Here is a 57,671-nt window from a genome sequence, read left to right on the forward strand (position 1 = left end):
TTCTGATAAGTTAAAGGGTTAAACTTTTTGTTTATTAAGCAATACAAACTTAATTGTTTGCCCTTTAACTGTCAGATCAGATCGAAACTATTTCAATTAAATACCAAAAGAGACTGTCTGAGACAGTCTCTTTCACTTTAATAATTGTACGCAGTCTTGCTTACAGCTTTTTCAATCCCTTTGTCATCTCCTTATCTGCTGCAATTATACTGATGGCGTAACCACCTGCCGGAGCTGACCATTGAGTCAATTTTGATTTGTTCGTTACTACAACTTTGCGGATGGTATATGCCTGAGGATTCGACCTGTAATGAGCATCTTTAGCATCGGCATAAATAGTGGCTACATACACCTTATCGGAATCTAAGAAGTCGAAACTTATATTAGAGGTGAAGCCCTCTCCGCCGCATACATTGCCGACAAACCAGTCATCCGTTCCCTTTGCCTTACGGGCGACTGTTATATATTCACCCGGCTCCGCTTCGAGATACTTGCTATCGTCCCAATCGACGGCTACATCTTTTATAAACTGGAATGCATCCATAAAACGCTCATAGTTCTCGGGAAAATCGGCAGCCATCTGCAACGGGCTGTACATCGTAACATAAAGCGCCAGTTGATTGCACAGAGTTGTATTCACCCACGAATTATTCTCGGGATTAGCTTTACTGATATCCATTTCGAAGATGCCCGGTGTATAATCCATAGGGCCACCCATCAGACGGGTAAATGGCAAGATAGTTGTATGATAAGGCTTACTGCCTCCGAACGCCTGATACTCGGTTCCGCGTGCCGACTCCTGCCCCAGCAGATTCGGATAAGTGCGGTGCAATCCGGTAGGGTGTACAGCTTCGTGCGCATTGACCATTATCTTATAATCGGCAGCCTTTTTCAGAGCATACAGATAGTGATTTACAAGCCATTGTCCGTAATGATGCTCGCCTCGTGGAATCATATTACCTACATATCCGCTCTTCACCGAGTTGTAGCCATTGTCTACCATAAACTGATAGGCTCTGTCCATATGGCGTTCGTAATTGCGAACCGAAGAAGAGGTTTCGTGGTGCATCTGCAAGCGTATATTTTTACTTTTGGCATAGTCGCGCAGCATAGGCAGATCGAAGTCAGGGTATGGCGTCATAAAATCGAACACATAATCTTTAGTCTTGCCAAACCAGTCTTCCCAACCTATATTCCAGCCTTCGACAAGCAACTGGTCGAACCCGTGCTTGGAAGCAAAGTCGATGTAACGCTTTACATTCTCATCGGTTGCCCCATGCTTTCCGTTCGGTTTCACGTTGGAATAATCGGTCAGTCCCAGCTGTACATTCGGCAGATCGCTATATGACCATGTACTTTTACCTGTAATCATTTCCCACCAGACTCCCATATACTTAACAGGGGTGATCCACGAAGTATCTTCTATCTTACACGGTTCATTCAGGTTCAATATCAGTTTGGACGCCAATATATCCCTCGCATCGTCACTGACAACAACTGTCCGCCAAGGGGACTGACAAGGCGTTTGCATATAGCCTTTATCGCCTACGGCATCGGGTGTCAGCCACGATTCGAATACGAAGTTCTTATCATCCAGATTGAGAGACAGGCAGGAATAGTCGACCAAAGCCGCTTCGTGGATATTAATGTATAACCCATCATTCGATTTCAGCATCAATGGTGTCTGCACTCCGGTTTCAGAGAATTGTGTCTGTGACGAGTTCGGAGTAACGGCATCTTTAAATAAGCCTTTTATCTCCGACAAATTGGAGATAACATAGTCATACTCCTGCGTATCGTAATCGCCCGGCATCCAGTATGCTGTTATATCACCCGACATAGCAAACTGTGTCCGCTCTTCTTTGATGACAAAATAGTTAAGTCCTTTCTGCTGCGGAAACTCGTAACGGAACCCAAGCCCGTCATCGAACAATCGGAACCGGATAACAATACTTCTGTCTGTATTTGTCTGATTGAGCGTTACAGCCAGTTCGTTATAGTGATTGCGGATATTGTTTACCTCACCCCATACAGGCTTCCATGTTTCATCGAAAGTCGAGGTTTGTACATCTGCTATTCTGAAATTATCATACAGTGACATACCCGATTCTATCCGGTTCTTTATATCCGCTTCCGCGCCAAAATTGAGTTCGACAGACTCACCTTTAAGCTCCAGCCCCAACTTACTTGATTTTATGACTGTTTTCCCTTTATAAGTCAACTCATAAGTCGGAACTCCTTTATCCTGCAATGAGAATTTCATTATCAGATTTCCGTCGGGAGAGCGTAATTCTTGTGCAGTCAGTATAGCTGTTGCCAATAGGACAATAGTCAGCATAAATGCTTTTAAAGAGTTCTGTTTCATATTCATAATTGATTGTATTCTAAACATCTCCACTCTCTTTATTTATCTATCTGCAAATAATCGATACTGAACAGCCCGTTATCTCCCTTCTCTTTCTGTATGGAGATGAAATTCACTCCTTGCGTCAAGGAAACTTTCGTGCTGACAGTGCTCCATTCATTCTTGTTCAAGACAGGGAATACCATTTGCTTAGACGCTTTATTGTCATTGATGTAAAGACTACCTGTACCGGATGTTTTTTCAGCGTTCGCATATCTTATCTGCAACGTGTATTCTCCTTTAGCAGGAACTTCGACAGCCAGCAATACGCTTGCACCTGTATTGGTGAAATCACCAACATAACCGGAAGCACTGTATCGGAAGTCTTTAATGCTTTTCTTTGCACCACCCATCATCGAAGCAAACTCGGCCTCATATTTCAAAGAGTTGTTTTTAATCTTAATAATCTTACATTCGTGCGGAGCTAACTCTACAGAGTAACCGCCCGACATAGCACCCAGATCGGCGTGAGCCCACAGGTCTCTTACATTCTCTACTGTACCCGAGATTCCCAGATCACGATCGAAATCGATGCTTCTGATCTGCTTTGTCTCTTCCCTGTTGAAAAGCCCTACTACCCAATCGCCGTTAGGTAACTGCCCTGCCCAAGTAGAACTGCCGACAATATCTTTGTGGTCGTAACTCAATGGTTTACCAACAAAACCCTGATCGTTGAGCGCCAACAGTTCGGTATTCTGATATATCCATGCACTTTCGCCAATGGTATCGTACTGGTCTGCTATAGCCAATGCCGAGCCGCCCATTACCATGAGTGAAAACAGAAACATTCTTTCTCTGTCGTTCGCCATTGTATTCAGCCGGATAAAGTCACCGTCGAGAATCAACTGTCCGCGTCCGCCGATATCGGCAAATCCGATGAAGCCGTCAAAGGCATTACCATACTGAGGCCAAATGGCTTTTTGCTGTCCGCGCCTGCGGTTGCTGATAAACTCCCATCCTCCATCGAAGCAATCGTCATCGATGCGGATCATATCGCCATAAGTGATTTCGTTGCGTCCATGATCGAAGCAGTTAGGCATCACCAGACTAAGGAATATTTTGTCTCCGGCAGCCTCTTTTATCCAATCCAGTACCCGTATATATTTAGCCGTTCCGTAATTTTTCTCATAGTTTTCAAGGAAGTCGACACGAAGGTATGTAGCCCCTATTTCGATAAAGTAGTTAACATATCCCTGTATCCACTCTTTCGCTCCTGTCTTGTCGGCATCTACCCAGTACAAAGGTTCATTGAAAGAGATAGGGCCTACTATATCCTGCGCTTTATAATTCGTCCCTTTTACGGTTACATTGCGATCGTAGGCGGCTTTTGTCATCCACATCGGATTGTAGTAAACACCCAGTTTCATATCGCGCTGAGCAAGATATTCTGCCCAATATTTGAAACTGTGTTCCCAGTCATCGTTGTACTTTACAATGTATCCATGTTCATCGACTGTCTGAGCAGCTTCTATCCAGCCATCGTTACAGATCATGTCGTAACCGAACGACTTGAAGTTTTTGTCCATCCAATCTATATTAGCCTTCCATCGGGCTTCGGGTATAGCCACATCGGTCACCCAGCAATGCTCGTAGGCAATCCAGTATTTAGGACCTGTACCTTTTCGCGTAAAAGGGCTATCACGTGCAACAGACGATAAAACATTAGACGACAATAAGATGATCAACAAGATACATGTGACTATTTTACTCTGAATATTCATAACAATTTATTTATTACATTTCGTTTTGAAAATAACACAGCCTTATCCGGAGAACAGAGCAACAAAAGGCTGTGTTATTCTCATTAAACCTAAAACTTTAAGTAACTTACGATATACTAATACCCCGGATTTTGTTTCAGATTAGGGTTTGCATCCAGCTGATCTTTCGGAACCGGATACAAGCGTCTGAATTCTTCACTCTTGTATGGTCTGAAGATCGTAGGGTCATTGTACTTACCGAAACGGATCATATCCGATCGGCGCCAGCTTTCCATAAACAATTCCCGTCCACGCTCTTCGAGCAGATCTTTCTCTGCCAAGGTTGTAAATGGAGCTACTCCTGCACGCGCTCTGAACAGATTGACAAGTGTCAGAGCTTCGGTGCTAGCCGGATTCATCCGCCACAGTATTTCAGCTTTCATCAGCATGATATCCGAATAACGGAAAGGGAAGAAATCACTGTTGAGGAATCCGTTACTGCCCATTTCTATCTCCCATTTTTTGACACGCACACCCGATTGACGGATAGTGTTATACAGGGATACAAATTCAGGCGTAAAGTTTACCTGCGGACCATCAGGATCGAGGTCTTTTTCGTAACCGCTATCAGTTATCGGTTCGCCCGTAGAACTATATTGTGGCCCCCAAAGGAAGTTATCACTCTTGCGGATATCATCGTCTTCGTACAGATAGAAGAATTCTGTTTGTACCGATAATCCATTCCAAGGACCGTTTGTCATATTGAATGTCTGCTGACTGGAGTAATGCAGCGAAACAAGCGGCAGAATCCAACCCCATTCGGTATAGATATCATCAAACGGTATGGCAAAGATGGCTTCGGACGAACCTTCATTCTTAGATATGAAGTTCTCCCTGTATGTATTGGTCAATGAGAATTTTCCCGAATTGATAATTTCATTGCAGGCATCCAACGCTTTTTGCCATTGCGCTGTTCCTGTATATACTTCTGCATTCAGATACAGTTTTGCCAGTATCGCTTTTGCCGTCCAGTAATCGGCACGTGCATAAGTAAGGTTCGATTTGTCTTTTGTCAGATTCGCGACATTGTCGTTTATCTCTTTTTCTATAAAGTCATAAACTTCCTTGCGCGTATTTGTAGAAGGCAGGTATCCACTAGGTACATCAAACTTTTCGACGATAGGCACATTACCCCACATGTCTATAAGCCACAGATACCAAAGTGCCCTGATTGTTTTCACTTCCGATATGTAAGCTGCGTATTTTGCTGGGTCTATTTGTTCCAACTGATATATAAGGCGGTTGCACGTATTCACCTGTGCGAAGAAAGCCTCCCATGTTCCGCGATAGAAACGGTTGTTAGCAATCCATTTGTGATCCGTCATTTGCTGGTCTTGTCCGTCACCCGCCCAGTCGCCACCGGTTCTGCCTGGTACAGCTACCTCATCGGTGGTACAATAGATTGTCCACATGTGATCATTTTTCTGGAAAGTTCGCAGTCCACTGTATGCAGCGCCTAGAGCAGAAGATATTTCTTCTTCGGTTTGCAGGAAGTTATCGTTGTCTAACTGGCTGTACAGAGTTTCATCCAAGTCTGTACATGAGTAGTTGAGAGAGAGGCAAATCAGTCCGGCTGCCGCAAGCGACTTTCTCATGTATGAGCCGATTGTTTTTAATATATATGCTTTTTTCATGATTGTCTGTTTTTAGAAAGTAAGATTAACGCCTAAAGTGAATGTACGGGTAGTTACCCAGCTGTTCAGAGGTTCTATACCCGGAGCCAGTACATTATTGTCGTACGAATAGCGAGGCTCAGGATCGACACCCGAATAGCCTGTGATATAGAACAGATTTTGCCCTGTAACATATACTCTTGCTGCTTCGATTACCGAATTCTGAGGCAGCTTGAAGTTGTAGCCCAACGTAATATTATCTAATTTGACAAAAGAAGCATTTTCTACATAGTGACTGTTGTAGGCTACAGGCCCTTTGTATTCCGGTTGGAAATGCTTTGTCTTTATCAGATTATATGTACTGATGCGGGACACCTGTTCGAACATCGTGCGGTGCAGATTCACCAGATCGTGACCATATACGCCTCTGAAGAAGAAGCTGAAATCAAAGTTCCGATAGGTAAATGTATTACCGAAACCGAATTCACCCTTAGGCATACCACGCCCGATGATGTCTACATCTTTTTCGTTGATTTCTCCATTACCATCAAGGTCTTTAAGTATGTAGTTTCCATCTGCATCTACTCCTTCATATATCCATCCTATCATTTGGCCGAGAGGTTTTCCTTCCTGTACTCTGACTACATTTCCTGTCAGCGGCGCAGGCAATCCTCCTACTTCTCTTACACCATATTGCAGATCACCCATCGACAGGGAAATTATTTTTGAGCTGTTTGTCGAATAAGTCAGACGGGTAGTCCATGAGAAGTCTTTTGTCTTGATGGCTTCAAAGTTCAATCCTACTTCAAATCCCCTATTTCTCAGTTTACCGGCATTCAGCACCGATGTAGGATACAAATTCGGCGGAACTGGCACATTAAGTGTAATGAGTGCATCAGATGTTTTCCTGTTGTAATAATCGAGTGTACCGGTCAATCGTGAATTGAACATACTGAAGTCGATACCGAAGTCTATTTCCGTTTTTGTCTCCCACTTCAGATCGGGATTCGGATTACTCTGCGGAGAATATACCGGAGTAAACTTATCATTGTACAGATAATAATCTAAAGAAGAGCCGGGACCATAAATCTGTTTCGACAGATAGCTCTGTGCAGGCAATGCGCCTGTAACGCCATAACTACCTCTTAGTTTCAACTGATCTACATGCGGAATATCTACGATCTTTGATATGTCTACCCCTGCACTGACTCCTGTAAAGTTACCCCATTTGTTACCATCACCGAAGCGTGAAGATCCCTCGCGTCTGAGTGATGCCATCAGGAAATAAGTATCATCATAGCTCAGGTTTACACGACCGAAGAATGCGATCAGTTTACTCGATTCTTTATAGCTCTCAGCCTTTGCTTTTCCGTCGGCAAGGTCTCTGGCTGCTGCGAGGTTGTTGTAAGAAAATCCATCGGTGAGGAAATTACCTGCCTGCAAGTAATAATGCTCAGATGTGAATTTCTGATATGAATATCCGGCTAAAGCGTTCAGATTTAATTTGTCGAACGATCTCAAATAGTTTCCTGTAAACTCAAACAAGTCGCTCTTGTTGTTGTATGTACTGCGTGAAGCCAGTCCCTGACGGTCTATACCACTGCCGTAAAGGCTGTATTTACTGATATATTGACCGTTCATAATATCCTCGTTATTCTGGGCAAAACGCATTGTTGCCGATAGTCCGTCTATTATTTTCAGATCGGCCTGTGCATTGTATGTCACGCGGGTAGTCTTCTGGTCATTTATATTCTGATTGATAATAGCCATCGGGTTATACAATTCGTGCGCACGATTCTGAAAATAGCCTCCATATTGGTCGTACTCCTCGCCCGTACCATATACTGGTGCTGTAGGCGGCATAATGATAGCCGACCGGAATACATCATCGAATCCCATCTTGGCTTTCTTATTTGCCAATGCCAAATTAAGGCTAAGTGTCAGCCTGTCGTTCAATATTTTCTGAGAGAGATTTAAGCGTCCGCTCAACTGGTCGTAGCCTGTATTGTGGACGATACCCTGCACATCGCGGTAGTTGAGTGACGCCATGTACGAGAATTTCTTTGTTCCACCCGATAAGGATATGTTATGTACGTGCGAAAGGGCTGTACGTGTGATTTCATCCATCCAGTCGGTATCACCGCCATAATCGGTACCGCCATATTCGAGATATTCGCTGCGGCTCATTATTGGCAATGATCTGTCCATATTCTCCATAGCCACATAGCCATTATAGCTCACGCTTGCCTGATCTTTCGCTCCTGTTTTAGTGGTGATAATGATAACCCCGCTTGAACCGCGTGTACCATAGATAGCTGCCGCACCCCCGTCTTTCAGTATATCCATACTGGCAATGTCGTTCGGGTCTACACTGCTAAGGTCGGCACCGATAACCCCGTCTATAATGATCAACGGTTGGGTATTGGCTCCGATAGTAGATAAACCGCGCAGACGGATGTTATAAGATCCGTTCGGATTTCCCTGTGGAGATACAATACTCAATCCGGCAACCTTACCTTGCAGAAGCTGGGCAGGGTTATTGATATTTCCCTTGTTGAAATCCTCCGGCTTAATGTTGGTAATGGCGCTGGTGATCTTGTTCTTTTCCATACTACCGTAACCGATTACTACAATTTCTTTAAGCATTTGGTTGTCTTCCTCAAGTGTGATGTTAATTGAAGTTTTGTCTCCAACTACAACTTCCTGCGGAATAAACCCAATGAAAGAAAATACGAGTGTAGAATTAGATCCGCCCGTAAGGGAATAATTCCCTTCGGCGTCGGTAGCTGTACCTGTTGTCGTACCTTTTACTACGACACTAACGCCGGTCAGAGGTTCGTTGTTTACATCCTTTACCGTACCGCTTATGCTCTTTGCCTGAGCATAGGACATCTGGCTGATTCCTATCATCAATAAGATGAAGAGAAAAGCCCGAAAATGTTGTTTGTAATTTTTCAGATTCATAATAACATAGATTTTAGGTTTAATCTTTCTTTTTAGTTTAACTATATATTAATCCCAGTTCTTTCGTATGATAATAAATGTGTGTGTTCCGGAGCGTATTACAAATGTATAGAGGAACTGATCTGCATTTTTTTTGAATGAAGAAGATAGTAAACAGCAAAAAGATTTAAATATTTAACATTCAATCATTTAAACAAACCGTAAAACCATGAAAAAGTAAATGGATACTAAAGCATTAGTATCCATTTTTATATCTTTTCAGAGAGGGAAAATTGTTAAAATCGAGATTTGAGAAAATAATCAGAATGAACTTATCTTCATTACTTCATTTTCGAACTCATCGCGGGCAACTATAGATTTGTTCCTGTATTTTGAGCGGTAATTATAAATAGTAGTGATCGAATAGCGCAAAAATTCGGCTATCTTCTGACTATCGGTAATACCCAGCCTGATAAGGGCAAATATGCGCAGTTCGGTAGTCAGTTTTTCGTCCTGCTTTGGTATTACTTTCTCTTCATCTACCAGGAGGGCATTGAACTGGCTGACGAAGTTAGGGAAGATATTGAGAAATCCACTATCGAAGTTATTATAGAAATCTTTCAGTTCATCATCAATAAACTGATTCGACTTCAACAATTTATACAATTCGTCGAGATTGCCTTCTTTCGCTTTCTTGTTCAGGGTACGATGGTGTTTCTCCATCTTCTCTATATACATGGAACAAAGATTCAGGAATCGTCCGATATACTCTTCTTTTATATGATTGGCTTCAGCTAATGCGGTATTATTACCTTTTAGTTTCTCATTGGCTATCAGGGTTTGCTTTCGGGCTTCGGCCAGTTTTCTGAATTGGCTGATGATATAAATAATGGTAATAATGAGCAATACGGATAAAACACTGACTACTATCAACAGCATATGAAGCCTTTTCTCCTGTTGCTCTCTTTCCAGTTGATAGGCATTTTCGATAAGAGGGTACAATTTAGATATTTGGATACTCCTTAGCCGTGCATTGTAGAAATTGGCATCGCTCATACTCTTTTTTATGTAGCTGTTTGCCCTTTCCAGTTCGCCACCTTCCTTAAAGAGTACATTAGCCAGACTTCTCAACGATGTATTTTCCTTTACAGCAGCTTTTATATCGGCAATGGCAGATATGGCCAGATACTCTTTGTGCTTTTCCATATCGTCGAAATACCAGTAAAGAATACCTGTTATAGAAGTGATCATAGCATAATTGCGCGTATCGGATTCTATTTTCGGCAGGTATGCGAGTAATAATTTCTTTGCTTTGTCGTATTCCTCCTGCTCCATATATCTCCACGCATATTCCATCGTGTATTCGAAACTATCAGGTTTTACATAGAATAATACCGAATCCTGATATGCTCTCCCCAACTGCTTGTATTTGGCAGCATAGCTATATTCGGCATATTCTCCCCACTCGTTGTAGGCATGGTAATAATTTGTATAATACACAATGAGCTGTTCTTCATTCAGTGTCGATTTTTCTATCGATCCGAGCAGTCCCACAGATTCAGGATACATACCTGATATAGTCAAGGTAGTAGCTATTTGCAGTTTGCTTTCGTTTATCCAGAATATATTCTTTTCCTTTTCGGCTAACGACAGGCACAATATCGAATACTGGTATGCCGAATCACAAATGAAAGCTTCATATTCAGTAAATATTTCTTTATATAAGTGGAATTTATCTTCGGGCTTAATGGCATTAGGTAATGCGAGTTTCAGATTCTCTAACTTTTTCTCTTTCGCCAATGTGTACTGGCTTTCATTCTTTATCACGTTATCGAGAACGTTCAGCAATGAATCGAGCCTGCTGTTTGCCGATACTACCGGCATACTTACCAACAGACCTACAAAAAGGATGATTACAAGTTTTATAGTTGACAAGAAGGATTCTTTCATGGACATTAGATTATTTACAATACAGGAAATAAAGATATTAAAATTCGTCCATTAATTTTGTTAAAAATAATTTTGAACCAATACAATCTACTAGCCTCTTGTCCAATTAAGGAAATAAGGGTATAATAAGAATTATCTAAGTATAGAAAGATACAATTCAAAAAGAGATGTATCATATTGCAGATGACACACCTTTTTTATAATGGCTATTCTTTATTTATAGGTCGTAATATTCTTCACCCCTACAATATTCTTTTCGGCAACAGATGTACTAAACAGCTTACGTATATCATCCTCTGTAAAGCGGTTCTCAGGGAAAAAACCGGTTGACGACATATAATTCAGTATCGCATGCCTGAACTGACGACCTTCCGGCTTGTCACTTACCGCTTTCAGATCACACATACAAACCAGCAATTTGCCCTCCCCTACCTGCATTTCGAAAAGTAATCCCAACTTATGATTACGTTCTATGTTATCTATTACTTGTACCAACGGCTTATAGTCGTGCGGCATTATATTCAGTATAAACGGCCTTGAGTTTTTTGAGATACTCCACCATTGCCAGTTGCTGTGCATATCGGACGGAAACTCTTTGAACAACGAATGAGTCGGATTGGTCAATATGGACAATGTACCCGGAGATACATCGCGTTTCAGATATTCAGATATATTCTTGAACATGGCATAATTCCAATAGTCGGGAGTAAATAAACCACCAACGGAGAGTTTGCCTATTTCGTTATGATCAGGTGTGTATAGCACCTTCTTGCCATCTTTCAATAAATTGAGTGCCTGTTTTAAAGACGATGTTTCCTCCACATCAACATATTCTGTTTGTACTTTCTCTGGATATACCCAGACATCATATTTGTTGATATGCGAACCTAGTTTCAATACAAGTTGCAGTTGTGTAGCCTTTTCCAGACTTTGAAGTGATGCGTCTATATTCCCAAGTTCCATTAATTCACCTTGTGGTATGTTCACATCCAGCTCTCCATTCGCTAAGATCACTTTATCGTCTGTTTTACTTAGGCTCCATTCCAGTTTTGCACCGGACACTGCTTCTTTCGAGTAGTTACTCACTTTTACGGATGCTGCAAATTGCTCATTATTGTTCCAGCAATATTTCGACATAATAGCCATTGGAACTACTTCTCCACAGAAGCTGCTGAATTCTTCGGCGCTTACACCATATTTGCTATCCATAAAGGCATCTAAAAGCCCTACATAAGCACTGCCCTGTCCCGGATAATCCTGCAAATCGAGCAGTTGAAATCCACCGAATCCCTGTGTACGGAAGCACATCTCTATATCTGCTTTGTAGCATAGAGCTGCAAAACGTGCAGTTGCTTTATGGAAATCCTCTGCCTGACCGGAGAGTCCGTTTTCCTGCAATCGGCGTTGGAATATCTCCATATTGTAAGGATACAACACTCCTTTATATTTCTTTATCTCATTATAATCAGGATATACCTGAAACTGCCCATTCTCGTGACTAATAATAGGCACAGTACAGTCGGCAACCGCTTTGGCAAAAGTAAGTTCGGTAGACGGATAAACACCATTCATATAACCGCCGTCCTTCGCATCGGCAAATGAGAACGTGGCACGTGCGTGCTGCGAATAATCCTCAGAACCAACCTGTCCGCCTACACGACAGGTAACGAAGAAGTCTTCACCTTGCTGTTGTCCGGCTGTTCCCAGCATATTGTTTGCACCAAAGGCATAAAGACGGCGATTGTCAGTCGTTCTGAAATCTGTAACAATACTACGCATCAATTCTATGTCTCCACCCAGTTCGTTTCCCAGAGCCATCATTACAAATGAGGGATTATTGCCATATGCTGACAATATATGTTCTCCTTCATTAATCAGAAAACTGCTGAGTTCCATATTTTCTTTATCCATCCCTCCCCAGAAAGGAAGTTCGGCCTGCATATATATTCCCTCTTCGTTTGCTGCATCGAAAGCTGCCTGAGGAGGTGTCCACGAATGGAAACGATAATGATTGAAACCATATTGTTTCGCGATACGCATCTGCCTTACCCACTCATCTTTTTCCATTGGCGGATAGCCTGTCAACGGGAATACACAGGCATCATGTTTACCCCGTAGAAATATTTTCAGCGAATTAATCGAAAACTGTGTTCCTTTAGTCGAAAAATCCCTGATTCCGAAATCTGCTGTATAAGTATCTTTCATACTTTCTTGTTCTAACTGAAAGTTTACCTTATAGAGCGCCGGATCGAATTCACTCCAAAGTGCTTGTCTCTCCCCTATATTTATATCGAATTTGTATATTTCTTTTCCTGTCTTCAAATCCAGTTCTATCTCTTGTTCCGGTATAGAGATCTCTTCTTTTGTATTCCATGTATATCCCTTAACTACTATTGTTGCTTTTCCCGACACTGATGATTCTATTTGTGCCACTACTGGCATTGTAGAAGAAGAAATTTTCGGATAAACCTGCAAATTCTCTATTAGAATACCGTCATTAGCTTCCAGCCCAAATTTGCCGATCACTCCGTTCCAGTTTGTCTGAGTAGCATCTGTCCATGCATGTGATCCATGTATTCCCTGCGGTACAGAAGCCGGACTATTATCTATCTTTATTTTTATAGTATGCTTTCCTGCTGAAAGTTTCCCCAGATTATATATCTGAGAAGAGAGAATAAGCGAGCTTGCACCTACACTATCCCCGTCTATCCATACTACAGATGGTTTACTTCGTTCCATAATCAGACGCCACTTTTTTTGCTCCGACGATGCGGGAATTTCTATCTCGCGTGTATAAGTCATTACACCTACATAAGGATTCAGACGGGTAAGTTGACCTGTATTCAGCGTATCCTGTGTGCGGGGAGCCAGACGACTCTCGTCCACCGTTCCGGGCAGATTGATTTCACCCAGATCACATTGCCAGCTTCCGGCAAGGGAGACAAATTCACGCTGATCGAAAACAGGCTTTTCCTGAGGTCGACATGAGAATAAGACAGCACTAAGGATGGCTAATAGTAGAGTTGTAGATTTTATAAACTGCATAATATTGATTTAGAGTGATTTTCTTTCAGCAATCAGATTTGTAAAACATATAATTGGTTATAAAAATAGAAAAATATTCGCAAAGAACAGCCAAAAACAACCCGTCTGCATCACTAACATAAGAGTAATGCTTATACAAAGATTCCAGTTTCAGGCAATGAAATATTTTTTATATTCTGCTGTAAAAAACATACATTTGTACTAATCCATTAAATCGCCGGCATGTTTCAGAGAGTTTTTTGCATTCTCACCTGTTTATATTTGTCCTTATCTGCATTCGGGCAAAAATTTAGTTACCAAAGTTTTAGCAATATAACTCTGGATGCTGAAGCTTCAAACATCAACTGTTTTGCACAGGATAAGCAGGGATTGATATGGATAGGATCTAACAAAGGCTTGTTCAGTTATGATGGTTTTTCGTCACAACAACATACTACCGAAGCCACTATTACACAGATATACTGTATTGTAATGATAGACGATGAGCACCTCTGCTTCGGCAGCGATAAGGGGGTCTTCTTCTACAATTACAAAACAGACCAATATGAGGTGCAAGACATTGTATTCCCCACTGATGTAAGAACAATGGTGATTATGGACAATATCCTGTGGATAGGTTCACTCAATGGGCTGTACAGATATCACCTGAACAGCAGAAAATTGGAAAACGTCAGTTTGAAAGATAATCCCGGACTACCTCACGAAACAATATATTCGATAATCAGATCAGAAGACAATATTTATATAGGGACTTACAACGGACTTTGCAGATATACCCCCACCTCCGGAAAGTTTGAAAAAGTAGCCCTGCCATACGATTCTAAACGAAGCAACCAGTTTGTAAATTACCTGTTGGAAGATAAGAGCCACAAATGCATCTGGATAGGGACCGAAGGTAACCTATTCAAATATGCGCCTGCTACAAACAAGGTGGAGACGTTGAACCTATTCTTCAACAATTCAGTAAAATCACTGTCAATAGACCATGAAGAGAATCTGCTAGTAGGAACAGATAACGGACTTTATATATTCAACGAAACAACAAACAGCATACAACATGTAGTACATGACTCACGCAATGACAAATCGCTGGCAAATAACATTATCTGGAGTATATTCACCGACAAAGAGCAGAATATCTGGCTGGGAACTGACTACAATATTTCACTATTGCGATTTAATAAAGCATTCCAGTTTATTCCCATATCGCAAATAACAGGGATAGGGGACGGGAACCGTTTTCATTCCATATTTAAGGATTCGCGCAATAACTTCTGGCTGGGAGGAACAAACGGGCTGATATTCTCGACATCACTCTCCAACCCCGAATCGTCTATATGGTACAGGATGGGAGATTCGCGGTATCCAATTCCACATAACCGAATCAGACATATCTATGAAGATAAAGATCGGAATCTGTGGATTGCCACAGATGGCAGTATAAGCCGTTATGACTATAATCGTAAACAATTTGTACATTATGCTATCGTAGACAGTACTCATACATATAATTCAAACTGGGCATACCATATCTTTGAAGATAAAAGCGGCCGTTTATGGATCGCAACCTGTCTGGGAGGAATATTTGCAGTAGACAAACAAAAACTGATGCAATCGCAAGGCAGCTATATCGCCGAACGGAATTACACAATGAAAGACGGGCTCAGCGGTATGTTTATAAACCAGATAATACCCGACAAAGAAGGTAATGTGTGGGTTCTCCTCTATCAGAACGGCATTAACAAGATAGATACAAAGCAAAATAAGATTTTCAAAATCCCTGCAAATCATGGCACAAAGGATGAAAACCCTAATTATATTCTTTGCGACAGCGATGGCTTCATCTGGGTAGGGCTCAGAGGCGGACTGGTTCGCATCGATCCGAAAAATGACGAATCAAAACGAATCAAATTCAACGAATTCGACAATGGAGAAATCCTTGCTATGGTAGAAGAGATACAGCACATCTGGTTGTCTACCACAGATGGCGTATGGGCTGTAGACAAGCAAAACCATCATGCTCAAAGGCTCAACATTACCAATAAGGCTTTTACAGCAGGCTTTTTTGACAAATCATCCGGGAATATTTATCTGGGAGCGAGTGACGAACTGGGCGTACTCTCCTCTTCATCACTCAAAGAAGCAAATATGGAGCAGCCTATTATACTTACCTCTCTGTTTATAAATGAAGAACTTTACAGACCGGGCTCTAATACAGGCAATATAAGCATCCGCTATGCAGACAATATAGAACTGAATTACAGACAAAACAATCTTATTTTTGAATTCTCTGATCTTACTTATTCACAGGAGGATAACAATAAATTTGTGTATAAACTCAACAACTGGGATAAAGAGTGGAATGTACTGAAGCAAAACACAAACCGTATCTCATATTCCAATCTCGAATATGGCAAGTATCAGCTACAAATCAGCAAACTAGACTCATCAGGAAAACCATCTGACATTGTACTTGTTTTCGCGATAAATATTACACCTCCTTGGTACCTTACCGTCTGGGCTAAGATCATATACGCATTTTTGTTTCTAGGTATAATCTTATGGGTAGTCAATTTTTTCAGAGTCAGGAATAATCTGCGAATAGAACGCATCGAAAAGGAAAAAACAGTGGAACTCTCCAACCTGAAGATGGATTTCTTCACAAACGTATCGCACGAGTTTAAAACCCCGCTAAGCCTCATTATAGCCCCTGTAAGTAAACTGCTGCTGGAAACAAAAGACAACTATAAAAAGAAGCAGTTGGAACTGGTACAGCAAAACGCGCTGAAACTAAATTCACTGATACGGCAGATTATAGACTTCAACAGGTCGGATAATGTAAACTCGGGACTGATCTTATCAAGAGTTGAGTTTGTAGAATTTGCACGCAGCCTGTTCTCCATCTACGAAGAAGGATATAAGGATAAGAGGCTTACATTTTCTTTTACCTCAAATAAAGATAAAATATATACTGATATAGATGTACTGAAAATAGAAGCCGTACTGAACAATCTCATTGCTAATGCCTGCAAATATACCGAGCAGGGCAATATAAGCCTGGAACTCGACTATAACGAAGACGGAAAGAATCTAACAATACAGGTAGCCGACACCGGTATGGGCATTCCCGAAAATGAAATACCATACGTATTCGAACGGTTCTACAAATCGTCGAAGACAGCTAAGGACAAAGATGGAACAGGAATTGGACTATACCTAGTGAAAACCTATACAGAGCAGCACCAAGGAGAAATAGAAATAAGATCGGAGGAAAACAAGGGTACAACTATTACAATAACCTTACCCATTATAGAAAATATAGACATAAGTGATACAGCCATCTCTGCAATACAAAACGAAAATCTGCCAAGAATTCTGATTGTAGAAGACAACTCAGAAATAGCAGACTTCATCTATCATATACTTGCCAATAGATACCAATGTGAAATATGCCATAATGGAAAACAGGGTTTGGATATGTGCTTACAGACAATTCCCGATCTGGTGATCTCGGATATTATGATGCCTGTAATGGACGGACTGGAAATGACACGAAAGATACGCAGCAATGTACCTACATCTACCATTCCGGTTATCCTGCTTACAGCAAAGGACGATAAAGAAACAGAGCTAAAGAGCATAGACCTGAATGTGGACGTATTCATCTCGAAACCGTTCGATCCGGGAATACTCCTGTCGCGTGTGGAGCAGCTTTTGACAAAAAAACAACAAATAGAGAATAAGATAAGATTGGAAACACTGTCGGCACCAAAACCGATAGAAGCTACTTCGCCAGATGAGAAATTCCTGTCACAGATCAATGATATTATAGAAGATAAAGTCGCCGATCCCGACCTTAATGTAAATTCTCTCAGTACTATTTCGGGTATCGGATCGAAGCAGATTTACAGAAAGATCAAGCAACTTACAGGAATGTCTCCTGTAGAATATATCCGTTCGGTAAGAATGAAAAAGGCAGCGATGCTACTCACTCAAAATAAATTTACCGTCTCGGAAATTATGTATATGGTCGGATTTTCCAATCCGTCCTATTTCTCGAAATGCTTCCAGAACGAATTTGGTAAAACGCCGCGCCAATTCATCGAAACCAAGGAATAAAACACTGGTAATAAACACTTAACAAACACAACATTCACTTGTTAAACTTTCTCCTTGTCCATTTTGTATCCATATATGTCCAATCTGTAAACCCTATCGGATAAAGCCCATTGTACATTTGCATTAACCCGAATAACCAAATGTACCATGAAGATCATTATTGCAATAGCCTGTTTATTGTTCAGCCTATCAGCTTTTACTCAGGACAAACAAAAAACTTCCGAAATATACATAGACAAGAAAGGTGTTATGCGCTGGGACGACAACAACCGCGAAGCCTCTTTCTACGGAGTAAATTATACTGTACCGTTTGCACATGCCTATCGCGCCTTGGGTTATCTGAATAAAGACCGCAAAGAAGCGATAGACAAAGACGTATATCATTTTTCGCGTCTGGGCTTCAATGCATACCGCATACACATCTGGGATGTGGAGATTTCGGACGGGAAAGGACAAATGATAAAAAATGATCACCTTGATCTGCTGGATTATCTGATCGCCAAACTACGAGAACGCAACATACGTGTACTGATAACTACTATGACCAACTTTGGAAACGGCTATCCTGAAAGGAATCAGAACAACGGTGCTTTCTCATATCTATACGATAAATGCAAGATACACAGCGATGCAAATGCTATTGCTGCACAAAAGAATTATGTAAGCCAGTTAGTCACACATGTCAATCCTTACACGAAATTATCATATAAAGATGATCCGTTTGTGATAGGATTCGAGATCAACAATGAGCCTTGCCATTCCGATACTCCTACACAAACGGAGAGCTATATTAACACTATGCTGGATGCCATAAAAAAAGCGGGAAACAAGAAACCTGTGTTTTACAATGTGAGCCACAATATGGATCATGTGCAGGCATACTTCAACACAGCCATACAGGGCACTACTTACCAATGGTACCCGATAGGGCTTGTAGCTGGGCATACCCGCAAAGGTAACTTCCTGCCGTTTGTAGACAGTTACAATATTCCGTTTGCCAATGCAAAAGGATTTGAAAATAAAGCTAAGGCAATTTACGAATACGATCCTGCCGACATTACATATTCATATATGTATCCGGCTATGACACGCACTTTCCGTTCTCAGGGCTTCCAGTGGATCACCCAGTTTGCCTATGATCCTATAGATATGGCTTGGGCAAATACCGAATATCAAACACACTTTCTCAATCTGGCTTATACTCCTGCAAAAGCGGTTAGTATGGCTATTGCAGCAGAGGTAGCCTATACAGTTCCGCTCAACAGGAAATACGAAAAGTACCCGAACGATACTATCTTCGACAATTTCCATGTCAGCTACAATACTGACCTGAGTGAACTTAACAGCCCCGATAAGTTTTTCTATTCGAACAATACTACATCAGACCCAAGCGATATAAACAGTCTGGAAAAAATCATAGGGCATGGCAGTTCACCTATTGTAAAATATGAAGGTACAGGCGCTTATTTTCTCGACCAGCTCGAGAGCGGAGTCTGGAGACTGGAAGTAATGCCGGACGCAATACAGATAAACGATCCTTTTGCCAAACCATCGCTAAAAAAAGAAGTCGTTACCATCGCTTGGAATACATGGAATATGGAGATCAGCATACCCGGTCTGGGTGAGAATTTCACTGTCACAGCTATCAATAAGGGGAATGTTCATAATGAAACATCTTCGGGAAAAAGCATTTCCGTAAGGCCGGGTGTCTATCTCCTCACAAAGAGTGATTATACGCCTACTAAAGACTGGCAAGCCAAAACCGCATGGGGCAACATCACACTCGGTGAGTTTGTAGCCCCCGAAGCCCATGCCAAAACATTTTCGGTGGTTCACAGTCCGGCAGTAGCTATCGAAGAAGGTAAGCCATTGCAGATAGAAGCACAAATAGTAGGGGCAGAAATGCCCGACTCGGTTATCATCTATACCGATAAAGTATCTTTCTGGAATGACAAGAATACATACTATAAAATGAACAGGACGCATAGTTATACTTATCGTGTAACAATCCCTGCCGAAGATATAAAAGAAGGTAAGCTGAAATACAATATCATTGTTTGCAGTAATGATAAGAATTATACATTTCCGTCAGGTATGGCAGGCAATCCGCTCGATTGGGATTATACACAAGCCGTTTATTGGGAAAGCCATGCTACCAATGCTGCAAGCCCTGTAAGTCTGTTTACCGTAACAGATGCATACAGCGATCTGGAAACGTACATCATGCCCGAATGGAGTCGTACAGACAGAAAAGTCATAAACAACAACCCTGCCGAAAGCCCGACATTACGAATCACATTCGAGTCTGATGCTCCTTCTCCGCGTTTTTTCCTGCGGAAGTATGTCAAAGATGTTATTGCGGGGCGTATGTCCCGGCTGGCACAAGGCAAAGAAATATGTCTGCACATCAAGAATGCACCCGAAAAACTATCGATAGGCTTCATTACCGGTAAAGGGTTTACATATACTGCTATCGTAAACAGTAAACAGGGAATTCAGAGAATTCCACTATCGGCTCTGCGGCAAACACATACAGCACTACTTCCACACCCTTATCCCGTATTTCTAGATAAATACTTCGAACCTGATACACAGATCCCTTTCAGCAAAGCGGATATAGAAAGTCTCGAAATATCCTTCGATGGAGAGAAAGGGAAGAAAGCAGAGATAGAAATCGGCAATATCTGGATAGAATAACACTATAAAAATAACACTTCACTAATCTAATACAGTTGATACAGTATGAATTATAAAAACTCAAAACCCCACTATTTGGCAGTATTTCTGCTGCTATGCATGCTACTACTGGGAACATCATTTTCTGCTTTCGCCCAACAAAAGGAAGGAAGAGAAATTACAGGAACAGTTATAGATGAAATGAAAGAACCGCTTATCGGTGTCACCATCATGGTCAGCGGAACTTCTACAGGTACAACCACAGATATGGACGGGAACTACAGCCTGACAATCCCTATGGGAACAACAGAACTGCAATTTTCGTATGTAGGCTATGAAATGCAGAGAATCTCCATTCCTACAGAAAATGTATTGAACGTACAAATGAAACCCGATGCCCTGTCGCTGAAAGACGTTGTGGTGATCGGTTACGGTACACAGCGCAAAAGTGATCTGACAGGTTCGGTAAGCAGTGTCAGCAGTAAGGACTTCAATACCGGACTTATCAGTTCTCCCGAACAGTTGATCAATGGTAAAGTATCGGGAGTACAGATCATGTCGAACAGCGGATCACCAACCTCCGGAAGCACAATACGTATTCGTGGAGGAGCTTCGCTCAACGCCAGTAACGACCCGCTTATCGTCCTCGATGGCGTACCTCTGGAAATGGGTGGCATCAGCGGCAACTCAGGCAACTTCCTTGCTCTTATCAATCCGAGCGACATCGAGAGCATGACCATACTGAAAGATGCTTCCTCTACCGCTATCTACGGTTCGCGTGCATCAAACGGAGTCCTTATCATTACTACCAAGAAAGGAAGTAGCGACCGAATGAAAGTAACTTTTACTACCACCAATTCAGTACAAACCCGTACCAAGCTGACAGATATGCTTTCGCGTGACGAGTTTATCAATGTAGTCAACAGTCAAGGCTCAGATGCGCAAAAAGCGTTGCTTGGTAACAGCGCTACGAATTGGAATGATGAGGTTTTCCAGAGTGCTTTCGGTACTGACAATAACCTCAGTGTATCCGGACATCTGGCAAAGAACTTCCCTGTTCGTGTGTCTTTAGGTTATTATAACCAAGACGGTCTATTAATGACCGATAATGCAGAACGTATCACAGGGAGCATTTCTTTGTCTCCCAATTTCTTCAACGATCACCTGAAACTGAACTTCAATGTAAAAGCCTCCCGCAACAACAACCGTTTTGCCAATTCAAGTGCCATATGGAATGCCGCTACATGGAACCCTACTCTCCCCATCTATTCGGACAACGATACATTTGGAGGCTACACAGAAGCTCTTGACAATGCAGGACAGTTAGTAACCGGAGGTACAATAAATCCGCTGGGAGCACTCAAACAATATAAATCCACCAGCCGCGTATCACGCTTAGTAGGTAACTTTGATGTGGACTATAAAATGCACTTTCTGCCCGAACTTAAGTTCCATGCTACGTTGGGTTACGATTACGCCAAAGGGCAGGGAGAGATATATGTCCCTGCCGAAGCTGCCCAGTATGAAACATCTCAGGGACGAGACTACGGATATGGCCCGCAGAAAAGCTCGAACCGCCTGTTGACTACTTACTTCAATTACAATAAATATGTCGATTCTTGGAAAAGTAGTCTCGATGCCACTGTAGGATATGACTATCAGCATTGGAAGAGTACTTCGCCCCAATATAGCGAACTTAACACTTTGGGTGAGGCACAGAGTACTACTGCCGCTTCCGATCAGCGCCATGTCCTGCTTTCTTATTATGCCCGTCTGAATTATGCTTTTGATTCACGCTACATGTTGACGGCTACCATTCGTCGCGATGGCACTTCGCGTTTTGGCAAAGACAATCGTTGGGGAACATTTCCATCCGTAGCACTGGCATGGAGATTGTCTGAAGAGGCTTTCCTCAAGGATAATAAGGTATTGAGCAATCTCAAATTAAGAGCAAGTTATGGTGTTACAGGACAACAAGAAGGAATAGGCAATTACAACTATCTTCCGGTATATACATACAGTCAGGATGGAGCGCAGGCCCAATTCGGCGACCAATGGTACTACACATACCGCCCCGAAGCTTATGTAGCAGACCTGAAATGGGAAACAACTTCTTCATGGAACTTCGGTTTTGATTTTGGGTTCCTAAAAGAACGCCTTACAGGTAGCTTCGATTTATATACACGAAAAACCAAAGATCTACTGGCCACCGTTGCATCACCTGCCGGTACCAACTTCGACAAGAATATCCTGACCAATGTGGGTAATGTAGACAGCAAAGGTATCGAATTTACCCTGAATGCCATTCCCATTCAAGGCAAAGACTGGAACTGGGATATCAGTTTTAATATGACCTGGCAGAAGATGAAAGTCAAAAATCTCTCTCTGATAGAAGGCGGTGCTACCACCAATATATCTGCTGGTGCTTGGATCGACGGACAAAATGTACAGGTATTGAGCGAAGGTTACGAACCCTATATGTTTTACGTTTACAAGCAGCTTTACGATACCGAAACCGGTAAACCTATCGAAGGAGCATATGCCGACCTGAACAATGACGGCGAAATAAACTCCGGTGACCTCTACCGTTACAAGTCACCCGCGCCCGACTTTATCTTTGGATTCAGTACTTCGTTGAACTATAAGAAATGGACACTAAGCACAAGTCTGCGCGCCAATGTAGGCAATTATGTGTATAACGGTATGGCTATGAACACCGGAGCAAGAGGAACAATGAGCTACAATTCATACCAATTGAACAACCTGCATAGAAGCTATCTAGAGACAGGTTTCCAGAGCCGACAGCACCTGTCCGATTATTATATAGAGAATGGTTCTTTCCTCAAGATGGACAACCTGTCGCTGTCCTACAACTTTGGTCGTGTCTGTCGTTGGTTTAGCCTGAATGCCAGTGTCCTGATGCAAAACGTATTCTGTATTACCAAGTATTCGGGTGTCGACCCTGAAATACCGAGTGGAATGGACGCTTCTTTCTATCCCCGTCCACGTACTTACTCACTCAACCTGGGATTTGAATTCTAATCTTTATCATTAAAAAAACAAGACATATATCATATGAAAAAGATATTTTATACCATACTGCTTCTTGCCGGTATATTTTTTACGGCATCATGCGTAGGCGACCTTGACCAGTATCCACATACTGAAACTACTTCGGCTGATGTTTATACATCTGTTACCGGCTATAAATCCGTTCTTGGTAAGCTCTATGTTTCTTTTGTCATTACCGGACAAGAGAAAGGAGGTGGAAATAGCGATCTCAGCAGTAACTCTGGCTATGACTATATGCGCTGCTATTTCAACATGCAGGAAAGCGGCACTGACGAAGTTATCTATACTTGGCAGGAAGGCGATAAGATGAACGGACTCACTTATCTGAGCTGGGATGCGAATGATGTATGGGTGTCTGATACCTATTACCGCATTTATTATACGATAGCGCTCTGCAATGAGTTTTTACGTAACGCCACCGACGAGAAAATAGGAGGATTCAGTGAGAGTGACCAGGGAGAGATCCGTCATTATCGTGCGGAGGCACGTTTTCTCCGTGCTTTAGCCTACTATCATGCGCTTGACCTTTATCGTAACATTCCTTTTGTTACCGAGAATGACCCGGTGGGCAGTTACTTGCCGCCACGCTATACCTCTAATCAGATATTTGAATATATTGAGGCAGAGTTGAAAAATATAGACGAAGACTTGTTAAGCAAAAGCGAATGCGAATACGGCAGGGCACCAAAAACTGCGGCATATGCATTGCTGGCACGCTTATATCTGAATGCTGAAGTTTATATCAATCAAGCTAAATATACCGAATGTATAGAATACTGTAATAAAGTTATAGGAGAAGGGTACACGCTCGAACCTGAATACAAGAAACTGTTCAATGCCGATAACGATAAGCGTACAAACGAAATTATTTATGCTTTTCCGGTAGATGCAACATCTACCGCATCGTGGGGAGCTACAACTTATATTATTTGCGGTGCACTGAGCAATACCTCCGACAGTCAGCTACCTGCCAGCTATGGCGTGTCGTCAGGCTGGGGCAGTTTCCGTTTGCGTGGCGAATTCCCCGACCTCTTCAATGATGGTGATGATCGTGCCATGTTCTACACCGAGGGTCAGACCAAAGATGTAGATGTAGTAGAGAACCAAAGCTACGGATACCTTTCCGAGAAATGGACTAACCTAACCGATGCGGGAGAAATGCCCTCCAATTTTAGCGATTTTAGTGTGAATACCGACTTCCCTGTTTTCCGTCTGGCAGATGTTTACCTCATGTTGGCAGAGGCCGTAGTGAGAGGAGGGACAGGCAGTAGCCGTTCGGTTGCTTTAGGGTATGTCAACCAATTGCGCACACGAGCCTTTGGAGATAATTCGGGCAACATAGCTGACGGGCAGATGACTGCCGACTTTATCCTTGATGAACGTGGCCGCGAACTATATTGGGAGTGTGTGCGCCGCACAGACCTCATACGTTATGGTAAGTTTACCACATCTTCTTATCGGTGGCAATGGAAAGGTGGAACAAAAGACGGCAGGGCTGTGGATAGCAAGTACAATATTTACCCTATCCCATCTACCGAACTCACTGCTAATCCTAATCTTTATAACGAAAACTATTAACCTAACATATTCTACAATATATGAATACAATGAAAAATTTCATTCTCCTTCTTGCAGCCATATTAAGCTTTATTTCTTGCGAAAAGGACGAAGATAAAATATATTTGAGCAGTATTGAGCCTGGCAAATTAATTGCAACCGAGAGTGAGATCGTCTTGCTGAAGGAAAACGGCAAAGATATTGTGTTGTCATTAGCGTGGACTAAGGACGCGTTACAGATAAGTGACCCCGATTTATCACCTATCGATGTGATTATCCAGACATTACAGGCTTCCACTACTCCAGACTTCTCGGGTGTAATAAGTGAAAGTGTTGAGACTTCTCTATCAAAAGCTTATACGGGTGCTGCCCTCAATGCGATGGCCAAAGATATAGGTGCTATCCCCGATGAGGTAAACAACATCTACTTCCGTCTTGCAGCAAAAACAGGAAATAATATGAAACCTGTATATTCCAATACGGTAATGGTATCTGTCACCCCTTATACAATTGATATGAGTATAGGTTTCATACTCGACAATAAAATGGCGGACACAGGGCGTACGCTCTATTCTGCCAAATCGGACGGGGTCTATACCGGATTTATGGGAGCAACAGGCTGGTACAATTATTTCTTACAGGAGGGTAACGGCACTACATGGGGCAACGATGGTGTTGATGGCTCGGCATTTCTACTCTCATCGGAAGAAGATGCGGATAAACGATGGAATTTCTGGTTTCCGGGACTAACAGGATGTTATCATGTTGAAGTCAATACTATCAAAAAAGTATGGTCGGCTCTCCTGATACCTACTCTGACTGTAAGCGGCGACATTCAGGCTGAAATGACATTCGATCGCCCTAATGTGAAATGGACTACTGTTTTCAATGCAACAGCAGCGGAAACATTAAAAATAAAACTACAGGGAACGGGTAAACAATATGATTACTCGACAGGTACCGACGACAATAGCGCAATCAGTACAACCATTGCATTTGCACAGGACGGACAGAATATAAATTTATCCGGCACAGCAGGCGAAATATCTGTTACTGTTCCCGAAGCCGGAGAATATACACTGGTAGTAGACCTCAGCAATCCGCAGGCATGGACATGCGAAGTAGTTAGTGGTTCTACCGGCCCTATTGAAATCAACCCGCATGTATATCTACCGGGAATAGACGATCTCACCAGCGGAGGATGGAATTTCAATACAACATTATCACTCTATAATGAAGATGAGCTGTCTTATGCCGGCGTGGCTAACGTTAACTCAGAATGGGGCTATGGTATATACACCGAGATAGATAACTGGAGCAGTTTCTACAAACTGGGATCGGGAGACGCCTACACAGGCACGTTGCTGCCAAACAGTGAAACTAATCTCCCTGCACCTGCCGCCGGACTTTATCTGCTGGATGTGTCGCTAAAAGGACTGACATACAATCTTACAAATATCGGAAGCGATATTTATGTAGTAGGCCTGCATGATCAGTGGGACTTCAACACTGCACTTGCTGCAACTGCTACAGCCGGAATATACACAGGGGCTATTACTATCAACAGTGCTTCCCCATGGGGATTCCAGATCCATATTGATTCGTCATGGAATCACTATTTTGGAGGCTCGGATGGTAAACTGTACTATAAAGGCAGCAATATAACCGATGATGCTTTGCTTGCACCAGGTACATATCAGATGACAGTAGACCTTATTAACGGAACATATAGTATCACTCAATAACAGAAAAAACATGAAATTCAGATATATAATAATAGCTATGGCTATGGCACTATTAACATTCTGTGCCTGTAACGACAACGACAATACTCCTTCTTTTGACACTGAAGATCCGGTCTATGACATGACCGGATTCGCCAAAGGAGCCGATGTAAGCTGGCTTACAGAAATGGAGAAAGCCGGAAATAAATTCTATAACTCTTTGGGGCGCGAAACTGAATGTATGACATTATTGCGTGATCTGGGAATGAACTCTATCCGCTTACGTGTATGGGTAAATCCTACTGATGGTTGGTGCAACAAGAATGATGTACTGGCAAAGGCATGGCGCGCTCACAATCTGGGTATGAGAGTGATGATCGATTTCCACTACAGCGATACATGGGCTGATCCGGGCAAGCAGTATATACCTGCAGCATGGGAAGGATTCACCTTTGATGAACTGAAAACGGCTGTTACCAACCATACCAAAGAGGTGCTGAATGCACTGAAGGAAAAAGACATTACTCCTGAATGGGTACAAGTCGGTAACGAAACCAGCAATGGGTTTTTGTGGGAAATGGGGCAAGCCGATAAGAATCCTGTACAATATGCCGGACTATTTGCTGCCGGCTATGAAGCTGCAAAATCTGTCTTTCCGGAAACCATTGTAATAGTGCATCTGGATAACGGATTTGACAATGACCTTTACAACTGGAATCTGGATATTCTGAAAAACAATGGAGCCAAGTGGGACATGATAGGTATGTCACTTTATCCTTATTGGGCAAAGACAAACGGACAAGAGACATCCGCTGAAAAGGTCATCACAGGCTGTATCGATAACATCAAAAAAGTAAGTGCGAAATATGATTGTGATGTAATGATTGTAGAAACCGGAATGGAATGTGCCGATGACGACGGGAAATTGGCTGATGCCGCTGTACTGGCCGAAGGAAAAACTATGCTAAGCCGTATCATAAAGGAATGCAGTGAAAACACAAACGGTCGCTGTAAGGGTGTCTTTTATTGGGAACCGGAGTGCAAACCAAGTCAATACCGGCTGGGAGCATTTACCGAAGATGGTTATCCCACTGTAATAATGGATGCTTTTAAATAATTATATAACGTGTGTGGGTGTCCTATTATGAATTAATCATCACAATGATGTACTTTTGTGACTTACCTATATTCAATCACTAATAATATATGAAACTAAAACTGATATTTACGCTGTTTCTTCTTCCTTTTTGTTATCTTCATGCCCAACGATCGGAATTATTGTTGGAAAAAGGATGGAAATTTACCAAAGGAGATTACCCCGATGCTGTAAAGAAAGACTTCAATGATGCCGGATGGGAATCGGTTACTGTACCTCACGACTGGGCGATATACGGCCCGTTCGATCGCAAATACGATCTGCAAACAGTAGCTGTAACCCAGAACTCGGAAAAAGTAGCCACTGTAAAGACAGGACGTACCGGAGGGCTTCCATATATCGGAATCGGTTGGTACAGAAACACATTTAATGTCGATAATTTCGATGCCACGAAAAAACGTGTTACCTTGAAGTTTGACGGAGCAATGAGCGAAGCCCGCGTATATGTGAATGGTAAGGAAGCTATATTCTGGCCTTTCGGGTACAACTCTTTTCACTACGATGTGACCGATCTGCTCAATGCCGATGGCAAAGCAAATACTGTTGCCGTACGTCTCGAAAACAAACCGCAATCGTCACGCTGGTATCCGGGAGCCGGACTCTACCGCAATGTACATGTAGTGGTTACCGATGCTGTACATATTCCGGTATGGGGTACTTATATTACGACACCTTTTGTCTCGGAAGAATACGCTTCAGTAAAGCTGAAAACAGAAATAGAGAACAGCAAGAATGAGGATGTAAGAATCGTTACCGAAATAAAAGATAAGGATGGTAAAACTGTTGCCACAAAGGACAATACATTGAAGATCAATCATGGAAAGCCGTTCGAACAGAATTTCATTGTAAACAACCCTAAACTATGGTCACCCGAAACACCATATCTTTACAATGCCGTTTCTAAAGTATATATAAAAGATAAACTGGTAGACGAATACACTACCCGTTTCGGGATCAGGGATATAAAACTGATCGCAGACAAGGGCTTCTTCCTGAACGGAAAGAAACGTAAATTTCAGGGAGTATGTAATCATCACGACTTAGGTCCATTAGGAGCAGCTATCAATGTGGCAGCCCTGCGCCGTCAGCTTACAATGCTGAAAGATATGGGTTGCGATGCTATACGCACCGCCCACAATATGCCTGCCCCTGAGCTGGTAAAGCTTTGCGACGAAATGGGCTTTATGATGATGATAGAACCCTTTGATGAGTGGGATATTGCCAAATGCGAAAATGGGTATCACCGCTTCTTCAACGAATGGGCTGAGAAAGATATGGTAAACATGCTACATAACTACCGCAACAATGCCAGTGTAGTAATGTGGAGTATCGGAAACGAAGTACCTACACAATGCAGTGCTGAAGGATATAAAGTAGCTTCATTCCTGCAAGATATTTGCCACCGCGAAGACCCTACCCGCCCTGTAACCTGCGGTATGGATCAGGTGACCTGCGTACTGAACAACGGCTTTGCTGCTATGCTCGATGTACCGGGCTTCAACTACAGGGCACACCGCTACGAAGAAGCTTACACCAAACTGCCTCAGAATCTTGTACTCGGATCGGAAACCTCATCTACTGTGAGTTCTCGCGGAGTATATAAATTCCCTGTGGAAAAGAGAGCCGACGCTATATACAACGATCATCAGTCGTCTTCTTACGATTTTGAACATTGTAACTGGTCGAATCTGCCTGATGATGATTTTGCTCTCGCCGATGATCACGAGTGGACAATGGGACAATTTGTATGGACAGGTTTCGATTATCTGGGCGAACCCTCGCCTTATGATACGGATGCGTGGCCTAACCACAGTTCGCTGTTCGGCATCATCGATCTGGCGAGCATTCCTAAAGACCGCTACTACCTGTACCGCAGTATATGGAATAAGGATGAAAATACGCTCCATATCCTTCCTCACTGGAACTGGAAAGGCCGCGAAGGACAGGTGACACCTGTATTCGTTTATACAAATTATCCGTCAGCCGAACTGTTTATCAATGGTAAAAGCTATGGCAAACAAAGCAAAAACAATGCTACCGTACAAAACCGCTACCGCCTGATGTGGATGGATGCGATATACGAACCGGGTGAGGTGAAGGTTGTGGCTTATGATGCACAAGGCAAAGCCATAGCCGAAAAGACGGTACGCACTGCCGGAAAACCAGACCGCATAGAACTGATTGCCGACAGGACACAACTGTCTGCCGATGGTAAAGACCTTGCCTACATCAATGTACGCATCGTAGACAAGGACGGTAATCTGTGCCCTGACGATCAGCGTATGGTTACATTCAGTGTAACCGGAAACGGTAAGTACAGGGCATCGGCCAATGGAGACCCGACAAGCCTCGATCAGTTTCATCTGCCTCAGATACCGGTATTCAACGGACAGCTCACTTCTATTGTACAAGCCGGAGATGATAATGGTGTCATCACCTTTGAGGCTAAAGCTAAAGGGCTGAAAGCAGGAAAGATAAGCATATCGACTACAAAATAAGTTGTCAATACGCCAAACATATAGAAAACGGGCTGTGCAGATATTTGCACAGCCCGTTTCAGCACTTTATAACTCAATTATTGCTTCGTCAGGATTATCGCTGTTCCCCCGCTTGTAGCAAGGTTCAGATCGATAACCGTATCGGAAGTCACATTCATTTCTTCAATAGCTACAGGATACGGATTCGACTTGTATTCGACTCCTTCCCCGTCTTTGAATATTCTGGCTTTATATTTTGCACCCTTATCAAGGAATGAGAGCGGTAATGTCAGCTTACGGCTGTCAGCATTGGTAATGCTGCCTACATACCAATTTTCGCTATTTCTATCCTTACGGGCGATAGTCACATATTCGCCTATCTTCGCATCAGGTACTACTGTTTTAGACCAATTAGCAGGGCATGAAGTGATGAACTCAAAAGCCGGATTGTTCTCATAGTTCTCTATCATATCCGAAGCCATCTGCAACGGGCTGTAGATCACTACAGACAATGCAAGTTGCTTAGCCAAAGTAGTCTGTACACGCGTATTCGGATATACAGGATTTGTAAAGTTGAATGTTCCCGGCGTGAAATCTATAGGGCCGGCCAGTCCTCTTGTAAATGGAATGATGGTAGTATGTTCCGGCGGATTTCCTCCGTCTCTCGACCACGCGTCATACTCCTGCCCTCTGACACCTTCCTGTGTCATCAGATTTGGCCATGTACGCTGTAAGCCCGTAGGCATCACCGGTTCATGGTTGTCTATCATTACATGGTATTTCGCTGCTGTCTCTATCACCTTGCGGTAATGCCGTACTCCATACTGACTGCTATGTCTTTCTTTTCCATCAAGCAACGGGCTTACATATCCTGTCTTCACAGCATCTACACCATATTTCTGATAGAAAGCAAAAGCACTGTCGAGTTGTCTCTCATAGTTCAGCGTAGAGCCTCCCGTCTCGTGATGACCTACAAGTTTCACATTCTTCATGGCAGCATACTTGGTTATCTCTTCTATATCGAAATCGGAATACGGCTTGGTGAAGCTGAATTTGTCTCCTTCCTTCGTCCAGTCATTCTGCCAGCCATCGTTCCAGCCTTCCACCAGCACACCGGAGAAACCATGCTCTGCGGCAAAGTCGATATAGCGTTTTGTATTCTCAGTAGTTGCACCATGCTTCGGTCCCTGATACCATGTATATTTTTCCATGTGCATTCCCCACCAGATACCAATATAGCGACCGGGTTTGATCCACGACGTATCGGTTATCTTACATGGCTCGTTCAGGTTCAGCATCAGACGCGAAAGCATCAGATCACCCGGAGTAGCTGCTATGATAATAGTACGCCAAGGAGTAACTCCCGGAGCGTTCATATATACCTTCTCACCTGTAGACCAAGGGGTAAGATCGGCTTTCAACACAGAAGTCTTATTCTTCGGCAGCAGATTCATTGCTGCATAGTCGGTAAGATTGGCTTCGTGTATAGTCAGATACATGCCGTCTTTGGTTTCCATTGTCAACGGAGTGCATACAGTATCCAGTTCATTCACTGGAATTGTTCTGTACAACCCTTCGTAGTATTCGGTATGATATGCCGGTATAGACCATGATTTATGACTGTCTGCCAATGCAAACTCGGTCAACTCATCCATAATGACAAAGTCTTTCAGGTTCTCCTGCTCCGGAAATTCATAGCGGAACCCCACACCATCGTCAAATACTCTGAATACGACAGTAAATTTACGTTTGAGCCCGTCTTTCTCGGCAACATCTACTGCCAGTTGATTGTACTTGTTAACAACAGAAGTCTCCTCACCCCATACCTGATCCCAAGTCTCTTCGAAGGAGGTTGTTTTTATATTGGTGATGTCAAGGTTCTTATCGAAGTCCGAGTCTTTCAGCACAAAGCCCAGAAAAGACTTGTCCAAAATGACCTTATCATTCTTATTAACCGTATAGAACAATCTGCCGTCCTCTGCTCCCACTTCTACACGAATGCTGCCGTCGGGCGATGACACAACCGGCTGTTGGGGCGGTGTACTGCATGCCGTAAGACAGATGAGAACGAGAAGTAATAGTTTTGATACTTGTTTCATTATTTTCTTGCCGTTTAAGTTTTCAAAAAAGAGTACGGTCACAGGATCGTCCCATGATCCGTACTCAACCTTAAAGTCTAGTAACCCGGATTTTGTTTCAAGTTAGGATTCAGCTGCATTTGCGATGCAGGAATCGGATATAAGCCTCTTGTCTTATCAGAAGCTTCTTTTTGCCACCAAGCCTCGAAGAATGTACCGAAGCGTATGTTTACCGTACGACGCAGCCCTTCGAATACAAATTCGTGTCTCCACTCGGTATCCAGTGCCTCAAGCGTAAGTGTACCTAAGTCACTCAGACCTGCTCTACCTCTCAGCTCGTTCACCAATGGAAGTGCTTCGGATGCCTTTCCTGCACGGAAAAGAGCTTCAGCTTTTGACATTACTACTTCGGCGTAGCGGATCAGTACAAGGTCGTTGTCGCGCTCCCACTGGTCGTCTGCTCTTACTTCATATTTGTGTAAGCGGGCGCCTTCATTTTGCGGTGACTCAAGGAATGTCGTGATCTCTTCTGTATAGTCGAGCGGCATTCCGTTTGCCATTTTAATAACTTCACCTGTCGACAGGCTGATCTGAGGGCCGATAAGTAACGAGTTGCGGCGAACATCATTCGCATCGAACGATGAATATAGTCCCGGCTGTGCACAGATACCGTTTCCACACCAAGGATAAGAACCAGAAAGAGAGAAAGCATATTTCTGCTCATAGTGGTATGTCATCGAAGCAAGGTAATTACCTACAGTACCCGACTTGTGATCGTAAGGCACAGAGAAGATAATTTCATTAGATATCTCATTGTTGGTCTTGAAGCTCTGGAAGTAATTGTCTTCTATGATATAGCCCGATACTTTATCGCAGGCATCTATACAATCCTGCCAACGGGCTGTTCCTGTATATACTTCTGCATTCAGGTACAAGCGTGCAAGCAAGCTATAAGCCACACCACGTGTAAATTTGCTGTAAGTTTTCTCAGCAGGCAGAACATCTGCAATAGCTTTAAGCTCATCCTCTACAAACTTGAATACCTCAGCACGTGATGCATTTGTCGGATATTCAGCATCTTTTTTAAACTCGGTTACAAGAGGTACATTCCCGAACTGATCTAACAACAACGAATAGTAATATGCACGTAACCCTCTGAGTTCGGCATCCGCCTTTTTGCGGGCAGCTTCTCCCATAGCCGATTCGTTTACCTGAGCTATAACGGAGTTGATCGTTGCTATACCCTGATAGCAATACTTCCAGTTAGCAGAGAACAATACGTTGTTCGGCGTCCATGTATGGTGCTGCAATTCGCGGTATCTGCCACCGTCGCCCCAGTCGCCGCCTACACGGGTAGGAATAGTGGCTTCGTCGGAAACACACTCGTTGACAAAGAATACGAACTCACCTGTCGGATAGCAGTTTGTGCCGCCTTTGTCGGCATCGCTGAATCCTCTTAATGTAGTATAAGCTCCTGAGATTACAGGTTGCATCTCTTTTTCCGATTTACCGGTACCGTCCATCGGTTTCTTATCGTATACCGTTTCATCCAGATCGGTACAGGAAGAGACTGTTAATAAGGCTGCTAGTGCCAGTAATGATAATATTTTGGTCTTCATATTTTTATTGTTTTTCAATGGTTAGAATGAAAGATTTACACCGAACGAGAATGTTGTAGGACGCGGATACGAGTCGAAACGGTCGATACCCGGAGAAGCAGTTACATCTCCATTGGAGTCCATGCGCAGGTCTGTTCTTACTTCAGGATCGATGCCTGAATATCCGGAGATCACAAACAGGTTTTCGCCTGTTACATAGAATCTGATCTTTTCAAATCCTACCTTCTTCATTTCGAAAGGCAATGTATAACCCAGTGTTATCGATTGCAGGCGGAAGAACGATCCGTTCTCGATCCAGTAGCTCGAGAATTTAGGGTCTTGCTTACTGGATATACCCGATGTAGAAAGGTCTTTAAGTATATTCTGCGATTGTACACGGCTTATATTCGACAGCGCCATTGCTGTTCCGTTCAGCACTTTCTGACCAAACATTCCGTAACCGGAAATATTCATGTCGAAATGACGGTATGCAAAGTTCATAGCGATACCCAGATTCACTTTCGGCTGTGCGCTTCCCAGATATTCGTCAACCGGATTACCGTTTGCATCCTTATTCTCAAATATATATTTACCTTCTGCATCTATACCGCTGCATTTAGGGCCGTAGAACGCTCCCAACGGATAGCCTTCCATAATGCGCTGGCTATATATTCCCGAGAAACCTTGCAAACCGTGCAGTGAACCGATTGCAAAACCGCTGGAACTGAAGCTGCTGTTTGACAGTTTAGTTATCTCCTGATCGTTGTAAGAGAATGTCATGTTAGCATCCCACGAGAAATCCTTAGTTTTGATGATATTGCTACCCAATGTCAGCTCTACTCCCTTGTTAGAGAGTGTTCCTACGTTTGCCAACATTGTATTTCTCAGGTTAGACGGTTGTGCCACAAGGTATGTCCACAAAAGGTCTTTTGTCTTTTTGCTATACAGTTCGATAGACCCTGTAACTCTGTTGAACAAAGAGAAGTCGATACCCAGATTGAATTGTTGGGTAGATTCCCATTTCAGGTCAGGGTTTGAGTTCTGTGCAGGGATGTAAGAGTTTACCCACAGACCGGTAGACGGATCCATATAAGAAGTAGTGGTAAGCAACGGCAATGATTTGTACTCGCCTATGTCTCCCTGATTACCTGTAACACCGTATCCTAAACGCAGTTTCAGATTATCGAGCCACGATGAAGTACCTTCCATGAATGATTCTTCCGATACTCTCCATGCCGCCGATACGGATGGGAACCAACCCCATTTGTTATTGTCACCGAAGCGTGATGAACCATCGTTACGAACTGTAGCAGTCAACATATACTTGTTCATCAGGCTATAGTTTACACGTCCGAAGAACGATACTAAGTTGGCTTTTGCCCTGTAAGAAGACACGTCTCCCTGACGGATATCCGATCCTGCAGCCAGATTGTTATAAGAAAACTCGTCTGTATCGAATCCGCGACGTACCGCACCGAATCCTTCGGTCACATATTCCAGATATGAGTAACCACCCATTACATTTAGCCTGTTGTCTTTATTGATGTCCTTATCATAGGTCAGGAATGTCTCCAACTGCATATTGCGTGTCTCATCCATGTTTCTCTGTCCACGTCCTTTTTCTGTTTCCCCATCCAGTTTTGCATAGGTAGGAACATAAAAGCGTGTTTGCAAAGAGTTGTATTCGTATGATCCGTTAGCAGATGCTTTCAGTCCGTCGATGATAGTCAGTTCAATCTTACCATATCCTAACAAGCGTGTACGCGAATTAGAAGCGTTTCTGTTTACTGCGATCTCTAGTGGATTTTCTGTATTTGTTCCTGCTATCTGAGTGAAGTTTCCGTTTTCGTCATATACAGGTGTAGTCGGGTTCTGATTGGCGATACGCTCAAATACACGGTTATCGAAAGGATTCCAGTTATCGCGGCTACCGGTAACTCCGGCTTCCAGTTTCAGGCGTCTGTTCAGTCCGTACTGATGAGCCGATACGCTACCCGCAATGCGGTTCATGCTGCTTTCTTTCATTACTCCCTGACTGTTCAGATAGGTAATAGAAGCACTGTAACCACTATCCTTACCTACATTGCTGAAATAAAGATTGTGAGAATGTGTAAATGCTGTACGCTCCAATTCTTTTTGCCAATCGGTATCACCACCGTTGTCAACATAATTGGCAATGTTATTGTCTTTTACATATGATCTCCATTCGCCTGCTGTAAGGAAATCGAGATGTTTAGGCACATAACCTGCAGCAGCGTAACCGTTATACTGAATGCTGCGTGCTTCCCTGTCGCTGGAACGGCTTGTAGTGATAATGATAACACCATTGGCTCCACGCGAACCATAGATAGCTGCAGACGAAGCGTCTTTAAGGACGTCTATGGAAAGTATTTCCGAAGGCTGTACTGTATTGATGTCCACTCCCGGTATACCGTCGACAACGATGAGCGGCGAGTTGCTGGCAGCCAGTGATGTACCTCCTCTGAGACGTATAGATGCTCCGGCGGAAGGATCTCCCGAACTTTGCACTACGGACAATCCCGAGATTTTACCCTGCAACACCTGCTCGGCTGATGTAACAACGCCTTTTTTCAGGTCTTCCTGTCCCACCGAAGCGATGGAGCCTGTGAGGTCGGATTTACGCATTGTACCGTATCCGATTCCCACAATAACCGTTTCTTTAAGTGCAATTGCATTCTCGGAAAGGACAATTTTCATGTCTCTTTCGGCCGTGGCTTTTAAGGAGTTAAATCCTATGTATGAGAATTCGAGGACACTACCCGCCGGGCAGTTCAACTCAAATCTACCGTCTATGTCAGTCATTGTTCCCTGAGTGGCGTTACCTTCCACTTTTACAGTAACTCCTGTCAGAGGCTCGTTTCTTTCATCTGTTACTGTTCCCGTAACAGATATGTTTTGCGCATGCATCTGCACACTCATCCCTAAAAAGAAGAGGGCGAGGCAACAGGTGCGTATAATATGTTTATATGATATGTTATCTAATTTCATAGTTTCCATCTTTTGTTAATAATTAAATACTATTGATAATAGGTTAACTGATTAGTGCATCTGTCAATTGGACGGATACATAACCCACATTGCCGATATCGCTGCGTGCTGCAAACGATAACATGACAGTCGATAAGGGAAAGGCAATAAAATGCTTCGGTAAGACTTCCATAGGTATAAGTTTTGGTTAATAATTATATGAAGTAATTTCAATCTCGTACCAGTTATACACATCAATCAAGATTTGATTCTCATATGTACTGATGCAAATGTAGGCGGGGTAAACCGCAAGATGAAATTTCTAACGGAATATATAATGATTTTTGCACAAGGATTTCACACAAACAGCTGACAATAAACAGATTGCATATTTGCCAAAAACAGAAAAATATAACGGTAATATAACGAAAGAAAGGTTAAAAAAATGACCTCAAGTCGATGGAAAAGATAATTAATGTGGCGAAGTACGAACAGTTTTTATTTCCATTATTCTTTGTTCAAATTGTTCATTCGGAATAATGGATTTGTTCTTCACCTTTGTCTTATATGTATTGATGGTGTTCACCGAATAGTCTAGAAATTTAGCGATACGCTCGCTTTCGTATATTCCAAGACGGATAAGTGCAAATATGCGCAGTTCGGGTGTAAGTCCTTTATTTATATCGAAAACAATAACGTCTTCGGGTTTGAACAGGCTGTTATATTCTTCTATAAAGTCGGGAAAAAGCCGCAGGAATGTCTGATCGAAAGAGGAATACATATTCTCACGCTCTTTTTTCAGGTCAGATTCTTTGAGTAACGAACGTATATCATCGTACTGGCGTGCCACTATTTTACGGTCGATAGTGCGGTACAAGGTCTCGAGACGTTCTATATATTCCGATTTGCCATACAGCGTCTGCACGATATATTCGTCCTTGATCTCATTTGCCTCCATCATTTTTACATTAGCGGCTTTCAGATCCTTATTCTGTTCATATATAGTACGTCTGGCTCTTTTCAGACGTTTCACCTGCTTGTATATAATAACTGTTGCGCCCAAAAGCAGCAGGAAGAGAAATGATACTATTCCGGCAAATATCATCAGATTGTTACGCTCCTTCTCCACCATACTCAACCGTTCCTTCTCTATAATGGGCAGAATCTGGCTGATCTGCATCTTGCGCTGGCGGGCATTGTAGAAATTGGCATCTTCCATTGCTATACGCACATAGGTGTTGGCCCGGCTCATATCACCGTTTTCGTACAGAATACTTGCCAGATTCTGCAAAGCTACTGCTTCTTTAGTTGCCGACTTGATGTCGCCAATAGCTGCCTGTGCAAGATAATATATAGCTTTATCCGTATCTCCAAGTTCGGAATACATGTATCCGATGCACGATGTGCCGATAGCATATGTGTGATCGTCTATACCGGGCAGATGCAATAATGTCTGGAATGCGTCGATAGCTGCGGGAAAATTGCGCTGCTGCATCCGTTTCAGTCCTACAATATTCCATATCTCTGCCGATTCGGCAGGCAGGTAAGTAATCGCCGAATCGCAATACTGGACACCTTTCTGGATATAATCGTTACTGAAAAACTCTCCTGCACCGTAATCTGCCATATCGTAGTACAACCTTGCCAACAGAGAGTAATAGTCCATCTTGATATCTTTGGGGGCATTCTTCATATCCATTGTACCCGTGATATCGGAAGCCTCCTTGAACAATCCGGAAGATAAATAGCAAAAAGCAATCTGCTGCTTTGCTTCCATAATCTTATATGTATCGGCAAGTCTATCGGCAATATCTAATGATTTGCGGGCATACACATAAGCCGAATCGTATTTGTATGATTTGTATTCGCCAAATAATTCGGTGTACAGTGTAAATCTTTCAGAGTCACCATTGACATTAGCAACCTTCTTCCTCAGAATGTTTATCCTGTCTTCGCGCTGTCGCACATAATCGTCTATCTGCTTTACATACTTATCCAGTTCTTTCAGCGCTTCATCGACATTCTCCTGTGGCGCAGCAACAGAATTTGCAATATTAAGGATAAAAAGGAATAGTATTATAAAGATTCTTTTCATACGACTTTTTCAAACTACTAAGGTAGGAAAAACTTATTTACTTTAAATATTAAAAGTTAAAGTTTCTTTTTGGGGAAATATTTCCGGCATTTATCCGAAGGTATTTTTAACTACATGAATTATTGAAAAAGAGGTTTATCTATATGTCAGTTAGCAGTGATCAGTCAACAGTTAACAATAGAAGTGATCTTTGACAAAATATATATTTAAAGAATTTAAAGTTTAAGAGTTTAAAGATTGAAATTTCTGTCGGGTTTGTCAGGTTTTAGTTAAAATGGTATTGAATATAGGGAATGTTTCGTCCCTCAGCATGGCAGAAACAAGATAGAGTAACAGATATAAATAATAATGTCAAAAGTGTCAACTTTTCTCTAATAATTTGGCTTAACTTTGAAAGATCAAAGAAGTTGTACAAATATGGAATGGAATAATAACATCATAAACAGCCTGAAGTGGTCTGCCGAGATAATCAACAGGGAAGGCAAGGAAAAGGTAGCAGCGGAAATTGCTGCAATGATGAAAGACGGAGACATTATAGGTGTAGGTTCGGGCTCGACAGTATATGTAGCGTTGCTTGCAATAGCCAAAAGGTTGAAAAAAGAAAATCTGAACATACAGGTTATTCCTTCTTCGATGGAAATATCCATGACTTGCATTCAACTGGGAATACCACAAACAACACTTTCGGAAAAGAAACCGGACTGGACATTCGACGGAGCCGATGAGGTAGACCCTGACCGTAATCTGATCAAAGGACGGGGTGGAGCTATGTTTAAAGAAAAATTACTGATATGCAACAGTACAAAAACATATATAATCGTAGATGAGTCTAAGTTTGTAGCCCGACTGGGAGAGAAGTTCCCCGTACCGATAGAAGTATTTCCTGCCGCATTGGTTTATGCGGATCAAAGGATAAAGGAGCTGGGAGCGCGTGATGTAATATTAAGGATGGCTAAGGGGAAAGATGGCCCCATCATAACGGAGAACGGCAATTTTATACTGGATGCGTGGTTTGATGCTATTAATCCCAGTCTGGAAAGTCAAATAAAAAATGTTACGGGAGTTATCGAGAGTGGACTCTTCATAGGGTACGATGTAGGCATAATATCCATATAACACGCTGATTAACAACTATATATAAAACGGCCTCACATCTCCTGATATGAGGCCGTTTATTATCTGATTATCAGTAAATTATTGGCGTGTTATCTTTATCACATAGCCACCACCGGAAGCCATAGATATAGGGAGCTTCTTATCGGATGGGATGGTAATAACCTCCCTCTTATAATCACGAGCTACCTTATTGGCATTGACTCCATCTTTGAAGACTTCGCCCTTGAAGCTGCCCTCACCCAAGAAAGACAAGTCCAACTCCATCTTGCGAGAATCCCAGTTAGTCATTGAGCCGACGTACCATGTATCTCCTTTTTGGCGGGCAATAGTTACATATTTACCGATCTCTCCGTTCAGGGCTATTGTATTGTCCCATACAGTAGGAACGGTAGCTATAAAGCCGGTACATTCTTCTTCACGCTCATAGTTGGAAGGACTGTCGCACAGCATATTCAACGGAGACTCGAATATAACATACTCAGCCAACTGACGACAACGTGTTCCCTGGCTCATGGCTTCGGAGTACACACTGCGATAGTTTCCTTTGGTGGCATTGCGCATTGCACCCTGTGTATAGTCTATCGGGCCGGCAAGCATACGGATGAAAGGCATTGTGACATCATAAGTAACCTGATCGAGCTCGGAACCCGACCACTTCATTTGCTCCAAGCCATTCACACCTTCAAAGTTGATAACATTAGGATATGTACGTTGCAGACCTGTAGGCTTGTATGATCCGTGAAAGTCCATCAGCATCTTATACTTGGCTCCTATCTCGGCAGCACGGCGATGGAAGTCGACCATCGGCTGATCGTCCCTATCCATAAAGTCTACTTTGAAGCCTTTGATACCCATTTCGTGGTAGTGCTTGCAGATACCTTCAATGTCTTTGTTGAAAGCATAGTAGCCTGCCCAGAGGATAAGGCCAACGTTCTTCTTGTTGGCATAAGCGACCAGTTCTTTAAGGTCTATCTCAGGTACTACCTGAAGCAAGTCGGCTTGTAGGTTCACCGCCCAGCCTTCGTCAAGGATAACATACTCTATGCCATATTTGGAAGCGAAGTCTATATAATACTTGTATGTGGCATTGTTCACTCCTGTCTCGAAGTCTACTCCATAGAGGTTCCATGTATTCCACCATTCCCAAGCTACCTTACCGGGCTTTACCCACGAGTAGTCGCCTTGTGCAGGAGTAGCCAGCTTGTAGACCATGTCGCTATCAGCAAGTTCGGCATCGTTAGCCGATACAACGACTATACGCCATGGGAAACTTGTAGCTCCATCGAACTTAGCAATGTATGATTCGCGAGATTTGACAAGCCCTTGCAGCATATTGTGCCCACCTTGCTGTATGTCTTTCGGATAAGGTGCAAAGATGCCTTTCAACGAAGCGGTACCGTCTGCCGGATAGAGGAACATACCCGGATAGTTTATCAGGTCGGCTTCTGCTATGCAAACCTTCTTGCCGTTCACACCTTCTACTACCAAAGGGGATATACCAAGTCTCTTCTTATTCCATTCAGAGAGAGAGATGTGATGATACGGCTGCTCGAAAGAGTTCATATACTGGCTTTCAAGCGTACCTTCCGGCCTATTGGCATAGTTGACAAAAGCCTTACTATCGGACGGGAAGTTAAATACAGCCTGTTCATTCTCTACTACAAAAGGTTTCTTCGATGTGGATACGAAACGGTAAGCTACTCCATCATTGTAGGCTCTGAATACGATATTGTAATCGCCTTTGAACTTCAATGTGAGCTCGTTGTAGTTGTCTGCAACCTGCTTTCTCTTATATACAGGCGACTCTATCTGCTTATCTACCTTTGCTGTTGCAGAGCCTGATAATTTAGGAGCCACACCGTACGATGTACCATCAGCCAATGTCATTGACAGAGGTGATTTTGCCAGCATCAGGTCACCTTGATGTGATACTGAATACTCCACAGTTTTATCCACTACTATACTAGCCTCGAGTTTCCCATCTGGAGATTTCAGGCTAAATTGTTTCTGGGCAGTGATAGTCATTGAGCAGCATATCAGAATGCTGAGCAAAGACCAGATCAAATGGTTTCTTTTCATTCTCAGGTTATTATATCAATTAGTATTTATATCCTATCCTTTTAGCAGCTTCGGCCTGACTACCAATCGGAATAAGGGTAAAGCCCCATTTGTATTCCTTATTGGCTGCTATGCTATATTCGGGTTCTGGTCTGGCTCCCCAGCTATTGTAACCGGCTACACCGTATTGTCTCATGTCAACACAGACTTCCACAAAGTTGCGTGGCGTGATGTCTGTCTCATGTGTCTGCTTTCTCAGTACATCCTTCGCCTCTTCCGGATTTTTATTGGCTATCTCTTGCGGAGACATATTGCGCCATTGATAGTCGGCATCGGATTCCTGTGCATCAAAGTCTTCAACCGAATTGCGCAGAGCATTGAATCCTATTGTTTTATCTGCTTCGATAAGAAGACCTTTTCCTCCGGCCTGATTCAGAGCTACCCAACGTGTATCGGTATGGTGACCGTTTTCCTGAGGGCGTACATACGGATAATACATATCTTCAGCCGTAGTGGTATAAAGCCCTACAATCGTTCCTTTATGGCGATCGAGATAGTTCTCTTCAGGCCCGCGCCCAAGATATTGCACCTGACTCATTGTTGCAGGGAGGCGGAAACGCACTCCTATACGCGGCACCTCCAGCTTGGAGCTCTCTCTTCTTTGGCGATCTCTTTCAGCGCTTTCAGACTGTGTGGCTTCTTTAGCTTCAGCTGTCAACTCAGCTTTCGCTTCATCGGCAGTAGCTGCAGTGAACGTTATCTCTGCATTTACAATTCCGGACGGATACACTTTATAGTTGACAATGTAATCGTTGCCCGCCGGCAATTCATAATTGACTGATAATAATGCCAGATTGCCATCCATACGAGCGGTTGCCTTCGACACCTTGAAGTTCTTACTAGACTGTTTCCATATCTGCAAGCGCTTAGGTGCTCCGTTACCATAATCGTTATCAGTAGGCCCTCTCCAGAAGTTAGGCTGAATACCGAAACCTTCTGTGAAATACTCCTGTCCGTCTACCTTATAAGATGTAACAAGACCCTGTTTCTTATCAAATACAAAACTAACCTTTGAGGACGCTATGCTTATAGTATTACCCGACTCTGACACTTCAAGTTTCGCCCCGCTTGTATTCTTATATTCCTGCTTTCCTACTGCCAGAGGCAGCTCAAATTGGTCATACGCTATAATATGTCCTATCGGAGTCAATGGCTCAGTTGTTTTCGTTGAGACTTCGAAGTCAACAAAATATTCCATACCTGGTTTAACCTTTAAGCCCGAAGTTTGCAAGGTTACTATCGTTGAGTCCTGTGGGCTAAGAGTTAACGGCAGAGCTACCTCTTTCATCACCTTCCCGTTCTCCAGTATCTTGTACTTCACATTATATGCTGACAAATCAGAGAAGTAGAAACGGTTCTTGATCTTCACCTGTCCTTTGTTCAGGTCTCCGGCCTCAAAGCCTACATTCTGATGTACATATTTCACTTCTGCCATTGCCGGGTGAGGGCTTTGATCGGGATTGACAATACCATCGGCCACAAAGTTACCGTCTGACGGCTGGTCTTTGCCGAAGTCGCCTCCATAAGCCCAATAATCTTTACCATCCTTATTTTTGATCTTAACGGCATGGTCTATCCATTCCCAGATATATCCTCCCTGTAGGTTCGGGTATCTGTAGACTTGTACCCATTGGTCGTACAGGTTTCCGGAAGAGTTGCCCATAGCATGGGAATATTCGGAAGGAACATACGGGCGGTTATCTGAATTATCGTGATAGCGTCCGTTCTTACCATAATACTCGAATGATTTAGCTGACGGATACTGAGGTACGATCATGTCGGTATTCCAGTCTTCCAGCGCCCTTTCATAATTTACCGGACGTGCCATCAGATCTTTATCCAGTTCTTTCAATAGTGCGTAAGCGTTATAGAAGTTAAATCCGTTTCCGGCCTCATTTCCCATCGACCAGATGGTCAGGGACGCATAGTTCTTGTTGCGTTCAAACATATTGCGGATACGGGACAGATGGCTTTCCAGATAGTCGGGATTGTGTCCCAAAGTACCCCTCTTCTTTCCATCCAGATGTCCTACAGAGCCTTTACGCATATCGTCCTGATAGATGGTATAGTACATACCATGCGACTCTATATTGGCTTCATCATATACATAGATACCATATTCGTCACACATTTCGTAAAACTTACGATCTTGCGGATAGTGGCTCAGACGTACCGAGTTGATGTTATTAAGTCTCATCAGTTCGAAGTTGCGACGCATATTTTCCGGAGTAAGGTAATGTCCGGTCTCTACGGTCTCATGTATATTAGTCCCTTTCAACTTGATAGGCTGACCATTTACAAAGAACAGCCTGAGTGGCTTCTTATTTACGATTATGTCTGTATTCTTCATCTCTATCTTACGGAATCCAACCTTAAACGGAACAACTTCAACTGTCTTTCCTCCGTCTTCTACCGACATAGTCAATCGATAAAGGTTCGGGGACTCGGAAGTCCATGTAGAGACACTGTTTATAGTGGCATCAAAATCAGCTGTAGCCAAACTATTCGCCTTTACTCCAACTGATTTAGAGCCTGATGCGACTGCCTTACCCTTCTGGTCGATAAGCTCATATTTTACTGTTATGTTTTTATCAGTACTGTTTGTATTCTTGAGGTCTATCCCCAGTTTGAACAGGCCATCTTTATAGGCATCATTCAATGTAGAAACCACCCTGAAATCTTTGATAGCCGCTTTAGGCTGAGACCAGATGAAGATATCCCGTTCTATCCCACTCATGCGCAGAAAGTCCTGGCACTCGAGCCATGAACCTGTACTCCAACGGAATATCTTAAGCGTAAGCACATTCTTTCCTGCATTCAGATACGGATTGATCAGAAATTCGGCAGGGTCTTTAGAGTCTTCACTATAACCTACTTCTTTACCGTTCACATATACATAGACACCTGATTTGGCTCCTGCTATATGCAGGTAGATATCTCTTTGCATCCAATCAGCCGGTATATCTATATCGCGGCGATACACTCCCACCGGATTTTCTTCCGGCAATAGTGGAGGGGTCGGATTGTAGGTAGCAAATTCGTATGGCTGGTTTACATAAAAGGCTTCGCCATAACCTTGCAATTCCCAGTTGCCCGGGACTGTAATATCAGTCCAACTACTTGTACTCAGCGAAGGGTCTGTTATATTGTCGGGAAGCTTTTTGTAGCCATCCACGAAGTAGAACTTCCATGTTCCGTTCAACGGATAATAGTATCTGCTGACACTATATTCGCCATAGGCACCTTGTATAGACCTTAGTGCATCGGCAATATTTTCATAACTCATGAAGGTGGTGCGGGGAGCTTCTTTATTGACTCCAACGACACTAATATCCTGCCAATAAGGCAACTGCGATTTCACTGGAGAAACCAGTATTGCAGATAACAGGATAATAAGAAAGAGCAGTCTTTCTTTTGTAATTGTACGCATGATATTGATTGTTTTTATATGAGGTTTTATTCTATGTCAGAGGAAAACAGACAGAGAACGATGGTGCTCCCCGTCTGGTATATTGTTCTTTTATTGAGCAAACTTAAGTTCTTTCAGCTTATTCCATCCTCCACGCGTGAAATCAGGGATTTCTACAGGAGCAGAATTATTATCCAGAGAGATTTCCGTCAACGGAATCAAAGAACACCATTCTGCAAGGTCGTACACATCCATATCTAATGGAAGACCCTTTTGCAGACAGTAGATCAAACGGTAATCCATAATGAAGTCCATACCTCCGTGTCCGCCTACCTCTTCAGCTTTCTCCAACAATGTCTTTTTGTCATCAAACATAGCCTTTGATATAGGATGCTGATACTTCTTCATCATAGCTATCTTCATGTTCTCCGGCATAAAGGAGTGAGCAGTAAGGTTTTCATGATTGGTTGCTACTTCCGGATCTATCTCGCCTTTGTCCAAAGCATATCCTTCTACAGGGTATTTGTTGGCAAAGCCTTTTGTTCCGGTCAACTGATACATACGGTCGTATGGACGTGGCGATGTTATGTTATGCTCTATAAGGATCGACTTACCATTTTCGGTACGTATAAGTGTACAGGTATGGTCTCCGTTACGGAAGTCTTTCACTTCTTCACCTGTCTTTTCTTTTATATAAGCCGGATTCCCCACTGCTTTTGTATCTACGGAAACAAGGAAGTTAAGCTTATCGCCACGATGGATGTTCATAGCCTGACATACCGGTCCCAGTCCGTGAGTTGGATATACATCACCCCTGTGAGTCCTGTTATAGTCCATACGCCAGTTGTTCCAGTAATAGTTCCAATAAGGTTGCAAGCCATGAATGTATGCTCCTTCTCCGTGCATAACATCTCCGAGCAAGCCTTCCTGTACCATATTCAGGGTCGTCAGTTCAAACATATCATACACACAGTTTTCAAGCTGCATACAATGTTTACGGGTCTGCTCTGATGTATTGATCAAGTCCCATATTTCATTCATCGTCATTGCAGCAGGTACTTCTATGGCTACGTGCTTACCATCTTTCATTGCCTGTACTCCTATTACTGCATGATGGAGCCAGTCTGTTGCAATATACACAAGGTCTACATTCGGAAGGGCTGTGACTTTACGCCATATAGCAGTATCTCCATAAAATTCCTGAGCTTTAGCCAAGCCTTTTCCTTCAAGCATTTTATTGACCTTTTCGGTATTCTTTTGCTCTACATCACACAGGGCTATAACTTCCACTCCGGGTATATGCGTCATACGCTCTACAGCATCAGGGCCACGCATTCCCAATCCGATAAACGCAATACGGACTACCGGCAGTGGGTCTGTTTTCAACTCCAGCACATCCGTTTGTCCGGCAGGACGTGCGGGTATATCTGTTTTAATAACGCGGGATTGCTCCTGAGGCTTTTGATTGCAACCTACCAGAAAGATTCCGGCAATCAGCAATAGAGAAAAATGTTTTACAATGATCTTCATAGGTTTAGGTATTATTTCATGTCCTTAACTACACGGCTGACTATAGCACACATCTGATCGTAATTCTCCTCCATCGACTGGAGTAGTTTATACTGTGCATGGGTACGCACCAGATTGTGTTCTTCGTTCTTTACTTTATAATAATTGTCTCCATCGATATAATCCATCAGGAAGCGGAGTACCTGCTCGAATGTTATATATTTAGCCGAAAATGCCAGATTATCTATCTCAGACTGCGTAAGGAACGATACTGTTTCGGACAAATAACCGGTTGTATATCCTTCAAAGATATCCATCTTGATATATACATTATCCAGATTCTCATCATCTTCTTTTCCCGCATTCGTGTATGAACGGATAGCATCGCCATAGTCATTGAGCACGATACTACTAAGAACAGTATCGAGGTCTATCACACACAGTACATTACCTTGTTTGTCAAACAGGATATTGCTGATCTTAGTATCGTTGTGCGTAACCCTTGTTGGTATTTCGCCCGATTCGGCTTTAGCCCATAAGGCGATCATTTCATCGCGACGGCTCTCTATCCATTCTATCTCTTTCTGCACCTTCACTTTTCTGCCTACAGGGTCTTTTTCCAAGACATCGTCCCATTGCTGAAATCTGAACCTCATATTGTGGAATCCCGGCAGGATGTCTGCTAAAGGTTCTTTCATATCGGCAAGCATCGCCTGGAATTTCCCGATACCTTTTCCGCCCTGTGATGCAAGCTGCGGCGAATCGGCATATTCGTATGTGATGGTATCATCGATGAACAGGCAGGCAGCCCAATAATCACCATGTTCATCCTCATAATATAACTTACCGTCTACGGTAAGGGTTACGGTAAGAGCTTCACGTAACGGATCCCCCCCTTTTTCTATTATCTTCTTCTTTAAGTGTGTAGTCACCTTATGGATATTTTCCATCATAGCAGGTATGTACTTAAAGATGTTCTTATTTTTGCGTTGAAGGATGTAGTTCGGGCTATCGCCTTCTGTCTCAATAAAAAACGTGTCGTTGATAAGACCTTCTCCTAACGGACGTATTTTCTTAACGGTTCCTTCGATGGCAAAGTGTTTCTCAATGTTTACTGGTAATGAAATCATAGATTTTTAGTATATTTAGTATTAGACATTAACTTTCAGTTCGAGGTAATAACAATGTTCTTCGGTCTATATCAGGGCAAAGCAAAGATAGCAATTCCGCTCCTAATGTATGACCTTTATCAAACTAAAAATAAGTGCCTCTATATCTATACGTTTAAACTATGCTTTTATACTCAGATTTTTAGAAACATTAACAAAAAAATGACTATACGGGCTTCTGTCCATTTTGCACAATACATTTCTACTTAATTATCAAGCAACTGAGTCAAGGCTCTTCTTGTCCGAATAAGCAGATAAAACCAAAGTAAGGGCACCATCGCTACTTATATTATGAGTTGTTCCAAAACTATCGAGAAGGGCAAAGATCGTAATCATCAGTGCAGCTCCGGCATCATCTATACCCAAGACTGCATGAATCAAGCCCAGAGAAGTAATAAGTGTACCACCCGGTAGTCCGGGAGCAGCTATTGCAAAAATACCTAAGAGAGGTATAAATATCAGCATCTGCGTTACATCAGGCATAGTCCCGTATAGCAGTTGAGATACGGCAAGTGACAGGAACACTACATCAAGGATGGAACCCGGAAAATGAATATTGCCGAACAAGGGTATGGCAAAATCTCTTATATCATTTTTCAATACAGGACATTTTTTCGTCTGCTCTATGGCTACTCCCAAGCTGGCTGCCGACGATTGTGTTCCCAAAGCTGTAAGTGCTACCGGCCCGTAATATTTGAGTACTTTCCATGGGTTTACACCCGCATATAACCCTGAAGACACATAGAGGACACTCATCCATGTCAGATGGCACAAAACCGTCACTATCAGAATAGCAAGGAAAACAGGGAGCCTTGAGGCCAACTCTCCTTCATACGCCAGTATGCTGAAATTAGCAGCAATAAAGAAAGGCAATATGGGTATTAATACCTTTTTCACCATTGCAAAAATGAGTCCCTGAAATTCGTATAAAGCTTCCTCTATTTTTACTGCTTTAGTCCATATAACAGACAAACCCACCAGAAAAGCAAAGACCAAAGCACTCAAAACTGACATCAAAGGCGGAATATCGAGACGGAATAACATTTCGGGTAAATCTGCTGCCTGCCCTTTAACAGGGACAATATCGAGTAAAGGGATTACTTTATATCCCACAAAGGCTGCCAGTGAAGCACTGCCTATACATGAAGCATAGGCAAGCAACAATGATCCGCCCAACAATTTTGAAGCGTTCTTTTTCAAACGTGTTATCGACGGAGTTATAAATCCGAAGATAATAAGGGGAATAAGAAAGAATATGATCTGCCCCAGTATATGCTTTATCGGAAGTATAACACTAATAACTGCCTTTGTGGCAAAAAGTCCGACTAATATGCCACCTATAACTCCGAGAAAGAGCCTGATGGTTGTATTTGATAATGATTTCTTCATCTGCTTAAGAATATTCTTTCTATAACCATAATAATTGCACGAAAATAATTTTAACTAAAACCTCACATTTCTTACAAGTTTATTAGTTTATAGTCTACTAGCTTGCTAGCTAGCATTATTTTCTGTTTTTCGTATGGGCTGACACGCGGGTCTGCCCGTTTATCTGATCTTCGGGCGAACACATGGGTTCGCCCCTACAAGCTCGTTCCCTTTTTGGGCTTTGCAACCCCCTCTCACTTTGGAGAGGGTCGGGGTGAGGTGAATTTTAACTAAAACCTGACAATAGTTACAAGTTTATTAGTTTATAGTCTATTAGCTTGCTAGTTTGATTTTTCCTATTTCTTGTACACTAGAACTCTATAATCTAGTACACTAGTTTTTAACTAAAACCTTACAAACCCGACAGAAATTTCAACTTTTAAATTACATACGCTTCGCCGCTGCACTCATAATTTATAATTGACTTCGTCTTATAGATAAATCTTTTCCTTCTTTATACGCTTATCCTATAACTCACCTCTTCACCCTGTAATCGAGTGCTGGCTTACGGTCTCCCAACAAAGGCTCATACTTAAAATCGGCTCCCCTGCGCTTCTCAAATTCTTCTTTGATTTCTTTTACTAATTCAGGATTTGTATATAATGCGATAGCCGAAAGGCTGAATACCTTTGCTGTATTGATCAAAGATTTTGTGCCGATGGTGGTTCCTCCCACTGCGACGTTCTGCCAACTATGTCCTGCACTGCCGGGTACGAATGTAGCTGTATTGAAGCTTACGGTAGGAACAACCCAGCTTATATCGCCCACATCGGATGAACCACCTCCTGTTGAAGGTTTCTCGTCCGCCAATGGCTTCACCGATTTCACTTCTTCCAATGCACTGATATCCTTATTTAATCCTTTCGCTATTTCTTCCGCAAAAGCTCTTTCGCGTGCATCGTAATGCACACCTCCCACAATTTCCAGATTACGTTGTACGAGTTCCGACAATTTCCGATTATTCAGACGCTCGTAAAAGCCGGAGATAATTTCCGATTTTACCTTTGTCTGAGTTCCCAAAGCTGCGCCTTCGGCAGCCTGACCAATCCAAGCTACGAGTTCTTTCAGTATCTCCCTTTTCGGACTGCGGATATAGTATGATACTCTGGCATAGTCAGGTACTACATTCGGTGCTTCCCCGCCATTAGAAATCACATAATGTATGCGTGACGAAGTAGGCACATGTTCGCGAAGCAGATTGACCATATAATTGAGAGCCTCTACTCCATCGAGAGCTGAACGACCTTTATCTGGACTTCCCGCTGCATGGGTAGCAATACCATAAAAACTATAATCTACCATCTGTATGGCTGTGCCTGTACCTGTAGTAACTCCATTACCTGTAGCGGGATGCCAGTCGAGAACAATATCGACATCTTTGAACAAGCCGTCACGTACCATATAGACCTTTCCGCCACCGCCTTCTTCGGCCGGAGTACCGAAAACTTTTATCGTCCCTGTATGCTTTTCTGCATTGAGCCACTGTGCGATAGCAACAGCACCGGCGGCGGCTCCCACACCGAAGGCATTATGTCCGCAACCATGTCCGGCTCCACCTTCGACTAAAGGTTTACGATATGGTACTGTATCCTGCGACAGACCAGGTAGCGCATCGAACTCAGCAAGCACAGCTATCACAGGATGCCCCGATCCGTAGCTGGCAACAAATGCCGTAGGCATACCGGCTACTCCTGCCTCAACTGTAAATCCATTACTTTTAAGGTGATTCTGCAACAAAGCTGAACTCTTCGTTTCCAGAAACCCTAGTTCGGGATCGCTCCAAATTGTTTTCTGTAGCTTATCATATACAGAGAAGGATTTGTCCAGATAACTTATAGACACATTATCTAAAGGGCTGCTTTCTTTGTCTGCCTGTGCAAATAATGCAGAGGCTGATACTATAAGGGAGATTATCAGAAGTATTTTTTTCATATTGGTTATTATATTAATGCGAAGTAGTAGTTAGATAAATTTACGTGAGTTTGATATAATAACATCTAAATATCAACCTGTTACGTATTTTTATTGTGAACTTTGTGTAAACCTTGTGTTCTTTGTGGTTGAGTCTTATTTCTTACCACAAAGGACACGAAGATAAGCCGCAAAGAACACAAGATTTTAGTCAATCGTTCTGGCAAACAAAGAGCTTGTTTAAATTTTATAGCAAATCTTATTTATATCCTATTTATTTTAATAAGCCAGCCAATGTTTTACCTAATTCTTCTCCTTTGAGGTTCTTAGCTACAATCACCCCATCCTTATCTACCAACACATTGGATGGTATAGCTCTCACTCCATACAGTTTGGCAGGCTCACTATCCCAGAATAATAGATCGGAAACATGAGTCCATGTGAGGTTATCTTTCGCTATAGCAGCAGTCCATGCCTCTTTGTTCTTATCGAGCGATACGGCAAATACATTAAATCCCTTCCCTTTATACTCGTTATATACTTTTACGATATTAGGATTCTCCTTGCGGCAAGGACCACACCACGATGCCCAGAAGTCGATCAGCAAATACCCTTTACCCAGATGGTCGGATAATTTTACAGGATTCCCGTTCGGATCGTTAGCCGTAAAATCAGGAGCTTGCTTACCTACCGAAACTACTTCCAGCGTTTTTGTCAGATCATTCAGAACCTGTACGTATGGCGTTTCCCATAACGATGAATCGAGCAGTTGTACATTCGCCTTTATTTCTTCCGGAGATAGCCTGTATGAAAAATCGCGATACAGCGCATAGGCCGAAACCAAAGCCTTAGGATTAGCTTTGATAAACTCGTCTATTTTCACATCTTTATCTTTCTTATACGCCACATAAAGGTCTTGCAATGCAGATCCCGTAACTACACTATTTCTGTAATAAGAAGATGAATCGAGCTTCACAGTTACAGGATTATTGTCCAGAAACAACAGCAAGGAACCCTGTGTCGTATCCACACTCAAACCGTATATTTCGGGTAGCTGAACATTCCTCGAGAAGCTGAATTGTCCGTTCGCTATTTCGGTCGAATCTATTACATAATACATCTTATTTTCAAACTTCTGTAAATACACCTTACCACTCGGAATACCTTCTACTGTACCGGACAGCGACAGATTTCCCTGTTCTTTCTTTGTACAGGATATAACGCTGACAAGTACAATCATTGAAAACAATATCTTTCTCATATCTTTTATTTTATTATTATATTATTTTTTTACCACGAAGGACACAAGGATTTTTAATTCATAACTTATAACTCATAATTTATAATTCACTCTGAAGGTTTCCATCCGTTATCCCTTGCTGTTGCAAGCTCTCCGTATATACCTGTTTCCCCTGCATGCTCGATACCTCCGAAACTATACAGATCAGCCCTGATAAGTTCCAGTTGTTTCTGAGGAATCGGATATTCGGTAGGTGTACCCCCTATGAGAAGATCGTTGCGCCTCATAAATGTGAACGGAACAAAAGCACCACCCGCACCGTCTATCTCAACAGCATATTCATAATGCAATGCTTTTCTCAAAGCATCTTCCGTAGCAGCTACATCAGGCAACAGACCTTTCGCTTTTCGGGAGGCATCAGGTGCATTCAACTCTGCTGCTGCTCCTGTATAATCTTTAAGGCAGAATTTTGATTCAGCTCTCAACAGGCGCAATTCTTCTGTCAGGAAATAAGGATTGATAGCACCGGGCACATTCAGATTGTTGCTGTTGTTTGCCCATCGTTTTCTTTTATAGTTGCTGAATAATCCCCGCCCACGCGCTTCCAGCAGAATACCGAAGTTAGTCGTATATTCAAAATACTCGTGAAAGCGTTTGTCATCCGTCTCTACAGGGCCAAGTATGGTAGGTGCGGCAGGGTAGTAATTCGGATAGTTCCCTGTATTATCGGCCAGATAAGCTACTTTGATATCGACAGGCAGATAAGCTCCGCCGCTATACAGATACACCAAACGGTCTACCAACGCATTATAATAACCTCCGGGCACTGTCGAGATAAGAAAATCTGATGTCAATCCTTTTTCGGCGTAAGCCAGAACACGCTTCCAATGATTTTCGCCGAGAGCCTGCGCTTCGGCTTTATCTCTTGCCTGTGATGACAATATACGTGCAGCTATCGAATTTGCCAGTCTGACGAATTGCTCTTTATCGATAGGTGTTTCTATCAGAAAGTCAAAATTGAAATCAGATGAAGCTTCGGCCAGTGCTATCGATTTATCTATCAATGCAATTCCGTTTGCAATCAGGTCTTTATACGAATCAGGGAATGCAGCCTCTTTGACAGAGGTATTATCTACAATTATACCGCGATCGTAGATAACACCCAGATAACCCTGTGATACTCCTTTGGCATAATATGCCCCGATAAGGCAGTCGGTAGTACGGTCGTTCCCCGCATCGTCATAGGCTTTTATGTTCTGATTCTCGATAAGGTCTATCACTTTGGTGGCATCCAGATTGGCCTGATAGAAATTGTTATAGAACGGAGTCAATGTGGCTGCATACCCTCTGGCAGCAGAGTTGTTGACAATCCTCACTCTGGGCTCTTTTGCATAATCCCACCACGAACCATTTCCGTTTGTATTCGTTGTCTGGTCGGCAAGCAGGCTGAAATGTACTCCGGCTGCACTCGTTGTGGTATTGAATGTTGTTTGCACACTACTCGTAGTCAATGAATAACTAAAAGTTTTTATTTTTGTTGCCGCTTCTTCGTTGGTCAGTGTAGACGGATCGTCGAAATCCATAGATTCGCACGATGCGAAAGCTATTGCAAGCAGAAATATATATGGATATAAAATTGTTCTCATAATCGTTTAAAACTGAATTGTTAGTTTAGCTGAAATAGTACGGTAAGTAGGGTAATTGAAGAAGTCGCCCGAACGTGCGCTGCTGTATCCCTCACCGTCTACATTTACTCCTTTAAAGTTTGTCAATTGGACTAGGTTGCGGCCAATGAGTGAAAAGCGTGCATTTCGTACCAATTTATTTACACCTAGTTTCTTTACCGGAATCTGATAAGACAAGGCCAGTTCTCTCAGGGCTACATATCCGCTGCTTTCTACCCAATAGTCGGTAGGTAGTTGAGCATTGAATACTTGTGTAGTAAAGTTGAGAGGATAACCCATCCGTGCTGTCTGATCCGAGAATTCTGACCGATAGAGATAAGTAAGATACTGCACTGTTTCATTATATTTATCTCCGCCCTGCTTCCAGTCTATCACTGCATAGAGCGAAAAAGGCCCGTATGTGAAAGTATTGCTAAAGCCTACAAGAAAATCAGGTTGTGCATCTCCGATTTTCTTCGTATTTCCTGTGGCAGAGTTCACATAAAAGACCGGAGCTTCGTCTTTAGTTCCCAATTTGCTTTTCTCCACAACGATACCTACATTGTTTACCACATAGTCATTTACGCGTTTTGTACCGTCTCCCGCATTTGTTACATAGCCTTCGTTATTGGTTTCCAGTTGAGACAAGTCTGTAAAGATGCTGTATCCCCAGATAGCAGATGTACTCAGCCCTGCTGCACGTCGGTAATCACCATCGGTAAACTCAGGCACATCGCCCAGTGATGTAATCTTACTGCGTACGCGGCTGAATGTAACCCCTGTGTCCCATGAGAAATTCTTACGGTCAATAACCCTACCCGATATTTCCAGTTCTACCGAGTTCGACTTCACCTTTCCCAGATTGTCATAGATGGTAGCAGAACCCGAAAGCGGAGCAAATGAAGGTACTTCAATAAAATCGTGTTTGCTTTTCGAAAAGGCATAATTGAATTGTACATTCAGTATATTGGCAATAATAGCGTCGAAGCCTATCTCAGTTTCTTCGGTGATTGCCCGTTTCAGATCAGTATTGTCATTCTGAGTATAGCTCACACCGCCCGAACTGGTAAGTGTCACCTTACTGTCTTTTGCCCCGAAAGGAGGTAAGCTTCCTGCCTGACCGTAAGCTACACGCAATTTAAGTTCTGTTACAGGATCCAGTTTTAGATCTTCAGTAAGGCGATAGGCTACTGCCGCACGTGGAAAGAATGCCCAACCGACATCACTACCGAAACGGGAGCTTTTATCTAATCGCCCAAGCAGGTCTATAAATAGCTTGTCTTTCCATCCTGCTTTTACATTGAGAAAATGACCATAGTTTACTGTCTTTTCCCACTCGGAATCTATCGTTCTGGTTGAAGCTTCTGTAACATCAAGGGATTTGACCGGAGCTGTCAGGTTATAACCGTTGGCGCTGAACCCGTCCAGTTCGGTAGACTCATACACAGACTTAACGGCTGCACCGAAATCGAGATTACCGAAAGTCTTATTATAGTTGACCTGCACCTGCCCGTTCTTAGCACTTATATTTCGCGTCGATTTTCCATAATACCCATTATTCTTCGTTACATCCTTCGATGGCGTTTCGTATCCTATCGGGTAATAATCTTCAGTATTGTAGAACTGCTTCTGAATGGAATATGAGGCTTCGGCACTCAGTTGCTCAGTGAGTTTGTATTTCGCCTTACCGCCGATCAACAGATTCTGGGTTTTATATTTATATTCTCTTACGGTCAACTCATACAACGGATTAACCAGTATTGTCGACAACAGGTCGGCTCCATCGGGAGCAAGCATATAATAACCAGCAGCATCTTTTTGTTTCAGGTTGACAAAGGGCTCTACCAGCTGAGTAGCGTACAGAAGCCCGTTACTTCCGTCAGAAGTAGCATACGAAGGGGTATCATCTACATTATATTGTGTGGTCAGTTCTACCTCTAATTTATCGGTAAGCTTGTATCCCAGATTCGATAAAAAGCTTCGTCTTGTATCTGAATCTATCGCATCGGATATACCGCCTTTCGACTGGTTTTGGAAAGAGACATAAAAATTATACTTATCCCCGCTTGCTGATAATGAAACTGCGTTGGAATAAAAAACTCTTGTACCCAGCACATTGTCGACATTGTTATAATAATCCTTGTATGGATGCAGATTTACCGAGTAACCATTATCCTGATAGTCGATAGTGCGCTTTCCGGCAGTCAATGCAAATGAGTTATCTCCATTTACTTTGAAGTGGTGATATTTCGAAGTGGCTGGGGTGCGCAGTACACTGTTGAAGCCAAGTTCATTATCCAATACCACTGAGAACTTCTCACCTTTCCCTTTCTTGGTGATAACCTGAATAACACCACCTTCTCCGCGTGTACCGTACAAAGCTGATGCTGCTGCACCTTTCACTACCTCGATAGTCTCAATATCGCCCGGATTGATGTCCGACAAAGACAAGGCAGTCACAAAGCCGTCTACTACGATCAGGGGCTTTATATTTCCCGATACGGATTTAGCGCCTCTGAGATAGACCGTCGCTCCCTGATTGCCTTCCGACTGATCGATACGAAGCCCTGCTACTTTACCCCTTAATGTAGTGGAGGCATCTGTGGCAGGCACAGTATTTATCAGGTTATTATCAACTTTTGTAAGAGCAAAGGACAGCCCCTTTCTGGTAGTTCCCTGAGCTACACCTGTTACAACGATTTCGTCAAGAATATTCTGACTTTCGGATAGTGAGATCGTAATGTCTTCACCCGATTCGTAAACATCTATCTCCTGTGTTTTATAGCCTAAGAAGGAAATAAGAAGCGTAATAGGAAGCGGCTTATTTACAGTCAGTTCAAATTTACCGTCAA

Annotated in this window: 28 protein-coding genes (1 of these 28 running past the window's edge); 8 read left to right on the forward strand and 20 right to left on the reverse strand. The window is 42.7% G+C overall.

Translation table 11 applies throughout. The features are described from left to right. Positions 1–160 precede the first annotated feature (160 nt). The 6 genes from M2448_RS16340 to M2448_RS16365 form a co-directional block, all read right to left on the reverse strand. Complete coding sequence (locus M2448_RS16340; protein WP_280647649.1) at positions 161–2,371, reverse strand: glycoside hydrolase family 97 protein; 2,211 nt, start codon at positions 2,369–2,371, stop codon at positions 161–163. A 32-nt stretch (positions 2,372–2,403) separates the two neighbouring features. Beyond that, entirely contained in the window at positions 2,404–4,125 is a 1,722-nt protein-coding gene (locus M2448_RS16345) for a CBM35 domain-containing protein (protein WP_280647650.1), read from the reverse strand. A gap of 116 nt (positions 4,126–4,241) precedes the next feature. Beyond that, positions 4,242–5,798, reverse strand: a complete 1,557-nt coding sequence (locus M2448_RS16350) for a RagB/SusD family nutrient uptake outer membrane protein (RefSeq protein ID WP_280647651.1) — start codon at positions 5,796–5,798, stop codon at positions 4,242–4,244. Between the two features lie 12 nt (positions 5,799–5,810). Further along, the gene (locus M2448_RS16355; protein WP_280647652.1) at positions 5,811–8,741 is read right to left on the reverse strand and encodes a TonB-dependent receptor; all 2,931 of its coding nucleotides are present in this window, start codon (positions 8,739–8,741) and stop codon (positions 5,811–5,813) included. Positions 8,742–9,041: 300 nt separating this feature from the next. After that, positions 9,042–10,670 (reverse strand): DUF6377 domain-containing protein, encoded by a 1,629-nt coding sequence (locus tag M2448_RS16360; RefSeq protein WP_280647653.1) that lies wholly within the window; start codon positions 10,668–10,670, stop codon positions 9,042–9,044. A gap of 213 nt (positions 10,671–10,883) precedes the next feature. Further along, complete coding sequence (locus M2448_RS16365; protein ID WP_280647654.1) at positions 10,884–13,715, reverse strand: glycoside hydrolase; 2,832 nt, start codon at positions 13,713–13,715, stop codon at positions 10,884–10,886. Positions 13,716–13,937: 222 nt separating this feature from the next. Here M2448_RS16365 and M2448_RS16370 point away from each other — a divergent pair, with 222 nt between their 5' ends. From M2448_RS16370 to galB, 7 genes are all read left to right on the forward strand, one after another. Next, positions 13,938–17,834, forward strand: a complete 3,897-nt coding sequence (locus M2448_RS16370; protein WP_280647655.1) for a two-component regulator propeller domain-containing protein — start codon at positions 13,938–13,940, stop codon at positions 17,832–17,834. A 147-nt stretch (positions 17,835–17,981) separates the two neighbouring features. Beyond that, positions 17,982–20,531 (forward strand): cellulase family glycosylhydrolase, encoded by a 2,550-nt coding sequence (locus M2448_RS16375; protein WP_280647656.1) that lies wholly within the window; start codon positions 17,982–17,984, stop codon positions 20,529–20,531. A 99-nt stretch (positions 20,532–20,630) separates the two neighbouring features. Beyond that, positions 20,631–23,552, forward strand: coding sequence for a TonB-dependent receptor (locus M2448_RS16380; protein WP_280647679.1), 2,922 nt, complete (start codon positions 20,631–20,633; stop codon positions 23,550–23,552). Between the two features lie 33 nt (positions 23,553–23,585). Then, the gene (locus M2448_RS16385; RefSeq protein WP_280647657.1) at positions 23,586–25,160 is read left to right on the forward strand and encodes a RagB/SusD family nutrient uptake outer membrane protein; all 1,575 of its coding nucleotides are present in this window, start codon (positions 23,586–23,588) and stop codon (positions 25,158–25,160) included. Between the two features lie 20 nt (positions 25,161–25,180). After that, a complete protein-coding gene (locus M2448_RS16390; RefSeq protein ID WP_280697184.1) occupies positions 25,181–26,884 on the forward strand; it encodes a DUF5114 domain-containing protein in 1,704 nt (567 codons plus the stop codon). Between the two features lie 37 nt (positions 26,885–26,921). Beyond that, positions 26,922–27,980 carry a glycosyl hydrolase 53 family protein gene (locus M2448_RS16395; RefSeq protein WP_280647680.1) on the forward strand — a complete coding sequence of 353 codons (1,059 nt, stop codon included), beginning with the start codon at positions 26,922–26,924 and terminating at the stop codon, positions 27,978–27,980. 89 nt (positions 27,981–28,069) lie between these two features. Then, complete coding sequence (galB, locus tag M2448_RS16400; protein WP_280647659.1) at positions 28,070–30,517, forward strand: beta-galactosidase GalB; 2,448 nt, start codon at positions 28,070–28,072, stop codon at positions 30,515–30,517. Positions 30,518–30,594: 77 nt separating this feature from the next. Here galB and M2448_RS16405 read toward each other — a convergent pair whose 3' ends face one another. The 5 genes from M2448_RS16405 to M2448_RS16425 all read right to left on the reverse strand — a co-directional run bounded on the left by M2448_RS16405 (position 30,595) and on the right by M2448_RS16425 (position 39,255). Next, positions 30,595–32,595 carry a glycoside hydrolase family 97 protein gene (locus M2448_RS16405; RefSeq protein WP_280647660.1) on the reverse strand — a complete coding sequence of 667 codons (2,001 nt, stop codon included), beginning with the start codon at positions 32,593–32,595 and terminating at the stop codon, positions 30,595–30,597. A 77-nt stretch (positions 32,596–32,672) separates the two neighbouring features. Further along, entirely contained in the window at positions 32,673–34,193 is a 1,521-nt protein-coding gene (locus M2448_RS16410; RefSeq protein ID WP_280647661.1) for a RagB/SusD family nutrient uptake outer membrane protein, read from the reverse strand. A 21-nt stretch (positions 34,194–34,214) separates the two neighbouring features. Then, complete coding sequence (locus M2448_RS16415; protein ID WP_280647662.1) at positions 34,215–37,181, reverse strand: TonB-dependent receptor; 2,967 nt, start codon at positions 37,179–37,181, stop codon at positions 34,215–34,217. 43 nt (positions 37,182–37,224) lie between these two features. Further along, positions 37,225–37,353: a hypothetical protein gene (locus tag M2448_RS16420; protein WP_280647663.1), complete on the reverse strand. Its 129-nt coding sequence runs from the start codon at positions 37,351–37,353 to the stop codon at positions 37,225–37,227. A gap of 279 nt (positions 37,354–37,632) precedes the next feature. After that, positions 37,633–39,255 (reverse strand): DUF6377 domain-containing protein, encoded by a 1,623-nt coding sequence (locus tag M2448_RS16425; RefSeq protein WP_280647664.1) that lies wholly within the window; start codon positions 39,253–39,255, stop codon positions 37,633–37,635. Between the two features lie 417 nt (positions 39,256–39,672). Here M2448_RS16425 and rpiA point away from each other — a divergent pair, with 417 nt between their 5' ends. After that, positions 39,673–40,371, forward strand: coding sequence for a ribose 5-phosphate isomerase A (gene rpiA, locus M2448_RS16430; protein ID WP_280647665.1), 699 nt, complete (start codon positions 39,673–39,675; stop codon positions 40,369–40,371). Between the two features lie 78 nt (positions 40,372–40,449). On the opposite strand, the gene M2448_RS16435 is transcribed toward rpiA, so the two are convergent. From M2448_RS16435 to M2448_RS16475, 9 genes are all read right to left on the reverse strand, one after another. Further along, entirely contained in the window at positions 40,450–42,450 is a 2,001-nt protein-coding gene (locus tag M2448_RS16435) for a glycoside hydrolase family 97 protein (RefSeq protein ID WP_280647666.1), read from the reverse strand. 19 nt (positions 42,451–42,469) lie between these two features. Next, positions 42,470–45,919 carry a glycoside hydrolase family 2 TIM barrel-domain containing protein gene (locus M2448_RS16440; protein ID WP_280647667.1) on the reverse strand — a complete coding sequence of 1,150 codons (3,450 nt, stop codon included), beginning with the start codon at positions 45,917–45,919 and terminating at the stop codon, positions 42,470–42,472. Between the two features lie 90 nt (positions 45,920–46,009). Further along, positions 46,010–47,419 carry a Gfo/Idh/MocA family oxidoreductase gene (locus tag M2448_RS16445; RefSeq protein WP_280647681.1) on the reverse strand — a complete coding sequence of 470 codons (1,410 nt, stop codon included), beginning with the start codon at positions 47,417–47,419 and terminating at the stop codon, positions 46,010–46,012. Between the two features lie 20 nt (positions 47,420–47,439). Then, entirely contained in the window at positions 47,440–48,537 is a 1,098-nt protein-coding gene (locus M2448_RS16450; protein ID WP_280647668.1) for an aminoglycoside phosphotransferase family protein, read from the reverse strand. Positions 48,538–48,789: 252 nt separating this feature from the next. After that, positions 48,790–49,965 carry a cation:dicarboxylase symporter family transporter gene (locus M2448_RS16455; RefSeq protein ID WP_280647669.1) on the reverse strand — a complete coding sequence of 392 codons (1,176 nt, stop codon included), beginning with the start codon at positions 49,963–49,965 and terminating at the stop codon, positions 48,790–48,792. A gap of 513 nt (positions 49,966–50,478) precedes the next feature. Beyond that, positions 50,479–51,936 (reverse strand): amidohydrolase, encoded by a 1,458-nt coding sequence (locus M2448_RS16460; RefSeq protein ID WP_280647670.1) that lies wholly within the window; start codon positions 51,934–51,936, stop codon positions 50,479–50,481. Positions 51,937–52,189: 253 nt separating this feature from the next. Next, positions 52,190–53,176, reverse strand: coding sequence for a TlpA disulfide reductase family protein (locus M2448_RS16465; protein WP_280647671.1), 987 nt, complete (start codon positions 53,174–53,176; stop codon positions 52,190–52,192). A gap of 86 nt (positions 53,177–53,262) precedes the next feature. Then, the gene (locus M2448_RS16470; protein ID WP_280647672.1) at positions 53,263–54,801 is read right to left on the reverse strand and encodes a hypothetical protein; all 1,539 of its coding nucleotides are present in this window, start codon (positions 54,799–54,801) and stop codon (positions 53,263–53,265) included. A 6-nt stretch (positions 54,802–54,807) separates the two neighbouring features. Then, positions 54,808–57,671: the 3' portion of a SusC/RagA family TonB-linked outer membrane protein gene (locus tag M2448_RS16475; RefSeq protein WP_280647673.1), read on the reverse strand. The gene runs 211 nt beyond the window's last position; only the last 2,864 of its 3,075 coding nucleotides appear in the window; its start codon lies beyond the right edge, outside the window; it ends in the stop codon at positions 54,808–54,810.

The organism is Dysgonomonas sp. PF1-14 (assembly GCF_029892965.1).
Taxonomy (GTDB): domain Bacteria; phylum Bacteroidota; class Bacteroidia; order Bacteroidales; family Dysgonomonadaceae; genus Dysgonomonas.

Excerpts from the sequence above, each read along its gene's own strand:
- M2448_RS16380 (WP_280647679.1), top strand. The coding sequence starts at position 20,631 with ATGCTACTACTGGGAACATCATTTTCTGCTTTCGCCCAACAAAAGGAA.
- M2448_RS16365 (WP_280647654.1), bottom strand. The coding sequence starts at position 13,715 with ATGCAGTTTATAAAATCTACAACTCTACTATTAGCCATCCTTAGTGCT.
- M2448_RS16465 (WP_280647671.1), bottom strand. The coding sequence starts at position 53,176 with ATGAGAAAGATATTGTTTTCAATGATTGTACTTGTCAGCGTTATATCC.
- M2448_RS16355 (WP_280647652.1), bottom strand. The coding sequence starts at position 8,741 with ATGAATCTGAAAAATTACAAACAACATTTTCGGGCTTTTCTCTTCATC.
- M2448_RS16390 (WP_280697184.1), top strand. The coding sequence starts at position 25,181 with ATGAATACAATGAAAAATTTCATTCTCCTTCTTGCAGCCATATTAAGC.
- M2448_RS16455 (WP_280647669.1), bottom strand. The coding sequence starts at position 49,965 with ATGAAGAAATCATTATCAAATACAACCATCAGGCTCTTTCTCGGAGTT.
- M2448_RS16375 (WP_280647656.1), top strand. The coding sequence starts at position 17,982 with ATGAAGATCATTATTGCAATAGCCTGTTTATTGTTCAGCCTATCAGCT.
- M2448_RS16425 (WP_280647664.1), bottom strand. The coding sequence starts at position 39,255 with ATGAAAAGAATCTTTATAATACTATTCCTTTTTATCCTTAATATTGCA.
- M2448_RS16435 (WP_280647666.1), bottom strand. The coding sequence starts at position 42,450 with ATGAAAAGAAACCATTTGATCTGGTCTTTGCTCAGCATTCTGATATGC.
- M2448_RS16405 (WP_280647660.1), bottom strand. The coding sequence starts at position 32,595 with ATGAAACAAGTATCAAAACTATTACTTCTCGTTCTCATCTGTCTTACG.
- M2448_RS16340 (WP_280647649.1), bottom strand. The coding sequence starts at position 2,371 with ATGAATATGAAACAGAACTCTTTAAAAGCATTTATGCTGACTATTGTC.
- M2448_RS16345 (WP_280647650.1), bottom strand. The coding sequence starts at position 4,125 with ATGAATATTCAGAGTAAAATAGTCACATGTATCTTGTTGATCATCTTA.
- M2448_RS16410 (WP_280647661.1), bottom strand. The coding sequence starts at position 34,193 with ATGAAGACCAAAATATTATCATTACTGGCACTAGCAGCCTTATTAACA.
- M2448_RS16420 (WP_280647663.1), bottom strand. The coding sequence starts at position 37,353 with ATGGAAGTCTTACCGAAGCATTTTATTGCCTTTCCCTTATCGACTGTC.
- M2448_RS16440 (WP_280647667.1), bottom strand. The coding sequence starts at position 45,919 with ATGCGTACAATTACAAAAGAAAGACTGCTCTTTCTTATTATCCTGTTA.
- rpiA (WP_280647665.1), top strand. The coding sequence starts at position 39,673 with ATGGAATGGAATAATAACATCATAAACAGCCTGAAGTGGTCTGCCGAG.
- galB (WP_280647659.1), top strand. The coding sequence starts at position 28,070 with ATGAAACTAAAACTGATATTTACGCTGTTTCTTCTTCCTTTTTGTTAT.
- M2448_RS16415 (WP_280647662.1), bottom strand. The coding sequence starts at position 37,181 with ATGAAATTAGATAACATATCATATAAACATATTATACGCACCTGTTGC.
- M2448_RS16370 (WP_280647655.1), top strand. The coding sequence starts at position 13,938 with ATGTTTCAGAGAGTTTTTTGCATTCTCACCTGTTTATATTTGTCCTTA.
- M2448_RS16450 (WP_280647668.1), bottom strand. The coding sequence starts at position 48,537 with ATGATTTCATTACCAGTAAACATTGAGAAACACTTTGCCATCGAAGGA.
- M2448_RS16460 (WP_280647670.1), bottom strand. The coding sequence starts at position 51,936 with ATGAAAAAAATACTTCTGATAATCTCCCTTATAGTATCAGCCTCTGCA.
- M2448_RS16470 (WP_280647672.1), bottom strand. The coding sequence starts at position 54,801 with ATGAGAACAATTTTATATCCATATATATTTCTGCTTGCAATAGCTTTC.
- M2448_RS16395 (WP_280647680.1), top strand. The coding sequence starts at position 26,922 with ATGGCTATGGCACTATTAACATTCTGTGCCTGTAACGACAACGACAAT.
- M2448_RS16360 (WP_280647653.1), bottom strand. The coding sequence starts at position 10,670 with ATGAAAGAATCCTTCTTGTCAACTATAAAACTTGTAATCATCCTTTTT.
- M2448_RS16385 (WP_280647657.1), top strand. The coding sequence starts at position 23,586 with ATGAAAAAGATATTTTATACCATACTGCTTCTTGCCGGTATATTTTTT.
- M2448_RS16350 (WP_280647651.1), bottom strand. The coding sequence starts at position 5,798 with ATGAAAAAAGCATATATATTAAAAACAATCGGCTCATACATGAGAAAG.